Raw genomic sequence first — 54931 nt, 5'->3', positions numbered from 1 at the left:
ATGGCCTGTCCGCCTGCAGGGCGATCAGGTCGAGATCGGGCTGGCAGGCTAACGCCGCCGCATCGGATTTTTCTATCTGGAGAGTTGAATCATGTCTTATTTGGTCCCCGCTGAATTCGTTACCAAAATGGTCGACGCCGGTGAGTCGAAAGTCTTCATGTCGACTCGCGATACCCTGATTCGTGCCTATATGGCTGGCGCGATTCTGGCGCTGGCGGCGGTGTTTGCCGTCACCATCGCTACCCAGACCGGCTCGTTGCTGGTCGGCGCGATGCTGTTCCCCGTGGGCTTCATCATGCTGTACCTGATGGGGTTTGACCTGCTCACCGGGGTGTTTGTACTCGCACCGCTGGCGCTGCTGGACAAGCGTCCGGGGGTGACGGTAAACGGCGTGCTGCGCAACTGGGGTTTGGTGTTTGTCGGCAACTTTGCCGGAGCGCTGACAGTCGCGGTGATGATGGCGTTTGTATTCACTATGGGCTTCTCTACTGAACCGGGCGCGGTGGGCGAGAAGCTGTCGCACATCGGTGAGGCGCGCACCTTGGGCTACGCCGAGTATGGCGTTGCCGGCTGGGTGACCATCTTCCTGCGCGGCATGCTGTGCAACTGGATGGTGTCGATGGGTGTGGTGGGCGCGATGATCTCCACCTCGGTCAGCGGCAAGGCCATCGCCATGTGGATGCCGATCATGCTGTTCTTCTTCATGGGCTTCGAGCACTCGGTGGTGAACATGTTCCTGTTCCCGACGGCGATGATGATGGGCGGCGACTTTTCGGTCATGGACTACATGATCTGGAACGAGATTCCCACCGCGTTGGGCAACCTGGTTGGCGGCCTGGCGTTCACCGGCCTGACCCTGTACACCACCCATGTCCGCACTGCTCCCAAGCGTGCCATCTGAGGTCGCGCGGTTGACGCCCGCTGCGCCCATGCCACTTGGCAGCGGGAACAGCACGGCAACCATCCTGCAGCTGACGCTGGGGCAATGCTCCAGCGCCGGCTGCAAACCGCTCAATCAGGACTACCATGGCGCGCTGGTTCCGAGCGAGCCGCAACTGAGCGCTAAAGGGGCTGTGCTGGCGCTGGCCGATGGCATCAGCTCCAGCCTGGTCAGTCAGGAAGCCGCGCAGGCAGCGGTCAATGGCTTCCTGCAGGACTACTACTGCACTGCGGACCCGTGGTCGGTCAAACAGGCGGGCGAGCGCGTGATCAGTACGCTCAACTCCTGGCTTTATGCCCAGAGCCGGCGCAGTCAGTATCGCTACGACCGTGATCGTGGTTACGTCTGTACCTTCAGCGCGCTGGTGATCAAATCCACCACCGCGCATCTGTTTCATGTCGGCGACGCGCGGGTGTATCGCGTTCACCGGCGCAGTCTTGAACAACTCACTGTCGATCACCGCGCCTGGCTTGGTGAGCAGAGCCAGCTGACCCGGGCGCTGGGCGTTAATGAGCGACTGGATATCGACTACCAGACACTGGCGCTGGAGCCGGGTGACGTTTTCCTCTTGGCGACCGACGGGGTCTACGAGTTCATAGACCCGGCGCGTGTGAGTGAGCTGATCGACGTCAGTGGCGGTGACCTGCAGCAGGCCGCCGAAGCACTGGTAGCGGAGGCGCTGACCAACGGCAGCGACGACAATCTCACCGCACAACTGCTGCGTATCGACAGCTTGCCGAGCGGGCAGGCAGCGGAACTGCACCGCCAGTTTGCCGATCTGCCGCTGCCACCGGTGCTGGAGCCGGGCAAGGTCATCGATGGCCTGCGGGTGATCCGTCAGTTGCACGCCAGTGCGCGCAGTCACGTCTATCTGGTGCAGGAGCAGGTTAGCGGTGCTCAGCTGGTACTCAAGGCGCCGTCGGTCGAGCAGCAGCACGACCGGGTGCAATTGGAGCGCTTGTTGACGGAGGAATGGATCGCCCGGCGCATCGACAGTCCACACGTGATGAAGGCCGCGTTGGCGGGGCGGCCGCGCAGCTATCTGTATTGCCTGTGCGAATACATTGAAGGCCAGACGCTGGCCCAATGGATGCGTGACAACCCGCAACCCTCTCTGGAACGCGTGCGCGACATCGTTGAGCAGATCGCCCGCGGGCTACGTGCCTTCCACCGGCTGGAGATGCTGCACCAGGACCTGCGCCCGGCCAACGTCATGATCGACGCTGATGGCTGCGTCAGGCTCATCGACTTTGGCGCTGCGCAGGTCGCCGGGCTGGTTGAGGCGGGTATCCAGCAGCCGACCGAACGCCTCGGCACGGCCCAGTACAGCGCGCCGGAGTACTTTCTGGGCGAGCAGGGCACGGTGCGCTCCGACCAGTTCGCCCTGGCTGTCATCACCTACCAGATGCTCTGCGGTGAGCTGCCCTATGGCGCTGAGCTGGCCCGTGCGCAAAGTCGTGCGGCTCAGCATCGCCTGCGGTACCGCTCGGTGCTCGACCCGCAGCGCAGCCTGCCGGCCTGGCTGGACCCGGTGCTACGCCGGGCGCTGAGTCTGGACCCGTATAAGCGCTTCGAGGATTTGTCTGAATTTGTCTTCGAACTGCGCCAGCCCAGCGCGGTGACTCTGGCGGTCGGCCGTGGCCCGTTGCTGGAACGCAATCCGGTATTGTTCTGGCAGCTAACCTCGCTGGGGCTGGGCGTGGCACTGCTGCTAAGCCTGTTGCGCTGAACGCGCAATTTCCTTCAATACAGCTCGGCCGGTTTCCCGCAGCATGCCGCTATTGCGGTTATGGGAGCGGGATATGCTGTCGCTGTGGTTATCGATGTTGGCGTTCACTCTGGTGGGCTCGATTGCGCCGGGGCCGGTATGCGTGGTGACGGTCAGCAGCGCGGCGCGGGCCGGGCTGACACGGGCCATGCCCTACGTGCTGGGCGCCTCCTTGGGTTACGCGCTGCTGGTCTGGCTGCTGGGCATTGGCGTGCTCGGCAGCCTGCAGCAAAGCCCATTGCTGCTGAGGGTGCTGGCCTGGGGTGGGGCGGGGTATCTGCTGTATCTGGCCTGGCGGATCGCCGTTGCTGCACCCGGCTTGCCGCGCGCCGAGGGCACCAGTGTGCCTGGCTTCTGGGCCGGTGCGCTGGCGCAGTGGCTTAATCCCAAGGCCTGGCTATTTTCGCTGTCGGGCATCAGCATGTTCGTTACCACTGAGGCGCAGCCGCTGACGATCTTCTGTATCCTGTCGCTGGTTGTCTGCCTGTTTGGGGTCAGTTGCTGGGCGTTGCTCGGGCATCTGCTCGGTGGGCGCTTGCCCGGTGCGAGGGCAATGCGGCTGTTCAACCTGTTCATGGCGCTGCTGCTGGTTCTCAGCGTGGTGCTGATTCTGTTGCCCTGAGGCGTTGAGGTATGTCCCACGATCAATTTCTGCAGCGCAGTCCCGCAGTGCCGCAGGTTGAACTGCGTATCGCTGATCGCTCCAGCGCCTGCTATCAGGCGCATACCCACGATGAGTTCTCCTTCGGCGTAATCGATCGGGGGCGCACTGCCTACCGTAATCGTCAGCACACCGAGCAAATCGGCGTTGGCAGTATGGTGACGGTCAACCCGGGTGAGGTTCATGCGTGCAACCCGGCTGCTGGCGAGTGGTCGTATCGGATGCTGTTTGTGGACGCCCATTGGCTGGGCGGCCTGCAGCGTGAGGCCTTCGGTGGCAGCGCCGATTATCTGTGCTTCCCCGAGGTGCGCTGCGCCAGTGGCGGCGGTTCGCAGTTCGACGCGCTATTTGCCAGTCTGCAACGCACAGACGGCGCGCTGGAGGCCGAGAGCCGGCTGCTGGAGTTGCTGCAGCCCCTGTTTGTACAAGCAGAAGCGGGCACCCGGACGCTCCATCAACGTGGCCTGCTGCGGGCGCGGGAGTTGATCATGGACCAGCTCGGCAGCAATCTGCAGCTGGATGAGCTGGCTGCGGCGGCCGAGCTCAACCGCTATCAACTGATTCGCGGCTTTAAGCGCCTGTTCGGCCAGGCACCGCATGCCTTTCAACTCGACGCACGGATCAAGCAGGCCAGAGCGCGGTTGCAGGGTGAGGCGGTCAGTCTGAATTATTTGGCGCTGGATCTGGGGTTTGCCGATCAGGCGCATTTTCAGCGCCACTTCAAACTGCGCACAGCGCTGACGCCCGGCCAGTACCGGGCTTTTCATCAGGCTGCCTGAGGGCTCAGGCGTCGCTGCCCTGAGTCAGTTCGATGTGCTCCGGGTGGATCTGGATAAAGCCCTTCTTGAGCAGACCGCCAAGGGCCTTCTTGAAGTTACTTTTGCTGACGTTGAACGCTTCGCTGATCGCCTCGGGGCTGCTGCGGTCACTGAGTGGCAGGGCGCCGCCATTGGCGCGCAGACGCTCGAGAATCAGGTTCTGCAGCATATCGGCGGCCTGGCTGCCGACTGGCTGAAGGCTGAGGTTGATCTTGCCGTCCGGGCGAATCTCGCGGATGTAGCCCTGCTCCTTGCGGCCCAGTTTGACCGGTTTGAACGCTTCATTGCGGTGCAGCAGGCCCCAGTGCTCGGCGTTGATGATCGCCTTGTAGCCCAGGTCGGTACGCTCGACCAGCAGCAGGTTGACCGCATCGCCGACCTTGTAGCGCGCCGGGGTCTTGTCCAGAAAACGATCCAGACGGGTAGTCGCCAGTACCCGGCTGGTGTGCTTGTCGAGATACAGATAGGCAACGCAATACTGGCCTTCTTCGAGCGGCTTCTTCAGCTCGGCAAACGGCAGCAGCACGTCCTTGGGCAGGCCCCAATCGAGGAACAGACCGACCTGATTGCGCGCGACCACTTTGAGATTGGCGAACTCACCGACCTGGGCGCGCGGGCGCGTGGTAGTGGCGATGATGCGGTCTTCGCTGTCGAAGTAGACGAATACCCGCAACCAGTCACCGATCTCGGTGGGCTGGTCCTTGGGGACGTAGCGATTGGGCAGCAGAATCTCGCCGTCTTCGCCGCCGTCGAGGTACAGACCGAAGCCGGTCTGCTTGGTGATCTGCAGTTTGTTGAATCGCCCGATTTCGGCCATGTGGATGCTCCTGAGTTAGCCGCGCATTCTAGGGGCTATCGTGCTTTGATAATAGACCGGCGTGCCGCACGGTCATGGGGTGTCGGTTGCGCGCGAGACGGCATCCTGCACGCTGTTGACCTCAATGCGGTCGGAATCGAACAGGGTTTCCAGTTCGGCACGCGATTGGCGTGCCGTCTGCATCACCGCCGCCGCGTCGTCGTAGACCTTGTGCTGGGCGGCCAGTACGGACTCGTCGTGACGGCGGAAGCGGGCAATGCGGGAGTCGGCCTGCTCCGGGCTCAGGCCCATGCCGGTCAGAATTTGGCGACTCATCTCCAGACTAGAGTGGAAGGTCTCGCGCACAGCCAATACGTTCAGGTCGATCAGTTTGTGTACGTGCTGCCGGTTGCGGGCGCGGGCGATGATGGTGATGTCTGGATATAGCCGGCGCACGGTTTCTGCGGTACGCAGGGTGATATCGGGATCGCTGCTGGTGATGATGAAAAACTGCGCCTTGTCGACCTGAGCTGCGCGCAGGATTTCCGGCCGCAGCGGGTCGCCGTAGAAGATCGGCATCTCGGCACTGAGGCTGCGCGACATGTCGATACTGTCGACCGAGGTATCGAGCGCCACGTAGGGCACCCGTTGGGCGCGCATCATGCGGGCGATCACCTGGCCCATGCGGCCCATGCCGGAGATCACCACCCGCGGGCTGTCGGATTCGATCTGCTCATACTCGGGTGGGACCGGTTCTTCACGTTCAGCTGACGGCTTGATCAGCAGCGTCAGGCCAAGGATCAGCAAGGGTGTTGCCGCCATCGACAGGGTGATCGCCAGCACCAGCATGCTGTGCAGGGTGGGGCTCAACAGTTGGTGCTGGGCCGCGAGCTGGAACACCACGAAGGCGAATTCGCCACCCGCCGCCAGTATCAGTCCAAGGTGCAGCGCGCTGCCGTTTTCCAGTTTGGCGAAGCCGCGTCCGACGAGGTAGATCAGCGGCAGCTTCAAACCAATGATCATGCCCGTCAGCAGGGCAACCTGCGTGCCACTGCTGGCCAGCAGCGAGATGTCAGCCTGCATGCCGACGGTGATGAAGAACAAACCCAGCAGCAGGCCCTTGAACGGTTCAATTTGTGATTCCAGCTCGTGGCGGTATTCCGAGTCGGCCAGCAACAGGCCGGCCAGGAAGGCGCCCAGCGCCATCGACACGCCGACCAGTTCCATCAGCCAGGCCGTACCGATGACCACCAGCAGCGCGGTGGCGGTAGAGACTTCCTGTAACCCGGTGTGAGCGACGATCCGGAACAGCGGTCGCAGCAGGTAGCGGCCGCCGATCACGATTATCGCGATGCTGCCCAGTACCTTGGCGGTCTGCAGCAGGACATTGCCGTCGCCCGCGCCGCTGCTTTGTTCACCAAGCAAGGGAATCAGGGCGATCAGCGGAATAGCGGCGATATCCTGAAACAGCAGCACTGCAAAGGCTTGGCGGCCGTGCGGGGTATTCAGCTCACGCCGTTCGGCCAGCAGTTGCAGGCCAAAGGCGGTGGACGACAGCGCCAACCCCAGACCCAGAACCAGCGCGGTCTTGAAGGCCTGCTCAAACACCAGCCAGGCAAGCAATCCCATCACCCCGGCACAGATCAGCACTTGCGCCAGGCCGGTACCGAATACCGCACGGCGCATGACCCACAGGCGCTTGGGTGAGAGTTCCAGGCCGATGATGAACAGCAGCAGCACCACGCCCAGCTCGGATACGTGGCTCATGCCTTCCGGGTGGGAGATCAGTGCCAGCGCGCCGGGGCCGATGATCACACCGGCGGCCAGATAGCCGATGACCGCGCCCAGCTGCATGCGTTTGGCCAGTGGCACCGCAATGACTGTAGCCAGAAGGAGCACGACAACGACTTGCAGGATACTGCTCGGCTCATGCATCGCGGGGTTACCTGATCGGTTTGGCTGGAGGGGCGCGCTGGGTAGGTGCGCTACTGTTGATTCTAGGCGCTGTGCGACTGCGTACTCAACGCGTCGGGCGTGCGGCCGGGAAAAATACCGGATCGGGCGCCAAAACTGGTACTGTGCGCGCCGACTATAGTGTCACCAGCTGCGGTGATCGGTGCATAGAGGGGCAGAGTAAACAGGATGGGGATGGCGGACAGTATCAGGCGCGTGTGCCAATGGCTCGGTAATCTGCTGCCCGGTGAGCGCGAGCGCGAGCTGGAAGCGCTGCGTGATGACTTCGGTCTGATTCGTGTTACCGAGCTGGGCGAGCTGCGCTACCTGTTCTTCGGCGAGCAGACCGAACAGAGCTGCGGGTTGATCGGCGATCCGACTTGGCTGGAATACGACTACACCCGCGCCATGCTGCTGGCCGGTTACTGGCTGGAAGATATCGATCGGGTGCTGGCGCTGGGCCTGGGCGGCGGCTCGCTGGTCAGCGCGGTGCTGACCCACCTTCAGCCCAGACAGGTCACCGCTGTTGAGCTGCGCTCGGGTGTGGTCGAGGTGGCACGGCGCTGGTTTGGGTTGCCGGACGATCCGCGGCTTGAGGTGCTGATTGATAGCGCCGAGAACGTCGTCCCTCGGGAACAGGCGAGTGCTGATCTGGTGCTTCTGGATCTGTACATGGAGGGCGGCATTACCGCGCTGCAGCTGCGCATGGACTTTCTCGAACAATGTCACCGTGCGCTGCGTCCGGGCGGGCTGATGGTGGTCAACCAGTGGCAGCTCGGGCACACCGGGCAACCCTACGCGGCTGAGCGGTTGCAGAAGCTGTTTGGCGATCGCTACCTGCAGGTCGAAGTCGAAGAGGGCAATATCATCCTGTTTATCCCCCAAGCCGGCGAGTTGGCGCTGGATCAGGATGCGATGCGCCGCTGGGCAGACAGCCTGGAACCGCAGCTCGGTTACAGCCTGCGCCCCTATGTGGAAGTGCTGCGTAGAGCCGAAGACGCTATCCCTGCTGACGACTGCCCGTGAAGTGCAACTGGCTGCCGCAGCGGCGACACAGGTAGCGCGAACCGCGGGCAACCCGCGCGTGACGCTGGGCAGTAAACGGCATTGGGTCCGGGCAGGCGCAGCGGTACAGATAGCGAGTGACGCGGCGGGTAGGAACCGAGTAGTTGTGGCAGCGGTTGGCCGGCAGTCCAAACAGACCGGTCATCAGCCCCTGCCATTCGCGGCCGTGCGGGCGAATACGATGCCCATACAGTTGATGGGCAATCAGGTGCGCGACTTCGTGGGCCACGGTGTGCTGCAGGAAGTGCTCCTGGTTTTCGCGGTACATGCGGCCGTTAAAGCGCAGCAGGTTGCGATCCAGATAGGCGACGCCCGCGCGCTGGCCCCGCAGATCCAGCTCAATGTCCGGGCGTGGAAAACGGCGGCGAAAATGCTGCTCAGCCAATCGGTAGCATTCGTCGGTACGGGCAATCAGACGGTCCATCGACTCAGAACACCCCGTTGTCGAGGCCGGCCGCCAGATACAGGCCCAGTTCTTCTACCTGTTGCTCAAACGCGTCCTGCCAGTCGCCGCGCAGGGTCAGCGGTTCCTGCACCCAGTTCCAGCGCAGGCCGGTGACAATCGACTCGATGGCACGGCGAGTGCCGGTTCCGTCCATCCCGGCGCGAATGTACAGCGCGCATGGCAGGCCCTGTTTTTCTTCCAACACCGGGTAGTAGCAACGGTCGAAGAAGTCCTTCAGCGCGCCGCTCATGTAGCCGAGATTTTCCGTCGTGCCGAGCAGAATCGCATCGGCCGCCAGCACGTCAGCGGGTTGCGCCTCGAGTGGCGGCACCCAGCGCACGTCGACCTGCTCGATATCCGCGTGACTGGCGCCGCGCACCGCAGCGTCGGCCAGGCGCCGGGTATTCGGCGAGGGGGCGTGGGCGACGATCAACAACTGCTTGCGGCTCATGTTGCTCAACCTTGCCGGCTGTTCCACAGGCGCGAGACAGCACGGTTGGTACCCAACCAGGCGATCAGCAGTCCGAGCAGACCGATTAAGCCGAATACGGCGACCGGCAGCATGAAGAACGGATCGCTGCCGGAGGGCAGCAGCACCGCCAGGCCGATGGCGATCGTCAGGAACAGCGTGCACATGATGACCAGAATCAGGCGGCTCTTGGGCGCGTAGTGAAAGGGCGCGTCACCCGTTTCCAGCGGTGCGAGCAGTGGGGAGCACAGTTTGCGAGCGTGATCTTTGAGTGTAGCCATGTAGGAATCTGAGTCTCAGCGGGGAAGCATTTTGCGAGTGTACCCCGATGGCCCGAGCGCGCAAACCGGCGCGTGTTGGCTGGAGCGCGATGCTGGCCATCCCGGGCTGATTGGAGTAGGGTGTTTACAGCTGAATATAAATATCCGCGAGTCGAAAAGACTCCTATTTGCACCCACATACCCTGCCTGGAACCGATCCACCGTTTGGGAGACGCGGCTCCATGATCAGGCTTTTGTTGCCCATCGCGGCACTGCTCTGCGGCATTGCGTTGCTGCTGCTGGGCACCGGACTGCTCAATACCCTGCTGGCTTTGCGGGGCAGCGCCGAGCAGTTCAGTGATCAGACCCTGGGCCTGCTTGGCTCGGCCTACTTTGCGGGTTTTATTCTCGGCACCTGGCTGTGTCCGCGGCTGATTCGGCGCATGGGGCATGTGCGCGCCTTCACCTTTCTCGCCGCCGCTGAAGCGGCCTGCGTGCTGATTCACCTGCTCTGGATTCAACCGGGTTTGTGGCTGCTGCTGCGGGTGATTACCGGCGTGGCGCTGGTGGGTATCTACACGGTCATCGAAAGTTGGCTCAACACTCAGGCACCACCGGAACGGCGGGGCCAGGTGTTCGCCTGCTACATGGCGGTGAACCTCGGCGCGCTGGCGCTGGCGCAGCAGATGCTCAACTGGGATAGCCCGTTGACCTTCACCCTGTTTGCGGTGGCCGCGACCTTTATCGTGCTGGCGGTCATGCCTGTATCGGCAACCCGCCTCTCGCAACCGGTGATTCAGGACACGCCACCGCTGTCGATGCAGCGCCTTTGGCAGGCGGCCCCCGTGGCCTGCGCTGGCGCGGTGCTGTCGGGGCTCGGCATGGGTGGCTTCTGGGGGCTGGGCGCGGTTTACGCTGCACGGATGGAGATGGATACCGCGCAGATTGCCGGATTCGTCTCGTTGGTCATTCTTGCCGGGGCGCTGGCCCAGTGGCCGATGGGGCGGCTGTCCGACAGCATCGACCGGCGCCGGGCGCTGGCGATCATCGCCGGTGTGGCGGCGATGGGCGGGGTGCTGATGGCGCTACTCGGGCCGTTCGGCTTGTGGCTGCTGGTCGGTGCGGCGATCTTTGGCGCCGGGTCGTTTTCGGTGTACCCGGCGGTGGTCGCTCATCTGATCGATCATTTACACCAGGAAGATATTCTTTCAGGCAATGCGGCGCTGCTGATGCTGCACGGCCTTGGCGCGGCTGTTGGTCCGGCGCTGGCGGGTGCCCTGATGGGCATCACGGCTGCCCAGGCGCTGCCCCTGTTTTTTGCCCTGATGTTCTCGCTGATTGCCGCCTATGCCCTGCGCCAGCTGCGCCTGGGTGGTGACCGCATTGTCGATGGCGCAGCGCATCAGGTGCCTATGGTGCGGACCTCCACGGCCGTGCTGGAAATGATGCTGGAAGAGGCCAGCGGGCAAGACGTACCAAACAGCAACACCGATGACGCGGACGGTCAGGAGGTCGTTCGCGCTGAACCCGAGCAGCAAAACGGAGATGACGCCCATGATGTTGGCAACCGACCTTGATGGAACCTTTCTGGCAGGCGACCCGGACAACCGGCAGCGCCTGTATCAACTGATCAACGCGCACCCTGGCATCACGCTGGTGTTCGTGACCGGACGGGGGTTGGAGGTAGTGGTGCCATTGCTGTCTGATCCGGCCATTCCGCGGCCGGACTACATCATCTGTGATGTTGGCGCGACTGTGGTGGATGGCGAAACCCTGCAGCCGGTATATCCGGTGCAGAGCGAGATAGAGCAACGCTGGCCGGGCGAGCAGGTGGTCGCGCAGCGCATGGCGGGGTTTGCGGGGCTGGAGCGTCAGGAAGTCCCTCAGCAGCGGCGCTGTTCCTGGTTCTGTGAGCCGGGTGCGGTGACCGAGCGGGTGCACAAGGCGGCGGATGAGCTGGGCTGCGACCTGCTGTTTTCCGCAGGCATGTACCTCGACTGCCTGCCGCGCGGGGTCAACAAGGGCAGTACCCTGCGGCGGTTGGTCGAGCACCTGGGCGAATCGATGGAGCGGGTGCTGGTGGCTGGCGACACCTTGAATGATCTGTCGATGTACGAGCAAGGGTTCATGGGTGTGTGCGTCGGCGAGTCGGAGCAGGGGCTGCTGGAGGCGACTGCAGATCGCGCCAAGGTGCTGCATGCGCGCCTCAGTGGCTGCGGCGGGATATTGGAAGCGGTCTCGCACTTTGGCTTCCTCGGCCCGCTGGGGGTGGATTCGGAGCTGCGCGACCTGGAAATCAAGGGCAAGGCGGATCTGGTAATGGTCTACCACCGCCTGCCCTACGAGGAAGTGATTGAAGACGGTAAGCTGGTCCGCCGGCCGCCGACGTCGCCCAACGGCATTCTGCCGACGCTGCTGAGCTTTTTCGGTGGCGACCAGCAGGGCTCGTGGGTGGCCTGGTCGATCCACGATCCGCGCCAGCGCGAAGCTTTTGAAGTGCATACCAAGGTGGATGCCGAGCGCTACCCGAATCTGGTGGCTGCGCGGGTTGCGCTCAGCAAGAACGATGTGGATGTGTTCTACAAGCGCTTCTCCAAGGAAGCCTTCTGGCCAACCCTGCATACCTTTTGGGAGCGGGCGGTATTCCGCGAAGAAGACTGGGCGGTGTTCCTCAAGGTCAATCGGTTGTTTGCTGAACGCACAGCCGCTGAAGCAGCGGAGGGCGCGGTGGTCTGGTTGCACGATTACAACCTGTGGATGGTGCCAGCGTTTCTGCGGCCGTTGCGGCCGGACCTGAACATTGCCTTTTTCCACCACACCTATTTCCCCTCGGCAGACGTGTTCAACGTGCTGCCGTGGCGGCGCGAGATCATCGGCAGTTTGCTGCAGTGCGACTACATCGGTTTTCACATCCCGCGTCAGGCGGAAAACTTTGTCGACGTGGCGCGCGGCGTCGCGCCGTTGGAAGTGCTGGAAGAGAAGGGCTGCGCCCCGCGTTATTTGACCTACGGCTGTGCGGTGGGACTGGATCGCATGACCAGTTGCATCAGCGTCCATGGTCGGGAGATCGGCTTGGGGGCGCATCCGGTCGGGCTGGACCTGGATCGGGTCAAGCGGGTGATAGACACCGACAGCTGTCAGCAGCAGATTGCCGAGCTGCGTGAACAGCTGCGCGGGGTGCGGGTCGTGCTCTCGGTCGAGCGGCTGGACTACACCAAGGGCACCTACGCCAAGCTGTTGGCCTTCGAGGCGCTGCTGGACGCGCATCCAGAGCTGATTGGCAAGGTCACGCTGATCACCATCTGCGTGCCCGCGGCGCGCGAGATGACGGTGTACGACGAGCTGATCAGCCAGATCGAACAGGCGGTCGGGCGCATCAATGGCCGTTTCTCCAAGGTTGGCTGGACGCCGGTGCAGTTCTTCTACCGCGCGGTGCCGTTCGAGGATCTGGTGGCCTATTACCTGATGGCTGATGTGATGTGGATTACGCCGCTGCGCGATGGTCTGAATCTGGTAGCCAAGGAATACGTCGCTACCCAGGGGCTGTGTCAGGGCAGCGGGGTGCTGGTGCTGTCGGAGTTTGCCGGCGCGGCTGCCGAGCTGCACGGGGCATTGCTGACTAACCCGCATGACCCGCACGATCTGCGTGACACCCTCTATATCGGCCTGACGCTGGGTAAAGCGGAGCGGCTGGCGCGGCTGCGCGAGCTGTTTGGCGTGGTGCAGTACAACGATATTCGCCGTTGGGGCGATGAGTTTCTGCAGGCGGTGCGCCAGCGGCGCGAGGACATGCAGGCGCTGGAGATTGAAGAAGTAGAAGAGGTTGCCTGAGGTGGGGCTTGCCGACCGGTAACCCGGTCGGCAAGTGTCAGCAGGCGCTGATCAGTTCAGGGTCTGATTGATCTGATAGACCGCGGTGGTGCCGCTGACCTCGTTACCGATGACCAGCAGGGCTTCGCCGTTCGGTGAGTCTTCAGCGGAGATGAACACCAGACCTTCCGGACCCAGATCGCCGACCGTTGTCAGTACGGTGGACGGATCTTCGGTGGTCCAGTCTTCGCGGGTGTTCAGGTAGTCAACCAGAAACGGTGCGCTTGGGTCGGTGATATCCCAGGCCATCACGCCGCCAATACGCTCCAGACCAATGAACGCAAAGGTCTTGTTGCCCAGTTTGCCCACGGTGACACCTTCCGGCTCTGGGCCTTTGTTGTCGCTGCGGTTGTCGAAGGTGTTGCCTTCGTCGTGGGTCGCGTTGAAGTAGTCGGTGCAGGGAATAGTGCGCTCGGCACCGAGCATGCACGCATCGCTGGCGAAGTACTGCTCGATCTTGTCGGCGGAGTCCCAGACCAGATGGCCATCGGCATCGCGGATCGAGAACGAACGCGCGCCGTAGGCGTAGAGGTTGTCGTACATCAGGCGGTCGCCGGCGACGTTCTCGTTGCCCGCCGCATCAAACAGCACCGGATCGCCGTTCACATCTTTGCGGTAGCCGTCGGTCCAGGCCACGGTCAGGCGGCCGAGGTTGTCATCAGCACGGCAGTCGCCCGGATCAGCGGCGGTTGCACCGCAATAGGCGAAGGTGGTCGGGTTGAGCAGGGCACCGGCAGCCAGTTCGCGCAGTTGCGGCGCCAGGTCGTCACCAGCGCGACGGTCAAAGCCGCTGGTGTGAACCAGGTGCTTGACGCGGAACTCTTCGACGAAGCCCTTGCTGGCATCGCCGTTCCAGTAGTCGGCGTTGTCTTCACCCCAGGCGCGTGCGTCACCCTCGTTGGCGGTGACCAGCAGCGTCTCACCATCGACTTCATAGGCGGCGATGCTGTCGGGTTGGTACATGCCGAGGACACCAGCCCAGGTCAGGATATTGATGGCGTCGTCGGAGTCGCTCGCGTCCAGACCGTTGCCGGCAGCGCCGTGGTTCTTGTAGCCGAGCGGCAGGATATCGGTCACGGTGGCGCTGGCGATATCGACTTTGGCCAGGGCATTGTTTTCCTGCAGTGATACCCAGGCCGTGCTGCTGTCGCTGGAGATGGCGATGTACTCGGGCTCCAGATCCTGGGCGACGCTGGCACCAGGCCCGAAGATGCGCACGCCGGCGCTGCGCAGGGCATCGGCTTCGGTGTTGAAGGCGCTGAAGTCAGCGGTGCGAACCTGAACAAGCTCGTCGTCAGTGATGCTCAGAATGCTGATTGAACCTTCGGGGTCGACACTGTAATCGTCATTCGGCTCGCCCTCGTTGGCGGTCAGAATGTACTGGCCGTCCGGGGTGAAGGTAACCATGTCAGGCTGGGCGCCGACCGGTTCATAGCCGAGCATATCCAGGGTGGTGGCGTCGAACAGCGCGACCCAGCCGGTGTCGGTCTTGGTTGGTGCTTCTACGGCGACCGCCAGATAGCCGCCCTTGTAAGCGATGCTGTTGACCACCGCGCCTTCGGTGATGGCTTCGACCGTCAGTTCCTGCAGCAGGGTCGGCTGGACCGGGTCGGCGGCGTCGAGCACGTCGACCGCGCCTTTCTGCGCATTAACGATGAAGATGCGCTGATTGACCGGATCGAAGGCCGGGATCTCAGCGGCGCTGGCGCCGAAGATGTTGGCGCTGTAGCGGCCGAGGTAGCTCAGGGTGATGGTTTCCGGGGTAACCACCGCGGGAGCGTCGTTGTTGTCATCACTGCTGCTGCTCTTGCAGCCGGCCAGCGTAGCCAGCAGGGCGGCGCTGGTTGCGGCCATCATCCATTTGTTCATCGTCAACTGCCTGTTATTGGTTTCAAGGAAGGTGACATTGATACGTCCCTGCGATGACAGGCAGTTGTCGCTCTGGTGGCAAAGTGATGACAGTGCGTGACGGCGCGTAAACGTTGCTCTGTTACACTCGGCCGATGATTGAATTGCAACCCGACATGCTGCTGCCGGCTGGCTTTGACGAGGCCCTGCAGAAACTGCTGCAGGTGAATCCGCAAGGTCTTGGTGAATACGCGCTGTTGCGGGCCTTGGCTGAGCGCTTTCCTGAGTCGTTGTTTGCCGAGCCGCAGGCAATGCGTGACCCGTTAACGCTGTTTCGCCTGCACTTTCTGCTGTTTCACCAGCTCTACCGACTGGCCGACCAGGTTGGGCGGCAGGGGCTGACGCTGAACATTCATGCGTTGAAAATCCAGCTTGTGCCACGCATCCCGGGAACGGAGGCGTTGCAGGTGGATGACCCGCTACGGCGCTATTACCTCGACTGGGATCACTGGCGCGACACCAATCGGGACGACGTTGAGCGACTGATCGACAGCTTCTGGCGGGGCCGCGCCAGCGTTTCCGAACCTGAGGTCAGCGCCGCGCTGGCCGTGCTGGAGCTGGAAGAGGGCGCCGACGCGGCGGCGTGTCGACGCCAGTACCGTCGCCTGCTGAGCCAGCATCATCCGGACCGCGGCGGCAGTACCGCCCGCGCGCAGGAGATCAATCAGGCGATGCTAATTCTGCAACGCTATTACGGCAAAAGCTGAAGTCGCCAATCTCTCTAAGCAAACCTGCTTACTTCAAATCCTTTTTGGCTATAGTGAATTCAGGGCTCGGGGGAACCCCCGCGTCCGCCCTCTCCGGCGGCGGATGTCGCGCGGAGGCGAATAATAATTAGGAGGTCAGACCATGATCCATCACGTACTGGGGCTGTTCACTCATCCCGACGAGGAGTGGAAGGAAATCAAGGGCGAGGACGAAAGCATCGGCCACATGTATCTCACCCATGTGCTCGTGCTCGCCGCCATTCCGGTCGTCTCTGCCTATATCGGCACCACCCAGGTGGGCTGGACGATAGGCACGCAGGACGCCGTCAAGCTGACGCAGGCCAGTGCTCTGCAGATGACGGTATTGTCCTACCTTGCGATGCTGGCTGGCGTTGCCGTGATGGGCGCCTTCATTCACTGGATGGCGCGAACCTACGACGCCAATCCGACTTTCAATGACTGTGTCATCTTCGCTGCGTATACCGCTACCCCGCTGTTTGTTGCCGGCCTCGCTGCGCTCTATCCAAGTTTGTGGCTGGGCATGCTGGTAGGGACCGCGGCGATTTCCTACACGGTGTATTTGCTCTATCAGGGCATCCCGATCTTCATGGATATCCCCAGCGATGAAGGTTTTCTGTTCTCAAGCTCCGTACTCGCCGTTGGCCTCGTGGTGCTGGTCGCCATGATCGCTACCTCGGTGATCTTCTGGGGCTTCGGCGTAGGACCTGTCTACCTGCGTTAACTTCTCCGGCCTGCCTGAGCCAGCAACAACCCCCGTCAGTCCTGCTGTCGGGGGTTGTTGTTTTTATGTACAGCAGATTTCAGTAGAATGCGCGTTTTTGCCGAGCCGGTACCCCGTCCATGAGCCACCTGAGCGTCAACCAGAACAAACTGCAGAAACGTCTGCGTCGCCTGACTGCCGAAGCAGTAACCGATTACAACATGATCGAAGAGGGCGACAAGGTGATGGTCTGCCTGTCCGGTGGCAAGGACAGCTACACCATGCTCGACATGCTGCTGTACCTGCAGAAGGTCGCACCGATCAAGTTCGAACTGGTCGCGGTCAACATGGACCAGAAGCAACCGGGCTTCCCGGAAGAGGTACTGCCGGCCTATCTGGACAGCATCGGTGTGCCGTATCACATCCTTGAGCGCGACACCTATTCGATCGTCAAGGAGAAGATTCCGGAGGGCAAGACCACCTGCTCTCTGTGCTCGCGTCTGCGTCGGGGCAACCTGTACACCTTTGCCGATGAGATCGGTGCGACCAAGATGGCGCTTGGGCACCACCGCGACGACATCGTCGAGACCTTCTTCCTGAACATGTTCTTCGGCGGCAATCTCAAGGCCATGCCGCCCAAGCTGCGCTCTGATGACGGCCGTAACGTGGTGATTCGTCCGCTGTCGTATTGCAACGAAGCGGATATCGAGTCCTACGCCACCCTGCAGAACTTTCCGATCATCCCGTGCAACCTGTGTGGCTCGCAGGAAAACCTGCAGCGCAAGGTGGTCAAGGACATGCTGCAAGGTTGGGAAAAGGCCAACCCGGGGCGGGTCGAGAATATCTTCCGTGCGTTGAAAAACGTGCAGCCCTCGCAACTGGCCGACACAGCGCTGTTCGATTTTGCCAGCCTGCGTATCGATGAGCAGGCCGCCTCCCGCGTGCTGAACGTAATGAACCTCTGATCTCGGGATTAGCCGATGCAGGATTACCGCTGGTTGCACGAGTATTGCCTCAACCGCTTTGGTTCTGCCGAGGCGTTGGAAGCCCGCCTGCCACAGCCGAAGGCTGCCGAGCAGCTGCGCGTGATCAGCGATGACCGCTATCTGTCGCTGATCGCCCTGCGGGTGTTTCGTGCCGGTCTCAAGCACAGTCTGGTAGACGCCAAGTGGCCGGCCTTTGAAGAGGTGTTCTTCGGCTTTGATCCGGAGAAAGTGGTACTGATGAGCGCCGAGCACCTGGAACGACTGATGAGCGACACCCGCATCATCCGTCACCTGGGCAAGCTGCGCAGCGTGCCACGCAATGCCCAACTGGTCCTCGATCTGCGCGCCGAGTATGGCTCGGTAGGCAATCTGATCGCCGACTGGCCAAGCGAAGACATCGTGGGCCTCTGGCGGCTGCTGGCCAAACGCGGTGCGCAGTTGGGCGGTCAGTCTGCACCGCGGCTGTTGCGCATGGTGGGCAAGGATACCTGGGTTGCGACTGACGATGTTGTTGCCGCGCTCAAGGCCCAGGGCATCATCGACAAGGCTCCGACCAGTCAGCGTGATCAGGCCGCGGCGCAGGCGGCGTTCAACCAGTGGCAGTCTGAAAGCGGCCGACCGCTGTGCCAGCTATCGACCATGCTGGCGCTCACGGTAAATCACTGAATCCTCATAAAAGCTGCTCGCTTGGCGCACGAAGTTAAAGTAAATTCTTGACCTCGCGCCAGTCACGGTGCATTTTTTGATCAGAACCCCTGCGCTGGAGGTGGCCGGATGCGGCTCACTGGACTGCTGACATTGCTGATTGTTGCCTTGCTGGCAGGGTGCTCCAGCGCACCCAAGGCACCCGTAGGTGTCAACCTTCCCCGTCCCGCAGAGTCGCTGCCCGACAGCGATGAAGTGACCCGCAATGATGTGGTCTTTCAGGCGTTCAGTCTGGTCGGTACCCCTTATCGCTGGGGCGGCACATCACCTTCGACCGGTTTTGACTGCAGTGGTCTGATCCAGTACGTCTACCGCGAGGCCGCGGGTGTAAGTCTGCCGCGCACCACCTCTGACCTCTACAACATGAAGGTATCCAGGCCGCCAGAGAGCGCGCTGGCACCGGGTGATCTGGTGCTGTTTGCGATGAACGGCGGACGCGTCAACCACGCAGGCATCTACATTGGGGAAGGGCGTTTTCTGCATGCGCCCAGTACCGGTGGTGTGGTGCGTGTTGATGAGCTGGAATCGTCCTTCTGGCAACGCAGCTTCAAGGGCGCGCGGCGGGTGATTGGCAGTCGCTGAGCCGGCTGTTCCTGCTTCACCTCCAGACTGTTCCGCCCGCCCGAAAGTCCGCGACCACGGCCCCCCTAATCTAAGGAACAGGAGTCAGGGATGATCAAACGTTTTTGCTGGATAGTGGTTCTGCTGTCGCTGAGCGCCGCTTCCCACGCCCAGATGTTTGCTGGTTGGGATGCATTTTGTGGCATTCGGGTCATTGGGGTCCCAAATCCGCAGATCGCGTCTGCAGCGATGGATTCCTCTGGACCGGTGATCTATGCCGATCCGGGCGTTATGGCTAACTGGACGATGTCCAGAGTTTTCACGCTGGCGCACGAGTGTGGCCACCACCGCAAGGGCCACGTTACACCGCAGGGAATGTGGTTTCGCAATCAGCAGTTCTGGGCGACCCGGGCGCAGGAACTGGAGGCCGACTGCTGGGCGGCTGAAGCGCTGTCGCAGACGCGCGACTACGCAGACCTCAAACGCACCATTCACCAGTTCGCCAGTCAGGGGCCGCTCATGCAGGGCAACTATCCGTCCGGGCTGGAGCGCGCGCAGACCATTGCCCGCTGTGCAGGTGTGCCCTTCGATTTCAGTCCGTATCTGCCAGCCAGCGCCTGCGCGACGCCGACGGGGAGTTGCCATCTGACTGCGCCGCTGCCACGCAATGCAGCGTGTTTCTGCCCGAGCCCGCGCGGGCCGGTCAATGGCGTAACACGCTGATGGACGGCGACACGACCCTGAATGCAAGCGCTTGCCCGTTCTGCGGAGGCAGCAACGCCTGCGCGGCCGATAGCGGCGCTTGCTGGTGTTTTTCTCTCGAGGTGCCTGAGGCGCTGCTAGCACTCGTGCCTCCAGCGCAGCGCAATCGGGCATGCATTTGTCAGGCTTGCATTCGCGCCTTCCAGGCGGACCCTAAGGCCTTTACTGCGCGCCGCAGTCTGCGCTGAGCAGCGGTTTGCGCAGCAGCGCGACGTCAGCACCGATCAATTCCAGTTCTGCCTGCCACTGCGCGGCCAGCCAGCGGAAACTTTGCTCGCTAAAAAAGCTGATATGGGTCGGGTCGCTCTTGTAATGCCAGGTTCTGAAGGCCTCGGGGCTGGTTACCCGCTTGGTCATCAGGCCGAGCCAGCCGCCGGGCTTCAGGCACTGCCACAGGTGCTCAAGCACCTCGCGCGGAGCGACCAGATGCTCGACGACCTCGGTCGCGGTGATGAAGTCCCACTGCTGCGCCAACGCCTCGGGGTTGGGGTGGTAGTAGAGGTCGTGCAGGGCAACCTGATGGCCGTGCTCGCGCAGCATCATGGCCAACGCCGGGCCGGGGCCGCAGCCGAAATCAAGGCCGCTGCTGGCGGCTGGAAGACGCTCAAGCAGTGGCGCTGCCAGGCGTGAGAGAAAGCGTCGATAGCCCGGATCATCCGGGTGGTTTTCGTGACGGTCGTACTCGGCCTTTTCCTGCTCGGCGGTCAGTTGCCAGTGCGCAGGCACATGCACCATCAGGCACTGCTCGCACTGCCAGTAACTGCGCTTGCGGTCATCCTGCAGCCAGTGCGCCGGCGCAGCGCACAGCGGGCAGGGCAGTGCCTCGTGTGGTTCGCTCACAGCGGTTTGATGCGGTCGATCAGGCGACCGGAGTCGGCCAGCTCCAGAAACTCGTCGCCCATGCGCTGGCTCTCGCTCATCGCCTTGCGCCAGTATTTCTCGCGGCCGTCGTTGTCGTAGACGTAGCGGTTGAAGTCCTTGCGGTCCGGCAGCTTGCGGTGTGGCAGGCGCTCCAGATATTCGGGCGACGGCGCGAGCAGCAGCACGTCGCGCAGCTGTTCGGCATTGTGCTTGCGCCAGGGAATGGTCTTGTCGAACCAGCCGGGCACCACGCGATCAATGAAGTGCGGGTAGAGAATCACGCCGGGGGCGGTGTAGGGCAGATCGAGGTGGTAGTCGAGCAGGCCGCCGTCACGGTAGACGCCGGGCGCGGCACCTGGAATGTCGCGTACCGCTTCCATGACCATCGGGATCGAGCCGGACGCCAGCAGCGCCGAGCGCAAATTCTGCGGCGTCAGCTCGACGTGGGCACTGGTGAAGTCGCGTAGCTCTTCCAGGTCTGGTAATTGCCGGGGGTCGTGCAGGATCACGCGCTCGAAGAAGCGGCCGAGGTGGCGTCGGCCCAGCAGGTTGGCGCCAATCACGCCGCCGAGCCCGAGCGCAAGGCGGGCGCGAGAATCATGCCGCAGTAACCCGAGGCTCTTCACCACAACGATGTTGAGGCGATAGTAGGGATTGTTGAGGATGGCCTCGAACTGGCCCTGCAGCAGCGCGTCGATCATCTCGCCGCAGGCGGCGCTGATGGTCTGAATGGTCACGCCCTTGGGAAAACGCATCGAGGTATACAGTTCGCCGAGCTGACGCAGGGTATGTACCGGATCAGGCATGCAGGCACTGGCGAAGCGCCAGCTGCCGATGGAGGCGCCGATCAGGCTGCGTGGCTGCGGCGCTCTGGGCAGCCATTCGCCGAATAGCGCCAGGTCCAGGCCCTGAATGCCCAGTGCCTTGGGGCCGCCAGCAGCGCCCGGAATCATGTGCACGTCGGCCGGTTGCAGGCCGTTGGCACGGATATGCTCGATGGCGCGGTGGCCTGCTCGCAGCGTCAATGCCGGAGCGCGAACCTGGATAGCTGTCATGTGATACGGAGTCCCTGAGAATGCGCGACCGATTTTAAGGTTGGTTTCAGCTCAATGCCATAGCCTGAAACTGTCTCAACGCAACGGAGGAAACCAACATGTACAAACACCTGATCGCACTGTCCTGTTCTGCAATCCTGGCTTTGGGCAGCTCTGCGCTGCTGGCCGACGACGATGTGCGTATGGATGAAGTCGACACACTGGTGGAACAGGGTACCATTCAAAACCTGCAAAGCCTGAACGAAAAGGCGTTGTCGGTACAGCCGGGTACCATCACTGACACCGATCTGGACAAGCACTATGGCCGTTATGTCTACGAAGTCGAAATCCGCGATGCCGAGGGGCAGGAGTGGGATGTTGATCTGGATGCGTCCACGGCTGACGTCCTTGAGCATCGACGCGACGACTGATCGTCTACGGGCTCGCCTGTTGCTGGGAGTGCTCTTGCTGTTGCCGGCGCTTGCCGTTGCACGGGACCTCAACCATGACGAGGCGCTGACATTGACTGAACAGGGGCGCATTGCGCCCCTGCAGCAGTTCATCGATGACGCGTTGAGTCGTTACCCGGGACGCTTTCTGGAAGCTGAGCTGGAACTCGATGACGGGCGCTATATCTATGAACTGGAGGTGGTGACCGGGGATCATCGGGTTATGGAGCTGGAGTACGATGCGGTCAGCGGCGAACTGCTGGACGTGGAAGAGGACGACTGATGCGGCTGCTGCTGGTAGAAGACAATGTCGCCTTGGCCGACAGCCTCTGCGCGGTGCTGAAACGCGCTGGCTACGCGGTGGACTGGCGTACCGACGGTCGCGATGCTGCGCTGTTGGGTGAGCAGGAACCCTACGACCTGGCGATTCTCGATCTGGGCCTGCCGGGCATGGATGGATTGGCCGTTCTGCAGCAATGGCGTGCTGGCGGCAGCACTCTGCCGGTGCTGATCCTGACCGCACGCAGCCGCTGGACCGAGCGCGTCGAAGGACTGCAGGCCGGCGCCGACGATTATCTGACCAAACCCTTTCACAACGAAGAGCTGTTGCTGCGCGTGCAGGCCCTGCTGCGTCGTGCCCACGGCCAGGTGCCGCAGGCATTGCTCAGCGCAGCCGGGATGCAGCTCGACGAAGCCCATCAACAGGTGCGCTGGGGCGACGCCGAGCCAGTTAGCCTTTCGGCCAGCGAGTTCAAGCTGCTGCGCTGTTTTATGCTCAATCCGGGCAAGGTGCTGTCCAAGACCCGGCTTGCCGAGCACCTGTACGACTACGAGGATGAGCGTGACTCGAACGTCATCGAAGTGTTGATCAATCACCTGCGCCGCAAGCTCGGGCGTGAGGTTATTGAAACCCGGCGCGGGCAGGGCTACGTGCTGGTGGGGCGGGCGGCGTGAGGTCGATCAGTCGGCGTCTGGCAGCCACGCTGGTGCCGCTGCTGCTGTGCAGTGTGCTGTTAATTGTGCAGGGTAGCGTCTGGCTGTACGACCGTGCCCAGCGCAACTACCTGACCCTGTTGCTGCAGCGCGAGACTGACAGTCTGTTGGCCGCGCTGACGGTCGGGCCGGACGGTCTCTATCTGGACTTGGATAAGGTCGACCCGGACTACGCCAGGCCCTATTCCGGGCGCTATTTCGTCGTGCAGGGGCGCGAGAAGTGGCGCTCCCGTTCACTCTGGGATCATCGGCTGCCGCTCCCCGGCGATGGCTTGCAAAGCGGACTGCTGGCTGGGCCACAGGGGCAGGAGTTGCTGGTTTGGTCCGGCGACTATCGCAAGGCTGGCGAGTTGGTAACCATCAGTGTTGCCCTGGACTACCGGCCGTTGCTCAGCGAGTTCCGGCTGGCCAGTTGGTGGATCAGCGCTCTGGCGGTTCTGGTGGTGCTGCTGGCGGTGCTGGTGCAGCAGTGGTTGTTACGCCGTTCGTTGCTGCCGCTGCGCCGGTTGCAGCAGGAGCTGGCGGAGTGGCGCAGCGGCGAGCGTTTGCAATTGAGTGAGCAGGTGCCTGACGAACTGCAACCGCTGGCGGTGGAGATCAACCGCCTGGGAAGGCAAATTGAAGAGCTGCTGCAGCGGGCGCGCAATAGTGCAGGGGATCTCGGCCATGCACTGAAAACCCCGTTGGCAGTGGTTGAGAGCCGCCTGGACAGTTTGGCAGGGCAGCTCTCAGCAGCGGATTACCGGGAGCTGCAGGGCCAGCTGCAGAGTATGCGCAATCAGCTGGAGCGTAGCCTGCAGCGTGCTCGACTGGCACCGGATCAGGCGCGTGGAGCGCGCTTTGATCCGGGAGCAGACCTGCCTGCGCTGGTGCAGACCCTTGCCAGCCTCTATCCGAAGGCGCCAAAGATCACCCTTAACGGCCGCTCGGATTCCGCGTGGCCGTTTGATCGTGAGGACATGCTTGAGCTGCTCGGAAACTTGCTGGATAACGCCTGCAAGTGGGCGGCATCGCAGATACGACTCAGCTGGCTGCTGGATGCCGATCAGCTGCAGCTTGAGGTGGCGGACGATGGTCCCGGTATTGCGCCAACTGAGCGAGCTAGGGTGCTGGGACGCGGCACGCGTTTGGATCAGCAGGCGCCGGGACACGGCCTGGGTCTGGCAATCGTCGGTGATCTGGTTGCTGCCTATGGCGGCAAGCTGGCATTGCAGCAGGCTCCCGAGGGTGGCCTGCTGGTGCTTGTTAGTCTGCCGCGGGAGCGGCGCTGAGTCAGAGGAAGGAGGCGTCGATATCGACCAGCAGCAGGTGGCGGCTGTCGTCGATGAACAGGCCTGAGGTCATGCAGTACTGGTTGGTTGTCGCGTCGCGATAGCGGTTGGAGAGGATCACCCGGCTGTCTTCCCCGGCCTCGGCCAGGATCTGATAGAAATACGGCCGCCAGGACCAGTTGTGGTCCAGATAGCGGGCGTCGGTATGCCAGGCATCGCCATGCCAGTCGAAGTTGGGTGAGATCTGAGTGCCTTCTGCATCGCACAGGAAGCAGCGCAGCAGCCAGGGATAGTCGCGCGGGTTGGGCAGGTGGGCTGGTTGGGCGCCACGGCTGAGCCAGACACGCAGTTCAGCGAACAGCTCGGCGAGCGAGCGGCGCAGGTGGGCCAGCTTCTCTCGTTCGGCCAGTTTGGCGTGCACATAATGGTCACGCATGGTTGAAAATTGCTTCTGCACGGCGTCGCTCGGCAGGAAGTTCTCCTCCGGTCGGCCGAACAGGTAACCCTGAACATAGCGGGCGCCGCACTCCAGAGCGAAGTGCAGTTCCTGTTCGGTTTCCACCCCTTCAGCAATGATCCAGCAACCACTCTTTTCTGCCATCAGGGCAAGGGCGCGTACGAAGTCGCCGCTGTTACTGTTGCCGGCGGCAGCCTGACGGAACAGCTGGATGTCCAGCTTGAGGATATCCGGCTCCAACGCCAGCACCCGATCAAGCATGGAGTATCCCGCACCAAAATCGTCGATGGCGATGCGGATGCCGGCGGCGCGGTAACGCTGCACCACATCACGCAGCTGCTCAATGCTGCCTTGCAGCTCGGTGATCTCAAACACGATCTGGTCAGTTGGCAGTCCCAGCTCTTCCAACAGTTGCAGGCTGGGTAGCGGCTTGCCTGGTTGCAGCTGGCTGACCCAGGCAGGCGAAATATTCAGACTGATAAAGCCTTCGGGCGTGTCGCGAAAGCGCTCAAGCGCCTGACGCCGAATGCTGCGGTCAAGCTCCAGCAGGTCGGCCTGGGAAACGTTGGGATCAGTAAACAGCGGGCCAGCACTGCTGATATTGCCCTCATCGTCGCGCAGGCGGGCGAGCGCTTCGTAACCGGCAATGCGACCGGTGGCGGTGTCGATCAGGGGTTGGAAGTAGGGCAGTGGCTGTCCTGTAAACACGTCTTTCTCCGGGTTCGGAACATCGGGCGCTGATGGTATGCAAGATTATAGCCAAGCAGCTTGAAAGCGACGGCTGGCGGCTGGTTTTCCGGCAAATCGCTGTCACTGGACTGTCATCGTACGCTTTCGGTGCATGATTCTGCGCTTTTGGTATGACGATTGCACTATCGCGGTGAGCTACGCCGTTTCTGTTGCATCAATATGGTGCCGACTTTTGCGGTTGATAGTCGAGATTGGCGTACAACTATTTGAAAAACAAAAATTAATTCAGATTTCTTGGCGTGGTTGCTCAATCGCAAGTGTTTTGCCGGATCGCTCTGGATGCACTGGAATGGTTCGTCACTGATTGGTGCGCACACAACGAGTGCATTTTTCTGATTTGATAGAGGCTGCTTGAATGGAAAACCTTAACAGCGCTGTGGAAACGCTGGTTCACAGTGCAAACACCCTGTTTATCCTTGCCGGTGCGGTCATGGTTTTGGCCATGCACGCCGGCTTTGCATTCCTTGAAGTTGGTACGGTTCGCCAGAAGAACCAGGTTAACGCGCTGTCGAAGATCATCAGTGATTTCGCGGTTTCGTGTCTGGCCTATTTCTTCGTAGGCTATTGGATTGCTTACGGCGTTACCTTCTTCACCGATGCGGCAACCCTGTCGCAAAACAACGGTTATGCATTGGTCAAATTCTTCTTCCTGATGACCTTTGCTGCGGCCATTCCTGCGATCATCTCCGGTGGTATTGCCGAACGCGCCAAGTTTGCACCGCAATTGTGCGCATCGGTATTGATCGTAGGACTGGTTTACCCGTTCTTCGAAGGCGTCATCTGGAACGGCAATTACGGTTTTCAGGCGTGGCTTGAGGCCCAGTTTGGCGCTGCCTTCCACGACTTTGCCGGGTCGGTTGTCGTGCACGCCGTTGGCGGCTGGATTGCGCTGGGTGCGGTGCTGCTGCTGGGTGCGCGCAACGGGCGCTATCGTGGCGGTAATGTCGTCGCCATGCCGCCGTCGAACATTCCGTTCCTTGCGCTGGGCGCGTGGATCCTGACTATCGGCTGGTTTGGCTTCAACGTGATGTCGGCACAGACGCTGGACGGCATCAGCGGTCTGGTGGCAGTCAACTCGCTGATGGCAATGGTCGGCGGTACGCTGGTGGCGCTGCTGGTTGGTCGTGCTGACCCCGGCTTTATTCACAACGGCCCGCTGGCTGGCCTGGTGGCTGTGTGTGCCGGTTCCGATCTGATGCACCCGCTGGGAGCGCTGGCAACCGGTGCGGTCGCTGGTGGTCTGTTTGTCTGGACCTTCATCCTGACTCAGAATCGCTTCAAGATTGATGACGTGCTGGGTGTCTGGCCGCTGCACGGTTTGTGCGGTGTTTGGGGCGGTTTGGCCGCGGGTATCTTCGGTGCTGAAGCGCTGGGTGGCCTGGGCGGCGTCAGCTTTATGTCCCAGTTGATCGGCACCCTGAGCGGCGTGGTCGTGGCGTTGGTTGGTGGTCTGCTGGTCTACGGCGTCATCAAGGCTGTTGCCGGCCTGCGCTTGAGTGAAGAAGAGGAGTACCAGGGCGCTGACCTGGCTATCCACAAAATTGGCGCGACCTCGGACGACTGAGTGCGACGGCAATAAAAAAACCGGGCCAAGGCCCGGTTTTTTTGTGCCCGTGATTCGGGCTGAGGCAGCCGCCGCTTACTCTTCCAGGCCACCCATGGCGGTGATGTTGAAACCACCGTCAACGTAGGTGATTTCACCGGACATGCCGGAGGCCAGGTCGGAGCAGAGGAAGGCGCCGACGTTGCCGACTTCTTCGATGGTGACGTTGCGACGCAGCGGGGTTTGCGCAGCGTTGTGAGCCAGCATCTTGCGGAAGCTCTTGATACCGGAAGCGGCCAGGGTGCGGATCGGGCCGGCAGAAATGGCGTTAACGCGGGTGCCTTCCGGGCCCAGGCTGGTGGCCAGATAGCGAACACCGGCTTCCAGGCTGGCCTTGGCCATGCCCATGACGTTGTAGTTCGGCATGGTGCGCTCTGCGCCCAGATAAGACAGGGTCAGCAGGCTACCGTTGCGGCCTTTCATCATTTCACGACCGGCCTTGGCCAGGGCCACGAAGCTGTAGGCGCTGATGTCGTGGGCAATGCGGAAACCTTCGCGGGTGGTGACTTCAGCGAAGTTGCCATCCAGCTGGTCGCCGGGGGCGAAACCAACGGAGTGGACGATGCAGTCCAGGCCGTCCCACTTCTTGGCCAGCTCGACGAATACCTGCTCGATTTCGGCATCATTTGCCACGTCGCAGGGGAAGCACAGCTCTGGGCCGGAGCCCCAGCCGGCAGCGAATTCTTCAACCCGGCCTTTCAGCTTTTCGTTCTGATAGGTGAAGGCCAGTTCGGCGCCCTCGCGGTGCATGGCCGCGGCGATGCCGGAGGCAATGGACAGTTTGCTGGCGACGCCAACGATGAGTACGCGCTTTCCGCTGAGAAATCCCATAGTACTTTCCTGTTTAGTGCATGGCCGTATCGGCCCTGTTATCGGTTTGCGGCAGGGCAAAGGCCGCTTCCAGCAGCTGACGAGTATAGTCATGCTGCGGGGAAGCAAAGATTTCGCCTGCCGGTCCCTGTTCGACTACTTCGCCCTGGCGGATCACCATCAACTGATGGCTGAGAACCTTGACCACTGCCAGGTCGTGACTGATAAACAAATACGTCAAATTGTACTTTTGCTGCAGACTGCGCAGCAGTTCCACCACCTGGCCCTGCACGGTGCGATCCAGTGCCGACGTCGGTTCGTCCAGCAGGATCAGCTTGGGCTTGAGCACCAGTGCCCGGGCAATCGAGATCCGCTGTCGCTGGCCGCCGGAGAATTCGTGCGGGTAGCGATGGCGGGTCTCCGGATCCAGGCCGACTTCCTCCAGCGCCTGAATCACCATCTGTTCGCGCTCTGCCTCAGTGCCGATGCGGTGGATCTCCAGCCCCTCGCTGATGATCTGGCCCACCGACATGCGGGGGCTCAGGCTGCCATACGGGTCCTGAAAGACCACCTGAAACTCTCTGCGCAGCGGTCGAACCTGCTGCTGGCTGAGACCATCCAGCCGAGTGCCATCGCACTCGATCAGGCCCTGGCTGTCGATCAGCCTGAGCATCGCCATGCCTAGCGTGGTCTTGCCCGAGCCGCTTTCACCGACGATCCCCAAGGTCTGCCCGCGGGGCAGGCTGAAGCTGATGTCGGTGACTGCCTTGACGTGATCCACAGTGCGGCGCAGCACGCCCTTTTTGATCGGGAACCACACCCGCAATTGCTCGGCGCGGAGAATCTCCGGTGCCTTTGGGTCGATCTCGACCGGCTCGCCGCTGGGGTCAGCCGCGAGCAGCTGACGGGTATATTCATGCTGCGGCGAGCTGAACAAAGTAGCGCAATCGTTTTCTTCGACGACGTTACCGCGGTACATGACACATACCCGGTGGGCAATTTTACGCACCAGATTCAGGTCGTGGCTGATCAGCAGCAGCGCCATGCCCAGTTTCTGCTGCAATTCGCGCAGTAGTTCAAGGATCTTCAGCTGGACGGTGACGTCCAGTGCGGTGGTTGGTTCGTCGGCGATCAGCAGTTCCGGCTCATTGGCCAGGGCCATGGCGATCATCACCCGCTGGCGTTGGCCCCCAGACAGCTCGTGCGGATAGGCGCCGAGACGCTTGCGCGGCTCCGGGATGCCTACCAGGTCGAGCAGCTCCAGCGTGCGCTCGCGCGCCTGCGCCTTGTTCAGACCCTTGTGCAGGGCCAGTACCTCGCCGATCTGCCGCTCGACCGTGTGCAGCGGGTTGAGCGAACTCATCGGTTCCTGAAAGATCATCGAGATACGGTTGCCGCGCACCTTGCGCAGCGTGTTCTCGTTGGCCTGGAGCAGATCCTGGCCGCCGAACTCGATGCTCCCGCTTGGATGGGATGCGGTCGGGTAGGGCAGCAGGCGCAGGATGGAGTGAGCGGTCACTGACTTGCCCGAGCCGCTCTCGCCGACCAGTGCCAGGGTTTGCCCTGGGCGGATGTCGAAGCTGACGTCCTTGACCGCCAGCATCTGATCAGAGCCCTGACGGAAGGCGACACTGAGATTGCGGATACTGATTAACGGTTGTTCGCTCATCTCATTTCCTTGGGTCGAAGGCATCACGCAGCGCCTCGCCGATAAACACCAGCAGGCTGAGCATCAGCGACAGCACGACGAAGGCGGTGATCCCCAGCCACGGTGCCTGCAGGTTGGACTTGCCTTGAGCAATCAGTTCACCCAGCGATGGCGCACCCGGTGGCAGGCCAAAGCCGAGGAAATCCAGCGACGTCAGGGTGATGACGCCACCGGTCAGAATGAACGGGAAGAAGGTCAGGGTGGCGACCATCGCGTTCGGCAGAATGTGGCGGAACATGATGGTCTGGTTGCTGGCACCCAGCGCGCGTGCGGCGCGCACGTATTCCAGGTTGCGGCCACGCAGGAACTCGGCGCGTACCACATCGACCAGCGCCATCCACGAGAACAGCAGCATGATGCCCAGCAGCCACCAGAAGTTCGGCTGCACGAAGCTGGCGAGGATGATCAGCAGGTAGAGCACCGGCAGGCCGGACCAGACCTCAATGAAGCGCTGGCCGAGCAGGTCGATTCGGCCGCCGTAGAAGCCCTGCACCGCCCCGGCGATAACACCGATGATCGAGCTGAGAATGGTCAGCGTCAGCGCAAACAGCACCGAGATGCGGAAGCCGTAGATCACCCGCGACATGACATCGCGGGCCTGATCGTCTGTGCCCAACCAGTTATCTGCCGAGGGTGGCGCAGGGGCTGGGACGCGCAGGTCGTAATTGATGGTGTCGTAGTGGTACGGAATCGGCGGCCACAGCATCCAGCCGTCGCCGTCTTCGGTGATCAGCTGTTTGACGTAGGGGCTGCGGTAGTCGGCCTCGATCGGGAACTCGCCACCGAATGCCGTTTCCGGATAGCGCTTGAACACCGGGAAGTACAGGTCGCCCTGATAGCCGACAGCGAGGGGCTTATCGTTGGCAATCAGTTCGGCGCCAAGACTCAGGACAAACAACACCAGAAAGAGGTGCAGTGACCACCAGCCGCGGCGGTTGGCGCGAAAGCGCGCAAAGCGGCGCTGGTTGAGCGGGGAGAGGGTGAATAGCTGCATCTCAACCCTCCCGGCTGTCGAAGTCGATGCGCGGATCGACCAGGGTATAGGTGATATCGCCGATCAGTTTTACCACCAGACCGACCAGCGTGAAGATGTACAGCGTGCCGAACATCACTGGGTAGTCGCGGTTGATCGCGGCTTCAAAACCGAGCAGACCGAGGCCGTCGAGGGAGAAGATCACCTCGATCAGCAGTGCACCGGTGAAGAAAATGCTGATCAGTGCGGACGGGAAGCCGGCGATGATCAGCAGCATGGCGTTGCGGAATACGTGGCCGTACAGCACACGGCGTTCGGACAGGCCCTTGGCGCGGGCGGTAACCACGTACTGCTTGCCGATTTCATCGAGGAAGCAGTTCTTGGTCAGCATGGTCAGGGTGGCAAAGCTGCCGACCACCATAGCAAAGATCGGCAGGACCAGGTGCCAGAAGTAGTCGAGAATTTGCTCGCCGGTGGTCATCTGCTCGAAGTTGTTGGAGGTCAGTCCGCGCAGCGGGAACCAGTCCAGATAGCTGCCGCCAGCGAACAGCACGATCAGCAGAATGGCCAGCAGGAAACCGGGAATCGCGTAGCCGACGATGATCAGCGAGCTGGTCCAGACGTCGAAGGCCGAGCCGTGTTTGATCGCCTTGCGGATGCCCAGCGGGATAGAGATCAGGTAGGTCAGCAGGGTGGTCCAGAGCCCGAGCGAGATCGACACCGGCATCTTCTCGATGATCAGGTCAGTGACCTTGGCGTCACGGAAGAAGCTGTCGCCGAAGTCGAATTGCAGGTAACCCTTGATCATCAGCCAGAAGCGTTCGGGCGCCGGCTTGTCGAAACCGTACATGCGCTCGATTTCGGCGATGATATCCGGGTCCAGACCTTGGGCGCCGCGGTAGCTGCCGCCACTGGCCACTTCGCTGCCGCCGCCGGAGACCCGGCTGGTGGCGCCGCCTTCAAAGCCCTCAAGGTTGGCAATCATCTGTTCGACCGGGCCGCCCGGCGCGGCCTGAATGATCAGAAAGTTGATCAGCAGGATGCCGAACAGGGTGGGGATGATCAGCAGCAGGCGACGAACGATATAGGCCAGCATGCTTATTCAGCTCCTGCCGGTTGGTCGTTTTGCTGTTGCTCGGTGCTGGCGTCTTGCTGAGTGCCAAGCTCGCCGCGCAGGCGCGCGTCCTTGTCCGGGTCTACCCACCAGGTGAATAGTCCCAGGTCGTACTTTGGCGGGGTGGCCGGATGACCGAACTTGTCCCAGTAGGCGACCCGGTAGACGCTGGTGTACCAGTTGGGCACCAGCAGGTGCAGCGAGCGCAGCGCGCGGTCTAGCGCGTGAGTATGGGTAATCAGCGAGGCGCGTGAGTCGGCCTGCACCAGGCCTTCGACCAGCGCGTCGACCGCGGGGTCTTTCAGCCCCATCAGGTTGCGGCTACCGGGGTTGTCGGCGCTGGACGAATGCCAGTACTCGCGCTGCTCGTTGCCGGGAGAGTTGGACTGACCGAAACCGGTGACCACCATGTCGAAGTCGCGAGAGCGCAGCCGGTTGATGTACTGGGAGACATCAACCCGGCGCAGTTCCAGGTTGATGCCAAGTGACGCCAGGTTGCGCTTGAATGGCAGCAATACCCGCTCGAACTCGGCCTGCACCAGCAGGAATTCGAATTGCAGCGGTTCGCCGTCGGCGTTAACCAGTTGGTCGTCGACGATCTGCCAGCCGGCTTCCTGCAGCAGGGCATAGGCGGCGCGGCGCTGATCGCGGATGGCGCCGCTGCCATCGGTTTTTGGTGGCACCCAGGCCGGACCAAATGCGGCGGCCGGCAACTGCTCACGCAACGGCTCCAGCAAGGCCAGTTCGTCGGCATCCGGCTCGCCGCGCGCGGCCAGTTCGGAGTTATCGAAGTAGCTGGAAGTGCGGGTGTAAGCGTTGTGGAACAGCTTGGCGTTGGACCACTCGAAATCGAACAGCAGGGTGATGGCCTGACGCACCCGGGCATCGGCGAAGTAGGGCTTGCGCAAGTTGAACACGAAGCCCTGCATACCTTGGGTGTTGTTATTGGCAATCTCTTCCTTGACGATCTGGCCAGCGTCGAGTGCGGGGCTGCTGTAACCGGTTGCCCAGTTCTTGGCCGACATCTCCTGATTGAAGTCGAACTGCCCGGCCTTGAACGCTTCCAGGGTGACGTTGTTATCGCGGTAGTAATCGACTACCACGGTATCGAAGTTGTAGAACCCGCGCATGACCGGCAGATCTTTTGCCCAGTAGTCCTCGACGCGCTCGAAGCTGATGCTGCGCCCGGGGCGAACCTGGCCGATGCGGTAGGGGCCGCTGCCCAGCGGCGGCTCCAGAGAACCTTTGCTGAAGTCTCGGCCTTCCCAGTAGTGCTTGGGCAGCACTGGCAGCTGACCCAGCACCAGCGGCAGTTCGCGGTTACCCGTGTGTTTGAAGTGGAAGGTCACGCTGTGCGGATCATCCGCTACGACGCGATCGACATCGCCGTAATAGGCGCGGTAGAAGGGCGCGCCATGCTCGATCAGGGTGTTGAAGGTGAACACTACATCGTCGGCGGTAATGCCGACGCCGTCGTTGAAACGTGCCTCGGGCCGCAGCTTGAAGCGCACCCAGCTGTCATCGTCGGCCTTCTCCATGTTTTCGGCAACCAGCCCGTACTCGGTGAAGGGCTCGTCGAGAGCGTGGAACGTCAAGGTGTCGTAGATCAGGCCGAGTTGGTCGGCAGCGGTGCCGCGGCTGATATAGGGGTTGAGCGAGTCGAAACCGCCGAAGCCAGAGAGCCGCAGGGTGCCACCCTTGGGAGCGTCGGGATTGACGTAGTCAAAGTGGCTGAAGTCGGCGGGGTATCTGGGTGCTTCATCGTAGAGCGTGAGGGCATGCTGTGGTGCGGCATTGAGCGCACCCGCCCAGCAGGTCAGCAGGGCCAGACAGCAGGATTTCAGCGAGCGTTGCATTCAGATCCCTTGTTTTTCTAGTTGCTTGCCGGGTCTTTCCACCAGCTGCGGATGGCCAGCGTGTATGGCGGTATGTCCGGTGTGCGCAGCCAGTTCCGGTAGGCGATGCGGTGGTAGTTTATATACCAGTTCGGAATTGTATAGTGGTTCCACAGCAGTACCCTGTCGAGTGCGCGCGCTGCTGCAATCTGCTCACTGCGACTGCTGGCGGCGCTCAGGCGTTCGACCAGTTCGTCGACCACCGGGTTGTTGATGCCTGCGTAGTTGCGGCTGCCTTTTACGCTGCGCTGGCTGGAGTGGAAGTAGCTGATCTGTTCCAGGCCGGGTGAGAGTCCCTGTGGCAGGGTGGTCAGAATCATGTCGTAGTCAAACTGATCCAAGCGTGCCTTGTATTGTGCCCGGTCGACGGTACGGATCTGCATCTCGATTCCCAGTCGTGCGAGGTTTGCCCGATATGGCTGCAGGATCCGTTCCAGACTGGAGTTGACCAGCAGCACTTCAAAGCGCAGCGGTTCTCCTTCGGTATTCTCAAGGCGCCCTCTGCGCAGTTTCCAGCCGGCTTCGGCAAACAGCTCTACCGCCTCGCGCAGTGTCTCGCGCGGGATCCCCCGGCCATCGGTCACAGGTAGACTGAACGGCTCCAGAAAGAGTTCCGGTGGCAGTTGCTCGCGATGCGGTGACAGGTACAGGAACTCCTGTCCGGCAGGCACACCGGTCGCGCTGAAGGGGCTGTTGGGGTAGTAGCTCTGGGAGCGCTGATAGGCATCGTAAAACAGCACCCGGTTGGACCACTCGAAGTCAAACAGCATGCCGAGCGCCTTGCGCAGGGCGAGGGTGTCGAACGGTGTGCGCCGGGTGTTGAAGAACATCGCCTGGGTCGGGCTGGGAATCTGGTGAGTGATCTCGCGCTTGAGAATGTCGCCGTTGGCAACCGCCGGGAACTGGTAGGCATTGGCCCAGTTGCTGGCTTTGTGGTCGATGTAGAGATCGAACTCGCCGGCCTTGAAGGCCTCGAAGGCGACGTTGTTGTCGCGGTAGAACTCCACTTCCATGCGGTCGAAGTTGTACTTGCCACGGTTAATCGGCAGATCGCGTCCCCAGTAGTTTTTCACCCGTTCGAATACCACACTGCGGCCCGGGTCAACGCTCGTTACTCGGTAGGGGCCGCTGTTTAGGCCGGCTTGAAACGTCGTGCTGGCAAAGTCGCGGCCCTGCCAGTAGTGCGCGGGCAGCACCGGCAACTCGCCCAGGCGCAGAATCAGCAGCGAATTGCCGGGGCGGTTGAATACAAAGCGGATACGGCGCTCGCCGAGGATGTCGATACGGCTGACATCCTGCAGGACCGAACGGTAGTTGGGATGGCCCTGCTCCTTGAGCAGGCGGTAGGAAAACGCCACGTCCTCAGCGGTGATGGGCGCGCCATCGTGAAAACGGGCCTCGGGGCGCAGGTTGAATACGACCCAGCTGCGGTTGTCGGCGAATTCCAGGCTTTCGGCGATCAGACCATAGGCAGAGTAGGGCTCGTCACCGGACGGATCGTAGAGGCCGCTGCCGGCCATCAGCGGCTCGTTCAGCTCATTGATACCAAGCTGCGCAAAGTCGCCGGTGTTGATCGGGCTGGTGCCCTTCAGGGTATAGGGGTTGAGGGTGTCGAAGGTGCCGCTGCCCATCACGCGCAGCGTGCCACCCTTGGGGGCATCCGGGTTGACGTAGTCCAGATGTTCGAAATTTTCCGGGTATTGGGGCTGGCCGTAGAGTGAGTAGCCGTGCTGGCGATACAGCGTGGCCCAGCTGGGCAGAGCGGTGGCAAGCAGCAGTGTCAGCAGAAGCGTTCGGGACAGCAGCGACATGGAGTTCCGCGCGATGGAATGGCCGTTGGTTGACGGCCACTCACCAGTTCTTGCCGGCAGCCGTCAGCGATGTGCCAACGCTAACATGGCGACGCAGCCGGGCGGAAGCCCGGTCGCTCAGGGGACGAACAGGGTCAGCTGCTGGCCCGGCTGCAGGTAGCGGCCAAGCTCGTTCCAGTCACGAATTTTGTCGACATGCACATTGAAGCGCTGGGCGATGGTGTACAGCGAATCACCGGATTTGACCGTATAGGCAATGCGTCGACCGTCGTTGCTGCGGGCTTGGCTGGCGTTGTCAGCGGCGAGCATCAATGTGTGGCCGACCGTCAGTGCATTGCTCTGCAGGTTATTGTCGCGTTTGATGCGGTTGACCGTGGTGCCGTGGGTGCGGGCGATATTCCAGAGGCTGTCGCCCGGTTGTACCCGGTAGCGGAGCTGCGCTGCACTGGCTACCTGACGGTTGGCCGTTGTGGTGCTGGCTGGCGGGTCGCTGAACTGCGGCAGCATCAGCGTCTGGCCGACGCGCAACAGACTGCCATTGATATCGTTGACGTCGCGGATCGCGCTGACGCTCAGCTGATGGCGGCGGGCAATCTGTGACAGGGTGTCGCCACGGCGCACACGGTAGTGTTGATAGTTGATGCGCTGATCGGCAGGCAGCTCCGCAAGCGCCTCGGTGAACTGGTCGACACGGTCGACCGGAATCAGCAACTGGTACTCGGCGTTGGGCGCGGTGACGCGCTGATTGAACGCCGGGTTGAGGCTCAGCAGCTCGTCGGTGGAAACGTCGGCCAGTTCCGCGACCTTGCGCAGGTCGATCTGCTGGTCGAGGGTTACTTCGGCGAAGTAGGGTTCATTGGCCAAGCTTGGCAGCACGGCGCCGTAAGCGGTCGGGCTATCAACGATCTGCGCCAGTGCCAGCAGTTTGGGCACGTAGTTCATGGTTTCGCGCGGCAGCTGGAGGTTCCAGTAGTCGGTCGGTAGCCCCAGCGCTTCGTTGCGTTTGATCGCGCGGCCGACACAGCCTTCGCCGCAATTGTAGGCAGCCAGCGCAAGTAGCCAGTCGCCATCAAAGTATTCGTTGAGCAGGCTCAGGTAATCGAGGGCTGCCTGGGTGGAGGCGGTTACGTCACGGCGACCGTCGTACCACCAGTCCTGGCGCAGGGAAAAGTTGCGGCCGGTGGACGGAATGAACTGCCAGAGGCCAGCAGCCTGGGCACTGGAGATGGCCTGTGGGTTGTAGGCGCTCTCGATAAATGGCAGCAGGGCGAGTTCCTGCGGCATGTCGCGGCTTTCGAGCTGTTCGACAACGTAGTACAGATAACGCTGCGCGCGCGCGGAGGTCAGCTCGAAGTAGCGAGACTGGTTGGCGAAGGCGATGCGTTGCTGATCGATGCGCGGGTTGTCGATGGCGGCGGGATCAAGGCTGAAACCGGAGCGAATGCGCCCCCACAGCGTGTGCGGCTTGATCTCGGCGGGCAGGGTGGCGATGGGTTCGACGCTGGGCGTGCGGAACGGCGAGGGGGAGCGTTCCGCTGTGGGAGCACTATATTCCGGACCGCTTTGGCGGTGGCCGCTGGTGTCGGTGGTCTGACAGCCGGCAATCAGCAGCAGACCACCGAGGGACGCTGCTGACAGCACTCTGGGCAAGATGGCAGATACCACACGACGCATGTACGACCCCCAAAATGAGGTCGATTCTATGGAGCACCCCGGGGAGGGTCAAGGCACCATTGCTCAGAAGCGGTCCTTCCATGCACGTATTGCGGCGAACGTCTCAACCCCGGGAGTCACGGCTGCACCGGCCTGTTGGCTGGCCGCTTGCGTCACAGCGTCGCAGTCAAAGCGCAGGAAGGGATTGGTGCGCTTTTCCAGCGCCAGATCCGTCGGCAGCGTCATCCGGCCGGCTGCGCGCAGGTCCTCGACCACTTCCAGGCGTACCTTGATGTCAGTGTTATCCGGCTCCACTGCGCGGGCGAAGCGCAGGTTGGCCTGGGTGTATTCGTGGGCGCAGTAAATGCGAGTGTTGTCAGGCAGGGCAGCAAGACGCGATAGCGAATGGTGCATCTGCTCCGCGGTACCTTCGAACAGCCGCCCGCAGCCACCGGCGAACAGGGTGTCGCCACTCAGCAGCCACGGGTCACCGTCGTTGTGACAAAAAAAGGCGATGTGGCCAAGGGTGTGGCCCGGCACAGCAATGACCTCAAGCGTCAGGCCGAACAGGCTGATCGTGTCACCATCATTGAGCGCGCGATCACGGCCGGGAATGGTTTCTGCCTCGGGGCCCCAGACCTTGCATTCGGTACCCGCCTTGAGCGCGTTGATGCCGCCGACATGATCCGGGTGGTGGTGCGTAATCAGAATGTGAGAAAGGCTGTATTCCGGATTGCGCCCCAGCCAGGTGATAACCGGCTTGGCGTCACCCGTATCAACCGCAGCGACTTGTTGACGCTGCTCGTCGACCAGCAACCAGATGTAGTTGTCATTAAAAGCAGGTAGCGCGATAAAGGTGGACATGAGGCAGCTTTTCCTTAACGTGTAGGGCTATCTTAGCGAATTGTGCCTGAGGGCCAAGCCCTGTGGAGTGGTAATGGAGATCAGCGAAGCGAAACGCTCGATCAGTCAGACCGACCTGCTGCGCCTGCTGCAGGAGGCGCGCCAGTGGTTGGCAGAGCCGGCGGGTCAGATGCTGCTGCAGGCTGAATGCAGCGCGCAGCGAGAGCTGCTGCCCAATTGCTTTGGTCAACATCTGGTGCAGTACGGCCTGGCGCCCGGTCTGCTGGCGCCGGAGGCCAAGGTGCTGCGCCACTGCTGGCACCTGGACATGCTCGGGCAGGGTGAGAGTATCGCTGTTGATGAGGCCTACTGGCCGTTCGCGCCGCAGGCGCTGGACGTGGTGGTGCTGCATCACGGTCTGGATTTCAGTCTGTCGCCGCGGGCCTTGCTGCGGGAGGCCAGCCAGACCGTCAGGGCAGGTGGTCATTTGCTCATTTTCGGCTTCAATCCCTGGAGTACCTGGGGCTGGCAGCATTACTTCGGCAGGAGCTGGTTTGGGGAAGCCGGCTTTGTCAGTCCGGCGCGTTTGATCGACTGGCTCGAGCTGCTTGGCTTTACGGTGGAGAAACGCATCGATGGGTGCTATCGTCCGCCGCTCGCATCCGGCACCTGGTTACAGCGACTCGATTTCATGGAGTCGCTGGGGCAGCGTCGTTGTCTGCCTGGTGGCGGGTTCTATTGTCTGCTGGCGCGGCGCCAGATGCTCGGTGTAACGCCGCAGCGCGAACGCGGAAGGGTATTCCCGGCATTGGTGATGCCACCTTTGGCTGCGGGAAGCCGGCGGGCACACAAACGGGAAGGTAGATGAGTCAAGCAATCGAAATCTATACCGACGGGGCATGCAAGGGTAACCCTGGCCCCGGCGGCTGGGGCGTGCTGTTGCGGCTGGGGCCGCACGAGAAGCGCCTGTACGGCGGTGAGCCGGAAACCACCAATAATCGGATGGAGCTGACGGCAGCTATTCGCGGGCTGGAAGCGTTGAAACGGCCTGCGACGGTGGTTCTGACGACCGACTCGCAGTACGTCATGAAAGGTGTCCGTGAATGGATGCCGAACTGGAAGAAGCGCAATTGGCAGACCGCCAGCAAGCAGCCGGTCAAGAATGTCGACCTTTGGCAGCAGCTTGATGCACTGGTCAGTCAGCATGAGATTGAGTGGCGCTGGGTGCGCGGCCATACCGGCCATCCGGAAAACGAGCTGGCCGACCAGTTGGCCAACCTTGGTGTCGAACACGTATTGAAAGAACGGAAGGGCTAAGCATGCGTGAAGTGGTACTGGATACCGAAACGACGGGTATCGAGCACAAGGAAGGCCACCGGATCATCGAGATCGGCTGTGTCGAGGTCATCGATCGCCGTCTGACCGGCCGTCACTACCATGTCTACATCAATCCCGAACGCGATATTGATGAGGGCGCACAAGCGGTCCACGGGATTTCGCTGGAGTTTCTTGCTGACAAGCCGGTTTTCGCCGACATCGCTGATGACTTCATGAATTTCATCTCCGGCTCGCGTCTGGTCATCCACAACGCCGCGTTTGACGTTGGCTTTATCGATAGCGAGCTGACGCGCCTCAATCGCGGGCACGGATTGGTTGCCGATCATTGCAGCGTGCTTGATACCCTGGCCATGGCGCGGGAGAAGCATCCGGGGCAGCGCAACAGTCTGGATGCCCTCTGTAAGCGTTACGGTGTCGACAACTCGCAGCGTGAACTGCACGGCGCTTTGCTTGATGCGGAGATTCTGGCCGACGTCTATCTGATCATGACCGGTGGCCAGACGGCGCTCTCGCTCGCAGCCCACGGTCAGGGCGAGGGTGGTGAAGGTCACGATGTCAGTGTAATTCGGCGGATTGACCCTGCGCTGCGTGAGCAGTTGCGTGTGCTGCGCGCCAGCGCCGAGGAGCTGGAAGCGCATGATCAGCGTCTGGCAGCGGTAGAAAAGTCAGCTGGATTTGCACTCTGGCGTGGAGCGCCGGAGCAGTAGGCAAAAAGGCTACTGAACCACCAAATGCCCCGCTGGAGACAGCGGGGCATTTTTGTTTCTAGAGCCAGTAGGTCACAGCGATCAGACCGACGCCACCGAGCACCAGCGTATAGGGCAGGGCCATGAATACCATGCGTCCATAGGACAGGCGCACCAGCGGTGCGATTGCTGAGGTCAGCAGGAACAGGAAGGCAGCCTGACCGTTCGGGGTGGCCACGCTAGGCAGGTTGGTGCCGGTATTGATGGCAATGGCCAGTTGCTCGAACTGAGCGCGGGTTATCTCGCCGGCATCCAGGCTCTGCTTGACTTCGCTGATGTAGACGGTAGCGACGAATACGTTGTCGCTGATCATCGACAGCACGCCGTTAGCAATAAAGAACATGCTTGGCTGCTGTTCAGGTGGCAACGCCAGCACTGCGTGGATGATCGGGCTGAACAGGTGCTGTTCATGGATCACCGCAACGATGGCAAAGAACACTACCAGCAGTGAGGTGAACGGCAGGGCCTCCTGGAAGGACTTGCCGATCTGGTGCTCGTCGATGATGCCGTTGAACGAGGCAATCAGGATGATCACCATCAGACCGATAAAGCCGACTTCGGCCAGATGCAGCGCCAGGCCGATGACCAGCAGGACGGCGGCGATGGCTTGCACCAGCAGCGCCGCTTTATGAGGTGCCTTGCGCTTGGCCTGCTCGGCAGCGGCGAAGTCTTCCAGTACCTTGCGAACAGGGCGAGGCAGGCGGGCGCCGTAGCCAAACCAGCTGGTTTTCTCCAGCAACAGGCAGGTCAGCAGCCCGGCAGCCAGCACCGGCATGCTCACCGGTGCCATCAGCTTGAAGAACTCGATGAAGTCCCAGCCAGCCACGCCTGCGATCAACAGATTCTGGGGCTCGCCGACCAGCGTACAGACGCCGCCCAGCGCGGTACCGACCGCGCCGTGCATCAACAGGCTGCGCAAAAAGGCGCGGAACTCTTCAAGGTGCTCGCGGTGCAGCGGGTTTTCGTCGGGATCAACGCTGGCGCCCTCGCTGGGGCCAGCTGACGCGACCTTGTGATATACGCCATAAAACCCGACTGCCACGGTGATGATGACCGCGGTGACCGTCAGCGCATCCAGAAAGGCCGACAACACTGCGGCTGCCAGGCTGAACAGCAATGCAAGGGCTGACTTTGAGCGTACGCCGAGAATCAGCTTGGTGAAGGTCAGCAGCAGCAGGTCCTTCATGAAGTAGATGCCTGCGACCATGAACATCAGCAGCAGGATCACCGGGAAGTTGCCCAGTACCTCTTTATAGAGCGCCTCGGGTGACGTCATGCCGATAGCCAACGCCTCCAGCGCCAGTAGACCGCCGGGTAGCAGTGGGTAGCATTTAAGCGCCATTGCCAGGGTGAAAATAAACTCGATGATCAGCAGCCAGCCCGTCAGATAGGGGCCAAGCAGCCACATAGCCAAAGGGTTGAGCAGCAGGAAGGCGATGATGGTGCGCTTGTACCAGCCGGGCGCCTGGCCCAGGAAGTTATGCGCCAACGCCGGTAGCATGGCTTCAGACATGTTGAAAGTCCTGTTTCAATTGTGGAAAGTGCGTCGAACAGCCCCCTTGGCTCTGTCGTCCTGACGGAAAGGGATTGTTCGACGTGCTCTCATCGGCTCGACGCAAGCATAAACCACCGGCGCCGGATTGGCTGCCCCGTCGATGGTCGTTAGTGGGCCTACTTTCGGTGCAGCTCAGGAGTCCAAGCGCGTCGCATTTTCAGTATGTTAGGCGAGCTTGCTGAGTATTTGTTTATGGAGTTTGAGCGTCAGCTTGATATAGTCATGCTAATGCAACTATTCAAAGGTGGTCGCTGACCTGAGTCAGACTCGGGTCAGGCGTCAGGTGTTTTCTACAAGAAAAAAGGTCGTATATGCCGGATTACAAGACGTTGCTGGTTGAACAGGTGGGCAAAGTGGCTCATATCCAGATCAACCGCCCGGAAAAGATCAACGCCATGAATCGCGATTTCTGGCTGGAAATGGTCGATGTATTCAACTGGGTCGACGAAACGCCGGAAGTGCGTTGTGCGGTCATTTCCGGCGCCGGCAAACACTTCTCTGCGGGAATCGACCTGCAGATGCTGGCGGAAGCCGCCAGCGACATGGAAAAGGACATTGGCCGCAAGGCTGAGGCGATCCGTCGCAACGTCCTGCAGCTGCAGGAATCTTTCAATGTTATCGACCGTTGCCGCAAACCGGTTATCGCAGCGGTACATGGCTACTGCATTGGCGGTGCGATTGACCTGATCAGCGCCTGCGACATGCGTTTCAGCACCGAGGACGCCAGCTTCTCGATCAAGGAAATCGACATGGGCATGGCGGCCGACGTTGGCACCTTGCAGCGTTTGCCGCGCATCATCGGCGATGGCATGATGCGGGAGCTGGCCTATACAGGCCGAGCCGTGGACGGTGTCGAGGCCGCTCGCATCGGGCTGGTTAACCGCACTTGGGCTGATTACGCGCAACTGCTGGCTGGTGTCATGGACATTGCGCAAAGCATCGCAGCCAAGTCGCCGCTGGCCATCCGCGGTACCAAGGAAATGATCCGCTTCAGTCGTGACCACAGTGTTGAGGACGGTCTGAACTACATCGCCACCTGGAACGCAGCGATGTTACAGTCGGATGACCTCAAGGCTGCCGTCATGGCCCACATGAGCAAGCAAGCTCCCGAGTTTGCAGACTGATCGACAATCGCGCTACGCAGGGATGGTGGGAGACTGAATGCCATGTTGACCGGTACCACTTCACTGGATCTTGTCAGGGACGAACTCTTCGCCAGCATGGCCGAAGTGGAAAGTCTGCTGCAGCAGTTCCTCGAAGATCGCCAGGACGGTAGCCTGCTACAGCAGTCGATCGAAGGGCTGCAGCAGTTACGCGGCACGCTGGCGCTGATCGAGCTAAAGGGAGCGGCGCTGCTGCTCGACGAAATGGTTGGCCTGGCGATGGACATTCCTGTCCACGATGGCGAAGAGCGCAATGAGCCGCTGTCGGCGCTGTGCGATGCGCTGTTCCTGCTGCAACGTTATCTGGATCAGGCGCGCCAGCAGGGGCGTGAGCGTCCCGAACTGTTACTGCCGATGATCAACCAGATGCGTCAGCATCGCTCGGGCGTCCCGCCGTTGCCGGACGGCCATTTCTATCCGTTGCCGGTTGCCGGCTTGCCCGCAGGGTTTCGCCCGGGCTCCAACGAGCCGGGTGACGCCAAGGTATTCGGGCGTCTGCGTCAAATGTATCAGTTGGGACTGCTCGGCTTGCTCCGTGATGACGGGCTGGCTGCTTCGGTACCCCTGATGCAGCGCTCTCTGGCACGGTTTGAAAGTAGCCTCGGTTCGCGAATGGCGACGCTGTGCTGGGTAGCCGGCGCAGCACTTGAGGCGCTTGAGCAGACGCCGTTGAGTCTGACGCCCACGCGCAAGAAACTGTTCGCGCTGCTTGATCGCGAGATCCGTAATGCGCTGGCGTCCGGTGCCAGCCACCGCATGAACGAAGCGCTGTTACGTGAACTGCTGTACATGGTTGCACTGGCTGACTCCAGCTGTGAGCGCTGCGTTGAAGTCAGTACGGCCTATAAGCTGCCCGATCCGGGATTTACCGAGTACGAACTGAACGAGGCCTTTGCGCGTCTGCATGGGCCGAGTATCGACGTCATGCGCTCGGTCGCCGAAGCGTTGCGTGAAGAGGTCAACGCGATCAAGGATCTGCTTGACCTACTGGCGCGCAATGCTGGCGATGCTGATCAGTCGCTGGAAAGCCTTTCTTCCGGCCTTGATCGACTGTGGAAGACGCTGTCGATGTTGGATCTCAAGGCCGAGTCCGAGGCGATCAAGGCGATCGGTGGGCAGCTGACTGACTGGCAGCCAGATCGTTTGGATATTCTCGAGCAGGTTGCCGATGCGGTTCTGCGAGCCGAGACGGCCGTCAATCGCCTGGACTCCACCGCAATGGGCGCTGACGCTGGAAGTGCCGCCGAGGGTGAGTTCGGGGAGCCGCTGGAGCTTAAGGAAGCTCGAATCGTTTTGATTGAAGAGTCACAAGCTGGATTGGCTTTGGCCAAGCGTGCAATTACTGCGTACATGGAGTCGGGCAACGACGCCATGCACCTTTTGAACGTCCCGCCGTCGCTTGAGACGGTGCGTGGCGGTCTGGTTTTCCTCGGGATGGGCCGGGCGGCCAGCATCATCAACATGGCCGCCAACTTCATCCGCGAGACCATGCTGGAGCGCAAGCAAGTACCGGCTGATGCGCAGCTTGAGGTGCTGGCCGATGCGTTGACCAGCATTGAGTTTTATCTGGAGTCGGCCGAGCGTGCGACCGTGGCGACGGCCGATGTGCTGTCGCTGGCGGAGGAAAGCATGGCAGAGCTGGGATACGCCGTATCGGGGAATACGTCCGAATGAGATCCTTCCGTTTGTTTCAACCCGCCGCGCGGCTGGATGCCGCCGCACAGCGCGACGGGATTGTGGTTGTTTTTCATCAGAACCAGTTTGCAATGTACGACGGCAGTCTGTTGCATGATCCGGATCAGGCGATGTACTTCGGTGACATCGGGCACCGTCTGCCGCTGGGCTTGGTTGACGGGCGTCCTTGTCAGTTGATCTACCTGAGTGAAAGCCTGGATATGCCCGGGCTCAGCTGGCATGGTCTGCGAACGCTCGTCGGCCAGGTGGATGACCAGGTGTTCCGGCTACTGGGTGTCGCTCAGCAACTGAATGCCTGGTATCAAAGTCATCGATTCTGCGGTTGCTGTGGCGAGCCGATGCAGGCCCGTGAAGATGAGCGGGCAATGGAGTGTCTGCGTTGCGAGCGGCGCGAATACCCCAAACTGGCGCCTTGCATCATTGTCTTGATCACGCGTGGTCGCGAGGTGCTGCTGGCGCGCTCACCGCATTTTCCTCCCGGTTTCTTTAGCACCCTGGCAGGTTTCATTGAGCCAGGCGAGTCCGTTGATGAGTGCCTGCACCGTGAGGTGAAGGAAGAGGTCAACCTCGAGGTCAGCAATCTCGAGTACCTCGGTAGCCAGAGCTGGCCGTTCCCGAATTCGCTCATGCTCGGTTTCCACGCCGAGTACGCCGGTGGCGAGATCATTCCTCAGGAGGGCGAAATCGAAGAAGCCTACTGGTGTTCGATCGACGACCTGCCGAAAATTCCGCCGCGCGGCACTATCTCGCGTTGGCTGATCGATTGTTATCTTGCACGTCAGGCGGGTGTTGAACAGCCGCCGGTGCCGGGCTGATTTCGGCGAGGAGCCACTATGCAATTCTTAGGACTGGCCCTGATTGCTGCTGTTGTTGCTGGGTTTTTGGTGTTGCTGGCGCTGAGTCAGGGGTGGCGCTTGAACTGGCTGGGCGGCTGGTTACGCGGCAATCTGCTGCTGGCCTTGCTGGCGCTGGCGGCAGTTGTTGGTCTGGCTGCCTGGGATGTCCAGCACTTCCGGGTAATTGAGAGCAAGAGCACTGCGGGTACGCTGACCTTCACGCAGACGGCGCCGCAGCAGTATGAAGCGGTGATCGCCGGGCCTGAAGGCGAGCAGAGGGTGTCGCTGGCTGGTGACTTGTGGGAGCTTGAGGTACAGGTGCTGCGCTGGCAGGGTTTGACCTCGGTGATTGGGCTTGAGGACGGCTATCGTCTGCATCGTCTGGTGGGCCGCTATCTCGCTCTGGAGCAGCAGCGTGATGCCAGCAGTGTGTTGGCTGCCAATCTCAACCCGACGCCAGCATGGCGCGACCTTTGGGTCTGGACGGATCGTCTGGGCGGTCATTCCCTGATCCAGGCTGATGCCTTTGAAGTGCGCTTCGTGCCTTTGGTTGACGGGGCTCGTTTCTCGCTCGATATTGGCCCGACTGGATTGACGCCGGAGCCGCTGAACGCTCAGGCGAAGGCGGCGATGAAGCGCTTTAAGTGAGCTTGTTGCGATAACAAAAAAAGGCTGCCCTTGGGCAGCCTTTTTTATTGGTACTGAATGATCAGGCGAGCATGCCTCCATCAACGTTCAGGGCTGCGCCGGTGGTGTAGCTGGAAGCATCACTGACCAGATACAGCACGGTGCCGGCCATCTCGGACGGGTCCGCTGCACGTGCCAGCGGAATGCGCTCCAGGGCAGGCTTGAGGATGGCGTCGTTGGTGGTCAGCGCCGAGGCGAACTTGGTGTCGGTCAGACCTGGCAGCAGAGCGTTGCAGCGGATGCCGAACTGGGCGGTTTCCTTGGCGAAAACCTTGGTCATGTTGATGACCGCGGCCTTGGTGATCGAGTAGATGCCTTGCAGCTGGCCGGGGACCACGCCGTTGACCGAGGCAACGTTGAGGATGTTGCCGCCGCCGTTTTCGCGCATCAGTTTGCCGGCTTCAACCGACATGAAGAAGTAGCCGCGGATGTTGACGTCTACCGTCTTCTGGAACGCGCCCAGGTCGGTGTCCAGCACGTTGCCGAAGTAGGGGTTGGCTGCAGCGTTGTTGACCAGGATGTCCAGCTTGCCGAATTGCTCGCGGATGGCCGCAACGGTTGCAACGATCTGATCCATGTCACCAATGTGGCAAGCCAGTGCAGAGGCTTTGCCGCCAGCCGCGACGATGGCGTCGGCAACGGCCTGGCAGTCGTCGATCTTGCGGCTGGAGATGATCACGTGTGCGCCTTGCTGAGCCAGCAGCTTGGCGATGGCCTCGCCGATACCGCGGCTAGCGCCGGTTACCAGGGCAACTTTGCCGTCCAGGTCGAACAGTTGGGTCTTTTGCATGATGGATCCTTGTTGTCTTGCTGCCCCGGGTCATGAGGCTGTCAGTGGGTGCCGGTCAGCTGCTGTGGGCAGAGCTCTCTGCGACACGGCGTGACCGCCTAATCTAATGCAGTGGCAGGGTGCGAACAAGGAAAGGAGGGATGAATCAGGGGCGGTGTTGGCCGCCCATTGTCTTGATCAATGGGGTGGCGGCAGCAAGGCGGACAAAGTGCGTTTACGGCGCGCGCAGCGCTTGTTGGCGGGCTTGCTGCAACATATGCAGCGTCACCTTGCGGACTTCAGACTTGCTGGCTTCGATGTGCTCAAGCAGCAGGCGTTGGGCTTCATCCAGCTTGCCCTCGCTGATCTGTTGCAAGATGAGGGCGTGCTCTTCGTAGGTTTTCTCGAGTCGCTCTGCTCGTTCAAAGTCCAGCTTGCGTATCAAGCGTATGCGTTCGCAGATATCAGCATGCAGACGGGCCATCTCGCGGTTGCCGGCCGCTTCGACCAGCTGGCAGTGGAAGCGCTCGTCCAGCATGAATACCTCGCTGCCGTCGCTGACGCGCTGTTCGTACGGAACAGCCCAGATGCTCTGCAGTTCCGCTAGCGTGCTGCTGGCGGCTGCACTGATAGTGGTGGAGCAGAGGCGGCGTACGGCCTCCATCTCCAGCACGATACGCAGTTCGTAGAGTTCTTCGAACTGCGTGAAGTCGAAGCCTCGAACTTGCCAGCCGCTGCGAAAGCGAACCTCCAGGTAGCCTTCACGTTCCAGCTGGTAGAGTGCTTGGCGCACGGGCGTGCGGCTTGCCTGCATGCGCTCGGCGATCTCGCCCTCCGAGAAACGATCACCCGGCAGCAAGCGGAAGGACAGGATGTCCTCCTTGAGTTGTGCGTGAATGCGCTCGGCGAGGTTCTCCCGCCGAGCCTGTGCTTTCGTTGGTGTGCCGAGCTGCACGTTGTCGCTCCGATCAGGCTGCGCTGAGGCTGGCGATGAACGCGCGCCAACCACCGAAGCTGGTGATGTCTCTGGCACTCGCCAGCGCGGCCGGTTCGCAGATAAATCCTTTCACCCAGCGGCCGTCGGCCAGCTCCAGATTACCAATGCCGAGCGGTGCCGGGATTTCGGCGACGAATTCGCCAAAGCGAGCCAGTGGGATGTCCCAGAGCTCAACAATGATCTGTGCTCCGTCCTGCTCAACGCGCGCGAGACCGGGTTTGGGTGGAACGGTGCCGGGTAGGGCGTAGAGGCGATAGTCAGAACAGGTCAGGGTCTGCTCGACCAGCACGGCATCCCGTGTAGTCAGCTGGAAGTTCAAAGGCATGCCGGTCAGGTGTGCACCAACAACCGCAACGCGCACGCTACCTGGTGCCTGTGCGTTCTGGGTTTGCGCTGGACAGGGTTTCTTTGTTGCGCCCAGCGGTAGCGCCTGGGCCTGCTGCCAGCGTTTGCCCAACTCGGCAAGTGCGTGATCATGCCACGCGGGGGCGATCAGCGTAACGCCGGCAGGCAGGCCGTCTTCGCGGAACCCTGCGGGTACGGCCAGAGCGCTGAGGTCTGCCAGATTGGTGAAATTGGTGTAGGTACCAAACTGGCTGTTATAGAGCACCGGCTCCTCAGCCATTTCTTCGAGGCGGCGAATGGTCGGGGAGGTCGGTACCAGCAGAGCGTCGAATTGAGCGAGGATCAGGTTGATCCGGCGGGACAGTTCGGCGCGCGTGTACTCGGCGGTGTAGGCATCGCAGGCGCTGTACTTGTGGCCACCTTCGACAATCCCTCGTACGACCGGGTCCATCTTGTCCGGGTCCATGTCGCCAACAGCCACGGTGCGTTCCGCTACCCAGGATCCCTGATACAGCTGCGCTGCTAATTCAGCAAAGGGGGCGAAGTCGATCTCAACCAGATCTGCACCAAACGCGCGCCACTTCTCGAGTGCTGCCTCATAGGCCGCCTGCATCTGCGTGTCGCCGAAAAACTCAGGGTTTGCAGGGACTGCAAGTTTGGGCTTGGCTGGCAAGCCGACCGGTGCGGTACAAGGATTGGCCCGGCTGTAGGCGTCGCTGGGGTCGAAGCCGCCGGCCACATTCGCCACTGTTTCGGCGTCAGCGACGGTCAGGGCAAATACAGAAATGCAATCCAGTGTTCTGCAAGCCGGCACCAGGCCGGTGTTGGAGAGCCAGCCACGGGTGGGTTTCAGGCCGACGATATTGTTGAAGCCAGCCGGCACGCGGCCAGAGCCTGCGGTGTCGGTGCCTAGCGCAAAGGGCACCAGGCCGCGCGCGACCACGCTGGCCGACCCTGAGCTGGAACCTCCACTAACGTATTCGGCGTTAAAACTGTTGCTGACAGCGCCGTAAGGGGAGCGCGTTCCGACCAAGCCGGTCGCAAACTGATCCAGGTTGGTCTTGCCGAACAGAATCGCGCCCGCGGCGCGAAGGCGTGATACGACCGTGGCGTCGGCTTCAGCTTCGTGAGCAAAGGCTGGGCAGGCCGCCGTGGTGTTCCAGCCCTGAGCGTCGATGTTGTCCTTGATCGCGAACGGGATGCCATACAGCGGCAGTGACTCAAGCTTACCCTCGGCCTTGGCAAGCAGGTCATCGAGGTCAGCCAGTTGGGAGGCTAGCTGGGTTTCGCTGGCGAGGCTGATCCAGGCGTTATCGTCGCTTGCCAATTCGCTGCGCAGGCTGCTCAGCAGCATTGTGGGAGACAACTTTTCTTCGCGGTAGGCCTGTTGCCAGTCGGAGAGGGTGAAGCCGAGAGTGTGTTGCGTCATGTCTGAATACCATCTTGGATACAAGTTGGTATTATTTGAGCAAGCGCCGTGCCTGTTTTAAAAATGTTAATTAAAACAGATGCTTATGTTTTATTCTTGGGCTTTTTGTGTGAGGGGGATGGCAAAGGATGCGGAGCGCTGGTGCAGGACTTTGGCGTAGGGAGCGATTGTGGTGCAGAGAGAGGCAGGTGCCAGAAAGCGGCGACCTGCCTGCCTCCAGACGCATCAGGCCGGGAACAGTTCGCCCAGCTTGAGAGCCAGCATCATGTCGCCTTCGGCGCGCAGCTTGCCGCCCATGAAGGCCTGCATGCCGTCGGTTTCACCGGTCATGACGCCAACCAGGGTTTCCTTGTCCATGATCAGGGTAACGTTCGGATCGGCTGCTTCGCCCTGAGCCAGCGCGCAGGTGCCATCCTTGACGGTGACGTTGAAGTTTTCGTCGTCAGTGATGTTGAACTGGAATACCAGATCCAGACCGGCTGCAGCGGCTGAGTTGAACTTGGATTCCATTTGGCTGGTGATTTCTGCAACGGTAGTCATCGGTGGTTCCTTTGGTGGTTAAGAGCAAGGCGCGGTATGCGCGTTGCGAATCATCTGAAGCTGATCCATTCGGGTTGCTGATGGATCTCAAGATGGGCCCGGCTGTTGAAGGACGCCAGGCTCAGCTTGTCTGCGCGATACTGCAGTCGGCTTACAGAGGTATTCACGATCTGCCAGTTCAGTTCGAACGCGCTGGTGGCTGGCATGTTCGTGATCAGTTGCAGGGCGGCGGTGATGGTGCCGCCCGAGGCGAATATGGCGACATTCTGGCCGCTGCCGCTATTGGCGCTGATAACGCGGCGTAGGCCACCTGCGACCTGGTCAACGTAGCTTTGCCAAGAGGGGCAGTCGCTGCGCTCATGGGTGTCGGTGATCCACAGCGTAACGGCGTGGCTGAATACGCGTTGAAACTCTTTGCGGTACTGGCCTGCGTTCTTGAGGTAATGCTCTGCCTCGGGAATGGCTTCCAGCACCTGCGGTAGATAGCTCTCAACAACCTGATCGGAATGGTACTCGTTGAACGCCGGATCATTCTGGATCGACAGGTTGGCTTGGTTCATTGCATCCAGCGCGTGGCGACCGGTGTCGACTTGGCGCTGCAGGGTGCCAGCGTAGGCGCTGTCAAACTGCATTCCCAATTGCTTGAAGTGCTCGCCACAGAGTTGGGATTGACGGATGCCAAGCGGAGAGAGGACGTCATAGTTTGCTGCGCCAAGCGAAGCCTGTCCGTGCCTGATCAGGTAGATACTGCCCACAATCTGCCGCCTTGTAATGATTTGTATACGGAGGTTAGGGGCAAGCTCGCGAAGCTGTCAACCAAAAATCATACGAGCGTTTGAATTTTGCCTGAGACGCCTGCACCGGTGCCTTTGTGATCCTGTATGCTTGCTCTTCAGAGCGTATAGCACAGAGACTGGAGAGCACTGTGGAATGGTTTGATCAGTATGTCTATTTTCTCGCCAAGGCCCTGACCGTTTTGGTGGTGGTGGTCTTGATCCTGGCGATGATCGCTGCCGGCAAGGCTCGTGGAAAGCGTGCTGAGGGCACTCTGAGCGTTACCCGGCTGAATGATCGGCTGCAGCGTATGCAGGAGCAGCTCAGTCAGATGGTGCTGAGCAAGAGCGCGCGCAAGGCACAGCAGAAGGCGCTGAAGCAGCAGGCGAAGGCACGTGGCAAAGAAGCGGATCTGGATGAGCAAGGTCGAGTCTATGTGCTCAACTTTCATGGTGACATCAAGGCCAGTGCGCTTGAAAACCTGCGCCATGAGGTGACTGCTGTTCTTGAGCTGGCCCGTCCTCAGGATGAGGTTGTGGTTCGTCTGGAAAGCGGCGGAGGCATGGTGCACGCCTACGGACTGGCCTCTTCGCAGCTGGTTCGGGTGCGTGAGGCGGGAATCCCTCTGACCATTTCGGTCGACAAGGTCGCGGCCAGTGGTGGGTACATGATGGCTTGTATCGCCGACCGGGTACTTGCCGCGCCATTTGCCATGCTTGGTTCTATCGGCGTAGTTGCTCAGTTGCCCAACTTCAATCGTTTGCTGAAAAAACACGATATCGATTTTGAAATGCTGACGGCGGGCGAGTACAAGCGCACACTGACTGTATTTGGCGAGAACAGTGACAAGGCGCGAGAGAAGTTTCAGGATGACCTAGAGAACATTCACGGCCTGTTTAAGCAGTTTGTCTCACGTTATCGCCCGAGCCTTGATATCGAAGCGGTTGCCACAGGCGAGGTCTGGTTCGGCAGCGAGGCGCTGGAGCGTGGCCTCGCCGACGAGATCAAGACCAGCGACCAGTATCTGTGTGAACGAGTCAAACAGGCTGATGTATTTGAGGTGCAGTTTGAGCAGCGCAAGCGCCTGCAGGACCGCTTGTCCGGCGGGCTGGCTCAGGCAGCAGATCGACTGTTGCTGACCTGGGTGTCGCGCTTCAACAATCAACGTTTCTGGTAGGAGTGGATATGTCTGAATTCAAGGCGCTGGTGGTGTCGGAGCAGGACGGTCGTTACGTCACCGAGATCAAGCAACGGCACGTGGACGAGTTGCCTGCCGGGGAAGTGCTCATTCGTGTGCGCTACTCCTCGCTGAACTACAAGGATGCGCTTTCCGCCAGCGGCAATAAGGGTGTGACGCGTAACTTCCCGCACACGCCCGGTATCGACGCTGCGGGTGTCGTTGAAGCCAGTTCGGTACCTGAGTTGGCGGTCGGTGATGAAGTCATCGTCACCGGGTATGACTTGGGCATGAATACGGCGGGCGGCTTTGGTCAGTACATTCGGGTACCTGCCGGCTGGGTCATCAAGCGCCCGGAAGGGCTGTCCCTGCGCGACAGCATGGTGTTGGGTACTGCCGGTCTGACGGCGGCGCTGTGCATCGACAAACTGGAACAGGCGGGCCTGACGCCGGACCAGGGGCCGGTGCTGGTCACGGGTGCGACGGGCGGCGTGGGCAGCATTGCAGTGGCGATCTTGGCAAGCCTGGGCTATGAAGTGGCTGCGTCGACCGGCAAGGCGGATCAGGCTGAAATGCTCAAAGGCTTGGGTGCCAGTCAGATTGTTGATCGCGCAGCGCTGGCGGCGGGTGTCGAGAAGATGCTGCTGAAGGAGCAGTGGGCCGGTGCGGTTGATACCGTCGGCGGCGATATTCTGTTCAATGTGGTCAAGTCTCTGCGTTACGGCGCCAGTGTGGCGACCTGTGGCATGACCGCTGGCGGCGGTTTTGCTGCCAGTGTTTTCCCGTTCATCCTGCGTAACGTGAACCTGCTGGGAGTTGACTCCGTTGAGCTGCCGCTGGTGGTGAAGGCGTCGATGTGGGATCGGTTGTCACTGCAGTGGAAAACCGATCTGCATAACCTCGAGCGCGAGGTCACGCTGGATCAGTTGCCGGCTGAGATTGAGCGCATTCTGGCTGGCAAGATGGTTGGTCGAGTCGTCGTCAATCTCGATTGATCAGCGTGGTTTGCTGTAGACATAAAAAAACCGGGGCATTGCCCCGGTTTTTTTATTTGCGTCTCAAGCGCGGCGGCGGAACAGCGGTAGTGGCTGGTCGGTCGCTGCCTGATAGCAGTTGGAGAAGTCTTTCAGACTTTCCAGTGCGTCCTCGGCATTGCGGTCGGCACGCAGGGCGTAGGCGTCAAAACCGCAGCGCTGCATGAAGAACAGCTGGTCACGCAGCACGTCGCCGATTGCACGAACCTCGCCTTTGTACTGGTAGCGATCACGCAGCAGGCGGGCGTTGGAATAGTTGCGGCCGTCGCTGAAGACCGGGAAGTTCAGCGCGATGACCTGAAACTGGTCCAGATCGCCGGCGATGCTTTCCACCTCTTCATCGCTGTCCAGCCATACGCCCAGACCACCGTCACGCGCCTTCAGCGCGTGGCTGTGTTCCAGCCACAGGGCCAGCGGGACGATGATGCTGTCGCTGTTAGGCAGGCCGTCGAGCGTGGCGTCCTTGTCGAGCAGGTGCCAACTGTCGTTGATCACTTCACCGTTTTTAATTAGCCGCTGCATACACGCGCTCCTTGAAAGGTGCCATGCCGATACGCTTGAAGGTATCGAGGAACTGTTCTTCGGGGGTGCGGTTCTCGATGTACACATCGATCACCTTGGTCATCACACTGGGCATGTCTTCAGCGGAGAAAGACGGGCCGAGGATCTGGCCGATGCTGGCATCACGGCCGCTGTTGCCGCCGAGGGAGACCTGATAGAACTCCTGACCTTTCTTGTCGACACCCAGCACGCCGATGTGGCCAACGTGGTGGTGACCGCAGGCGTTCATGCAGCCGGAGATGTTCAGGTCCAGGTCGCCGATGTCGTGCAAGTAGTCGAGATCATCAAAGGTGCGCTGGATGGCTTCGGCGATCGGAATCGACTTGGCGTTGGCCAGGGCACAGAAATCGCCGCCGGGGCAGCAGATGATGTCGGTCAGCAGGCCGATGTTCGGCGTCGCGAAGCCGTGCTTGCGGCAGGCTTGCCACAGATCGTACAGGTCGCTCTGGCGTACGTCAGCCAGCACCAGGTTCTGCTGGTGGGTAACGCGCAGCTCGCCGAAGCTGAACTGGTCGGCCAAGTCGGCAATGGCTTCGAGTTGCTTATCGTCGGCATCGCCAGGAGCAACCGCGGTCGGCTTCAGCGACAGGGTGACGGCAGCGTAGCCCGGCACCTTGTGCGCCTGAACATTACGCATGGCCCAGTTGTTGAAGCCTTTTTCGGCTTCACGCTTGGCCAGGTAGTCGGCGTCGTCACCGCTGAATTGCTCGTAGGCAGGCGCGGAGAAGTGACCGGCAACACGATCCAGCTCCTGCTGGGTCAGGGTAGCCGGGCCATCTTTGGTGTGCGCCCATTCGGCGTTAACCTTCTCGGCAAACACTTCAGGTGTCAGCGCCTTGACCAGAATCTTGATACGCGCCTTGTACTTGTTGTCACGACGGCCATAGCGGTTGTACACACGCAGGATGGCGTCGAGGTAGGTCAGCAGGTGCTGCCACGGCAGGAATTCGCAGATCTGCGAGCCCACCATCGGCGTGCGGCCAAGGCCGCCACCGACCAGAACGCGGAAGCCGATTTCGCCTTCGGCATTACGGACGACGTTCAGACCGATGTCATGTACGCCGATTGCGGCACGGTCCGCTTCGGCGCCGTTAACGGCGATCTTGAACTTGCGCGGCAGGAAGGCAAATTCGGGGTGGAAAGTGGACCACTGACGAATGATCTCGCACCACGGGCGCGGATCAACCAGCTCATCTGCGGCAACGCCGGCAAACTGGTCGGTCGTGGTGTTGCGGATACAGTTGCCGCTGGTCTGGATGGCGTGCATCTGGACTTCGGCCAGATGGGCCAGAATGTCCGGCACATCTTCCAGCGCCGGCCAGTTGAACTGCACATTCTGGCGGGTGCTGAAGTGGACGTAACCCTTGTCGTACTCGCGGGCGATAAAGGCCAACTTGCGTACCTGTCTGGCCGAGATCAGGCCGTAGGGAATGGCGACCCGCAGCATCGGGGCATAACGCTGAACGTAGAGACCATTCTGCAAACGCAGGGGGAGGAACTCTGTTTCGCTCAATTCACCGGCAAGAAAACGGCGGGTCTGATCGCGGAACTGCCTTACGCGGTCCTCGACGATCTGCTGATCATATTCGTCGTAGATATACATACAGAAACCTGTTCATCGGGCACTGACGGCCCTTCGCTAGTCATGACCCTTCAGGCTTGGGC

54 protein-coding genes (1 of these 54 cut by a window edge) are annotated in these 54931 nt (G+C 61.2%); 29 read left to right on the top strand and 25 right to left on the bottom strand.

Annotated features, from left to right (window positions below; all coding sequences use genetic code 11):
- The 5 genes from nirD to AAFM31_RS01040 form a co-directional block, all read left to right on the top strand.
- A protein-coding gene (gene nirD, locus AAFM31_RS01060; RefSeq protein ID WP_341706039.1) for a nitrite reductase small subunit NirD crosses the window boundary here: on the top strand, window positions 1-52 show its end. Its footprint begins 311 nt before the window's first position; 52 of the gene's 363 nt are visible here — the last part of the coding sequence; its start codon lies beyond the left edge, outside the window; the stop codon is at window positions 50-52.
- A gap of 39 nt (window positions 53-91) precedes the next feature.
- Window positions 92-901 carry a formate/nitrite transporter family protein gene (locus AAFM31_RS01055; protein WP_341706038.1) on the top strand — a complete coding sequence of 270 codons (810 nt, stop codon included), beginning with the start codon at window positions 92-94 and terminating at the stop codon, window positions 899-901.
- Between the two features lie 28 nt (window positions 902-929).
- Complete coding sequence (locus AAFM31_RS01050; RefSeq protein WP_341706141.1) at window positions 930-2669, top strand: bifunctional protein-serine/threonine kinase/phosphatase; 1740 nt, start codon at window positions 930-932, stop codon at window positions 2667-2669.
- A gap of 73 nt (window positions 2670-2742) precedes the next feature.
- Window positions 2743-3330, top strand: coding sequence for a LysE family translocator (locus AAFM31_RS01045; RefSeq protein WP_341706037.1), 588 nt, complete (start codon window positions 2743-2745; stop codon window positions 3328-3330).
- Window positions 3331-3341: 11 nt separating this feature from the next.
- Window positions 3342-4148: an AraC family transcriptional regulator gene (locus AAFM31_RS01040; RefSeq protein WP_341706036.1), complete on the top strand. Its 807-nt coding sequence runs from the start codon at window positions 3342-3344 to the stop codon at window positions 4146-4148.
- A 4-nt stretch (window positions 4149-4152) separates the two neighbouring features.
- Here AAFM31_RS01040 and AAFM31_RS01035 read toward each other — a convergent pair whose 3' ends face one another.
- Window positions 4153-5004, bottom strand: coding sequence for a S1-like domain-containing RNA-binding protein (locus AAFM31_RS01035; RefSeq protein ID WP_341706035.1), 852 nt, complete (start codon window positions 5002-5004; stop codon window positions 4153-4155).
- 72 nt (window positions 5005-5076) lie between these two features.
- Entirely contained in the window at window positions 5077-6918 is a 1842-nt protein-coding gene (locus AAFM31_RS01030; protein WP_341706034.1) for a monovalent cation:proton antiporter-2 (CPA2) family protein, read from the bottom strand.
- A 213-nt stretch (window positions 6919-7131) separates the two neighbouring features.
- Here AAFM31_RS01030 and AAFM31_RS01025 point away from each other — a divergent pair, with 213 nt between their 5' ends.
- Window positions 7132-7962 carry a methyltransferase domain-containing protein gene (locus AAFM31_RS01025; RefSeq protein WP_341706033.1) on the top strand — a complete coding sequence of 277 codons (831 nt, stop codon included), beginning with the start codon at window positions 7132-7134 and terminating at the stop codon, window positions 7960-7962.
- Here the strand turns inward: AAFM31_RS01025 and AAFM31_RS01020 are convergent.
- Genes AAFM31_RS01020 through AAFM31_RS01010 form a run of 3 tightly spaced genes read right to left on the bottom strand, consistent with a single transcriptional unit; the run spans window position 7937 to window position 9196 of the window.
- Window positions 7937-8425, bottom strand: a complete 489-nt coding sequence (locus tag AAFM31_RS01020; protein ID WP_341706032.1) for a SprT family zinc-dependent metalloprotease — start codon at window positions 8423-8425, stop codon at window positions 7937-7939. The genes AAFM31_RS01025 and AAFM31_RS01020 overlap by 26 nt on opposite strands.
- Window positions 8426-8429: 4 nt before the next feature.
- Window positions 8430-8897 carry an NAD(P)H-dependent oxidoreductase gene (locus AAFM31_RS01015; protein WP_341706031.1) on the bottom strand — a complete coding sequence of 156 codons (468 nt, stop codon included), beginning with the start codon at window positions 8895-8897 and terminating at the stop codon, window positions 8430-8432.
- A 5-nt stretch (window positions 8898-8902) separates the two neighbouring features.
- Complete coding sequence (locus tag AAFM31_RS01010) at window positions 8903-9196, bottom strand: hypothetical protein (protein WP_341706030.1); 294 nt, start codon at window positions 9194-9196, stop codon at window positions 8903-8905.
- 221 nt (window positions 9197-9417) lie between these two features.
- Here AAFM31_RS01010 and AAFM31_RS01005 point away from each other — a divergent pair, with 221 nt between their 5' ends.
- Both AAFM31_RS01005 and ggpS read left to right on the top strand, forming a co-directional pair.
- Window positions 9418-10752: an MFS transporter gene (locus tag AAFM31_RS01005; RefSeq protein WP_341706029.1), complete on the top strand. Its 1335-nt coding sequence runs from the start codon at window positions 9418-9420 to the stop codon at window positions 10750-10752.
- Entirely contained in the window at window positions 10730-13006 is a 2277-nt protein-coding gene (gene ggpS / locus AAFM31_RS01000) for a glucosylglycerol-phosphate synthase (RefSeq protein WP_341706028.1), read from the top strand. Before AAFM31_RS01005 ends, ggpS begins: the two co-directional genes overlap by 23 nt.
- 51 nt (window positions 13007-13057) lie before the next feature.
- Here ggpS and AAFM31_RS00995 read toward each other — a convergent pair whose 3' ends face one another.
- Window positions 13058-14914, bottom strand: a complete 1857-nt coding sequence (locus AAFM31_RS00995) for a choice-of-anchor I family protein (protein WP_341706027.1) — start codon at window positions 14912-14914, stop codon at window positions 13058-13060.
- 134 nt (window positions 14915-15048) lie between these two features.
- Between AAFM31_RS00995 and AAFM31_RS00990 the strand changes: the two genes are divergently transcribed.
- The 7 genes from AAFM31_RS00990 (at window position 15049) to AAFM31_RS00960 (ending at window position 19583) form a co-directional block, all read left to right on the top strand.
- Window positions 15049-15660 (top strand): DNA-J related domain-containing protein, encoded by a 612-nt coding sequence (locus tag AAFM31_RS00990; protein WP_341706026.1) that lies wholly within the window; start codon window positions 15049-15051, stop codon window positions 15658-15660.
- 142 nt (window positions 15661-15802) lie between these two features.
- Complete coding sequence (locus AAFM31_RS00985; RefSeq protein WP_341706025.1) at window positions 15803-16402, top strand: Yip1 family protein; 600 nt, start codon at window positions 15803-15805, stop codon at window positions 16400-16402.
- 119 nt (window positions 16403-16521) lie between these two features.
- Window positions 16522-17346: a tRNA 2-thiocytidine(32) synthetase TtcA gene (ttcA, locus tag AAFM31_RS00980; protein WP_341706024.1), complete on the top strand. Its 825-nt coding sequence runs from the start codon at window positions 16522-16524 to the stop codon at window positions 17344-17346.
- A 15-nt stretch (window positions 17347-17361) separates the two neighbouring features.
- Window positions 17362-18033 carry a DNA-3-methyladenine glycosylase I gene (locus tag AAFM31_RS00975; protein WP_341706023.1) on the top strand — a complete coding sequence of 224 codons (672 nt, stop codon included), beginning with the start codon at window positions 17362-17364 and terminating at the stop codon, window positions 18031-18033.
- Window positions 18034-18141: 108 nt separating this feature from the next.
- The gene (locus AAFM31_RS00970; protein ID WP_341706022.1) at window positions 18142-18654 is read left to right on the top strand and encodes a C40 family peptidase; all 513 of its coding nucleotides are present in this window, start codon (window positions 18142-18144) and stop codon (window positions 18652-18654) included.
- A 90-nt stretch (window positions 18655-18744) separates the two neighbouring features.
- On the top strand, window positions 18745-19356 hold the full coding sequence (locus AAFM31_RS00965; RefSeq protein WP_341706021.1) for a hypothetical protein: 612 nt from the start codon (window positions 18745-18747) through the stop codon (window positions 19354-19356).
- Window positions 19356-19583, top strand: coding sequence for a cysteine-rich CWC family protein (locus AAFM31_RS00960; RefSeq protein ID WP_341706020.1), 228 nt, complete (start codon window positions 19356-19358; stop codon window positions 19581-19583). The genes AAFM31_RS00965 and AAFM31_RS00960 overlap by 1 nt, the downstream gene beginning before the upstream one ends.
- On the opposite strand, the gene AAFM31_RS00955 is transcribed toward AAFM31_RS00960, so the two are convergent.
- Complete coding sequence (locus tag AAFM31_RS00955) at window positions 19558-20235, bottom strand: class I SAM-dependent methyltransferase (protein ID WP_341706019.1); 678 nt, start codon at window positions 20233-20235, stop codon at window positions 19558-19560. The genes AAFM31_RS00960 and AAFM31_RS00955 overlap by 26 nt on opposite strands.
- Window positions 20232-21311 (bottom strand): patatin-like phospholipase family protein, encoded by a 1080-nt coding sequence (locus tag AAFM31_RS00950; RefSeq protein WP_341706018.1) that lies wholly within the window; start codon window positions 21309-21311, stop codon window positions 20232-20234. The genes AAFM31_RS00955 and AAFM31_RS00950 overlap by 4 nt, the downstream gene beginning before the upstream one ends.
- 98 nt (window positions 21312-21409) lie before the next feature.
- On the opposite strand from AAFM31_RS00950, the gene AAFM31_RS00945 reads away from it, so the two are divergent.
- The 4 genes from AAFM31_RS00945 to AAFM31_RS00930 are packed head-to-tail and all read left to right on the top strand — an operon-like array spanning window position 21410 to window position 24003.
- Entirely contained in the window at window positions 21410-21721 is a 312-nt protein-coding gene (locus tag AAFM31_RS00945) for a PepSY domain-containing protein (RefSeq protein ID WP_341706017.1), read from the top strand.
- Complete coding sequence (locus AAFM31_RS00940; protein ID WP_371832999.1) at window positions 21678-22022, top strand: PepSY domain-containing protein; 345 nt, start codon at window positions 21678-21680, stop codon at window positions 22020-22022. The genes AAFM31_RS00945 and AAFM31_RS00940 overlap by 44 nt, the downstream gene beginning before the upstream one ends.
- Window positions 22022-22693: a response regulator transcription factor gene (locus AAFM31_RS00935; protein ID WP_341706015.1), complete on the top strand. Its 672-nt coding sequence runs from the start codon at window positions 22022-22024 to the stop codon at window positions 22691-22693. Before AAFM31_RS00940 ends, AAFM31_RS00935 begins: the two co-directional genes overlap by 1 nt.
- Window positions 22690-24003 (top strand): sensor histidine kinase, encoded by a 1314-nt coding sequence (locus AAFM31_RS00930; RefSeq protein ID WP_341706014.1) that lies wholly within the window; start codon window positions 22690-22692, stop codon window positions 24001-24003. Before AAFM31_RS00935 ends, AAFM31_RS00930 begins: the two co-directional genes overlap by 4 nt.
- Window position 24004: 1 nt before the next feature.
- Here AAFM31_RS00930 and AAFM31_RS00925 read toward each other — a convergent pair whose 3' ends face one another.
- Window positions 24005-25168 carry an EAL domain-containing protein gene (locus AAFM31_RS00925; RefSeq protein WP_341706013.1) on the bottom strand — a complete coding sequence of 388 codons (1164 nt, stop codon included), beginning with the start codon at window positions 25166-25168 and terminating at the stop codon, window positions 24005-24007.
- Window positions 25169-25565: 397 nt separating this feature from the next.
- Here AAFM31_RS00925 and AAFM31_RS00920 point away from each other — a divergent pair, with 397 nt between their 5' ends.
- Window positions 25566-26774 (top strand): ammonium transporter, encoded by a 1209-nt coding sequence (locus AAFM31_RS00920; RefSeq protein WP_341706012.1) that lies wholly within the window; start codon window positions 25566-25568, stop codon window positions 26772-26774.
- Window positions 26775-26849: 75 nt separating this feature from the next.
- Here AAFM31_RS00920 and fabI read toward each other — a convergent pair whose 3' ends face one another.
- The 8 genes from fabI to gloB form a co-directional block, all read right to left on the bottom strand.
- Entirely contained in the window at window positions 26850-27644 is a 795-nt protein-coding gene (fabI, locus tag AAFM31_RS00915) for an enoyl-ACP reductase FabI (protein WP_341706011.1), read from the bottom strand.
- Window positions 27645-27657: 13 nt separating this feature from the next.
- Window positions 27658-29292: an ABC transporter ATP-binding protein gene (locus AAFM31_RS00910; protein ID WP_341706010.1), complete on the bottom strand. Its 1635-nt coding sequence runs from the start codon at window positions 29290-29292 to the stop codon at window positions 27658-27660.
- Window position 29293: 1 nt separating this feature from the next.
- Window positions 29294-30325 (bottom strand): ABC transporter permease, encoded by a 1032-nt coding sequence (locus tag AAFM31_RS00905; protein WP_341706009.1) that lies wholly within the window; start codon window positions 30323-30325, stop codon window positions 29294-29296.
- A gap of 1 nt (window position 30326) precedes the next feature.
- A complete protein-coding gene (locus AAFM31_RS00900) occupies window positions 30327-31400 on the bottom strand; it encodes a microcin C ABC transporter permease YejB (RefSeq protein ID WP_341706008.1) in 1074 nt (357 codons plus the stop codon).
- Window positions 31401-31402: 2 nt separating this feature from the next.
- Window positions 31403-33274 (bottom strand): extracellular solute-binding protein, encoded by a 1872-nt coding sequence (locus AAFM31_RS00895; protein WP_341706007.1) that lies wholly within the window; start codon window positions 33272-33274, stop codon window positions 31403-31405.
- A gap of 17 nt (window positions 33275-33291) precedes the next feature.
- Window positions 33292-35115 carry an extracellular solute-binding protein gene (locus AAFM31_RS00890; RefSeq protein WP_371832998.1) on the bottom strand — a complete coding sequence of 608 codons (1824 nt, stop codon included), beginning with the start codon at window positions 35113-35115 and terminating at the stop codon, window positions 33292-33294.
- A gap of 126 nt (window positions 35116-35241) precedes the next feature.
- Window positions 35242-36798 carry a LysM peptidoglycan-binding domain-containing protein gene (locus AAFM31_RS00885; RefSeq protein ID WP_341706005.1) on the bottom strand — a complete coding sequence of 519 codons (1557 nt, stop codon included), beginning with the start codon at window positions 36796-36798 and terminating at the stop codon, window positions 35242-35244.
- 63 nt (window positions 36799-36861) lie between these two features.
- Window positions 36862-37641, bottom strand: coding sequence for a hydroxyacylglutathione hydrolase (gloB, locus tag AAFM31_RS00880; protein WP_341706004.1), 780 nt, complete (start codon window positions 37639-37641; stop codon window positions 36862-36864).
- A gap of 73 nt (window positions 37642-37714) precedes the next feature.
- Here gloB and AAFM31_RS00875 point away from each other — a divergent pair, with 73 nt between their 5' ends.
- The 3 genes from AAFM31_RS00875 to dnaQ are packed head-to-tail and all read left to right on the top strand — an operon-like array spanning window position 37715 to window position 39665.
- Window positions 37715-38488, top strand: coding sequence for an SAM-dependent methyltransferase (locus AAFM31_RS00875; RefSeq protein WP_341706003.1), 774 nt, complete (start codon window positions 37715-37717; stop codon window positions 38486-38488).
- Window positions 38485-38937 (top strand): ribonuclease HI, encoded by a 453-nt coding sequence (gene rnhA / locus AAFM31_RS00870; RefSeq protein WP_338213504.1) that lies wholly within the window; start codon window positions 38485-38487, stop codon window positions 38935-38937. The genes AAFM31_RS00875 and rnhA overlap by 4 nt, the downstream gene beginning before the upstream one ends.
- A 2-nt stretch (window positions 38938-38939) precedes the next feature.
- Complete coding sequence (gene dnaQ / locus AAFM31_RS00865; protein WP_341706002.1) at window positions 38940-39665, top strand: DNA polymerase III subunit epsilon; 726 nt, start codon at window positions 38940-38942, stop codon at window positions 39663-39665.
- A gap of 58 nt (window positions 39666-39723) precedes the next feature.
- Here dnaQ and nhaB read toward each other — a convergent pair whose 3' ends face one another.
- The gene (gene nhaB, locus AAFM31_RS00860) at window positions 39724-41217 is read right to left on the bottom strand and encodes a sodium/proton antiporter NhaB (RefSeq protein WP_341706001.1); all 1494 of its coding nucleotides are present in this window, start codon (window positions 41215-41217) and stop codon (window positions 39724-39726) included.
- Between the two features lie 353 nt (window positions 41218-41570).
- Between nhaB and AAFM31_RS00855 the strand changes: the two genes are divergently transcribed.
- The 4 genes from AAFM31_RS00855 to AAFM31_RS00840 are packed head-to-tail and all read left to right on the top strand — an operon-like array spanning window position 41571 to window position 45601.
- Window positions 41571-42383 carry a crotonase/enoyl-CoA hydratase family protein gene (locus AAFM31_RS00855; RefSeq protein WP_341706000.1) on the top strand — a complete coding sequence of 271 codons (813 nt, stop codon included), beginning with the start codon at window positions 41571-41573 and terminating at the stop codon, window positions 42381-42383.
- A gap of 42 nt (window positions 42384-42425) precedes the next feature.
- Entirely contained in the window at window positions 42426-44096 is a 1671-nt protein-coding gene (locus AAFM31_RS00850) for a ferrous iron transporter B (protein ID WP_341705999.1), read from the top strand.
- Window positions 44093-44932: an NAD(+) diphosphatase gene (gene nudC / locus AAFM31_RS00845; protein ID WP_341705998.1), complete on the top strand. Its 840-nt coding sequence runs from the start codon at window positions 44093-44095 to the stop codon at window positions 44930-44932. Before AAFM31_RS00850 ends, nudC begins: the two co-directional genes overlap by 4 nt.
- 18 nt (window positions 44933-44950) lie before the next feature.
- Window positions 44951-45601, top strand: coding sequence for a hypothetical protein (locus tag AAFM31_RS00840; protein WP_341705997.1), 651 nt, complete (start codon window positions 44951-44953; stop codon window positions 45599-45601).
- Window positions 45602-45662: 61 nt separating this feature from the next.
- On the opposite strand, the gene AAFM31_RS00835 is transcribed toward AAFM31_RS00840, so the two are convergent.
- The 5 genes from AAFM31_RS00835 to AAFM31_RS00815 form a co-directional block, all read right to left on the bottom strand.
- The gene (locus AAFM31_RS00835) at window positions 45663-46430 is read right to left on the bottom strand and encodes an SDR family oxidoreductase (RefSeq protein ID WP_341705996.1); all 768 of its coding nucleotides are present in this window, start codon (window positions 46428-46430) and stop codon (window positions 45663-45665) included.
- A gap of 214 nt (window positions 46431-46644) precedes the next feature.
- Window positions 46645-47364, bottom strand: a complete 720-nt coding sequence (locus AAFM31_RS00830) for a GntR family transcriptional regulator (RefSeq protein WP_341705995.1) — start codon at window positions 47362-47364, stop codon at window positions 46645-46647.
- 13 nt (window positions 47365-47377) lie between these two features.
- Window positions 47378-49180: an allophanate hydrolase gene (atzF, locus tag AAFM31_RS00825; protein WP_341705994.1), complete on the bottom strand. Its 1803-nt coding sequence runs from the start codon at window positions 49178-49180 to the stop codon at window positions 47378-47380.
- A gap of 225 nt (window positions 49181-49405) precedes the next feature.
- Entirely contained in the window at window positions 49406-49720 is a 315-nt protein-coding gene (locus AAFM31_RS00820) for an SCP2 sterol-binding domain-containing protein (RefSeq protein WP_321347719.1), read from the bottom strand.
- A 50-nt stretch (window positions 49721-49770) separates the two neighbouring features.
- Complete coding sequence (locus AAFM31_RS00815; RefSeq protein ID WP_341705993.1) at window positions 49771-50475, bottom strand: histidine phosphatase family protein; 705 nt, start codon at window positions 50473-50475, stop codon at window positions 49771-49773.
- A gap of 170 nt (window positions 50476-50645) precedes the next feature.
- Here AAFM31_RS00815 and sohB point away from each other — a divergent pair, with 170 nt between their 5' ends.
- Both sohB and AAFM31_RS00805 read left to right on the top strand, forming a co-directional pair.
- Entirely contained in the window at window positions 50646-51671 is a 1026-nt protein-coding gene (gene sohB / locus AAFM31_RS00810; RefSeq protein WP_341705992.1) for a protease SohB, read from the top strand.
- A gap of 8 nt (window positions 51672-51679) precedes the next feature.
- Complete coding sequence (locus AAFM31_RS00805) at window positions 51680-52666, top strand: YhdH/YhfP family quinone oxidoreductase (protein WP_341705991.1); 987 nt, start codon at window positions 51680-51682, stop codon at window positions 52664-52666.
- A gap of 63 nt (window positions 52667-52729) precedes the next feature.
- Here the strand turns inward: AAFM31_RS00805 and AAFM31_RS00800 are convergent, their stop codons facing one another.
- Complete coding sequence (locus AAFM31_RS00800; protein ID WP_341705990.1) at window positions 52730-53227, bottom strand: DUF934 domain-containing protein; 498 nt, start codon at window positions 53225-53227, stop codon at window positions 52730-52732.
- Window positions 53211-54869, bottom strand: a complete 1659-nt coding sequence (locus AAFM31_RS00795; protein WP_341705989.1) for a nitrite/sulfite reductase — start codon at window positions 54867-54869, stop codon at window positions 53211-53213. Before AAFM31_RS00795 ends, AAFM31_RS00800 begins: the two co-directional genes overlap by 17 nt.
- Window positions 54870-54931 lie beyond the last annotated feature (62 nt).

Origin of the sequence: Halopseudomonas sp. (genome assembly GCF_038130085.1) — a bacterium.
Taxonomy (GTDB): Bacteria; Pseudomonadota; Gammaproteobacteria; order Pseudomonadales; family Pseudomonadaceae; genus Halopseudomonas.
The sequence above is the reverse complement of the archived record's forward strand: the minus strand, read 5'-3'. Positions and strand labels throughout refer to the sequence as shown.

Excerpts from the sequence above, each read along its gene's own strand:
- AAFM31_RS00820 (WP_321347719.1), bottom strand. The coding sequence starts at position 49,720 with ATGACTACCGTTGCAGAAATCACCAGCCAAATGGAATCCAAGTTCAAC.
- AAFM31_RS00920 (WP_341706012.1), top strand. The coding sequence starts at position 25,566 with ATGGAAAACCTTAACAGCGCTGTGGAAACGCTGGTTCACAGTGCAAAC.
- AAFM31_RS00970 (WP_341706022.1), top strand. The coding sequence starts at position 18,142 with ATGCGGCTCACTGGACTGCTGACATTGCTGATTGTTGCCTTGCTGGCA.
- AAFM31_RS00990 (WP_341706026.1), top strand. The coding sequence starts at position 15,049 with ATGATTGAATTGCAACCCGACATGCTGCTGCCGGCTGGCTTTGACGAG.
- dnaQ (WP_341706002.1), top strand. The coding sequence starts at position 38,940 with ATGCGTGAAGTGGTACTGGATACCGAAACGACGGGTATCGAGCACAAG.
- AAFM31_RS01030 (WP_341706034.1), bottom strand. The coding sequence starts at position 6,918 with ATGCATGAGCCGAGCAGTATCCTGCAAGTCGTTGTCGTGCTCCTTCTG.
- AAFM31_RS00800 (WP_341705990.1), bottom strand. The coding sequence starts at position 53,227 with ATGCAGCGGCTAATTAAAAACGGTGAAGTGATCAACGACAGTTGGCAC.
- gloB (WP_341706004.1), bottom strand. The coding sequence starts at position 37,641 with ATGTCCACCTTTATCGCGCTACCTGCTTTTAATGACAACTACATCTGG.
- AAFM31_RS01040 (WP_341706036.1), top strand. The coding sequence starts at position 3,342 with ATGTCCCACGATCAATTTCTGCAGCGCAGTCCCGCAGTGCCGCAGGTT.
- AAFM31_RS01055 (WP_341706038.1), top strand. The coding sequence starts at position 92 with ATGTCTTATTTGGTCCCCGCTGAATTCGTTACCAAAATGGTCGACGCC.
- AAFM31_RS00900 (WP_341706008.1), bottom strand. The coding sequence starts at position 31,400 with ATGCTGGCCTATATCGTTCGTCGCCTGCTGCTGATCATCCCCACCCTG.
- AAFM31_RS00945 (WP_341706017.1), top strand. The coding sequence starts at position 21,410 with ATGTACAAACACCTGATCGCACTGTCCTGTTCTGCAATCCTGGCTTTG.
- AAFM31_RS01015 (WP_341706031.1), bottom strand. The coding sequence starts at position 8,897 with ATGAGCCGCAAGCAGTTGTTGATCGTCGCCCACGCCCCCTCGCCGAAT.
- ggpS (WP_341706028.1), top strand. The coding sequence starts at position 10,730 with ATGATGTTGGCAACCGACCTTGATGGAACCTTTCTGGCAGGCGACCCG.
- atzF (WP_341705994.1), bottom strand. The coding sequence starts at position 49,180 with ATGACGCAACACACTCTCGGCTTCACCCTCTCCGACTGGCAACAGGCC.
- AAFM31_RS00895 (WP_341706007.1), bottom strand. The coding sequence starts at position 33,274 with ATGCAACGCTCGCTGAAATCCTGCTGTCTGGCCCTGCTGACCTGCTGG.
- rnhA (WP_338213504.1), top strand. The coding sequence starts at position 38,485 with ATGAGTCAAGCAATCGAAATCTATACCGACGGGGCATGCAAGGGTAAC.
- AAFM31_RS01045 (WP_341706037.1), top strand. The coding sequence starts at position 2,743 with ATGCTGTCGCTGTGGTTATCGATGTTGGCGTTCACTCTGGTGGGCTCG.
- AAFM31_RS01020 (WP_341706032.1), bottom strand. The coding sequence starts at position 8,425 with ATGGACCGTCTGATTGCCCGTACCGACGAATGCTACCGATTGGCTGAG.
- AAFM31_RS01035 (WP_341706035.1), bottom strand. The coding sequence starts at position 5,004 with ATGGCCGAAATCGGGCGATTCAACAAACTGCAGATCACCAAGCAGACC.
- AAFM31_RS01010 (WP_341706030.1), bottom strand. The coding sequence starts at position 9,196 with ATGGCTACACTCAAAGATCACGCTCGCAAACTGTGCTCCCCACTGCTC.
- AAFM31_RS00960 (WP_341706020.1), top strand. The coding sequence starts at position 19,356 with ATGGACGGCGACACGACCCTGAATGCAAGCGCTTGCCCGTTCTGCGGA.
- ttcA (WP_341706024.1), top strand. The coding sequence starts at position 16,522 with ATGAGCCACCTGAGCGTCAACCAGAACAAACTGCAGAAACGTCTGCGT.
- AAFM31_RS00965 (WP_341706021.1), top strand. The coding sequence starts at position 18,745 with ATGATCAAACGTTTTTGCTGGATAGTGGTTCTGCTGTCGCTGAGCGCC.
- AAFM31_RS00995 (WP_341706027.1), bottom strand. The coding sequence starts at position 14,914 with ATGAACAAATGGATGATGGCCGCAACCAGCGCCGCCCTGCTGGCTACG.
- nudC (WP_341705998.1), top strand. The coding sequence starts at position 44,093 with ATGAGATCCTTCCGTTTGTTTCAACCCGCCGCGCGGCTGGATGCCGCC.
- AAFM31_RS00835 (WP_341705996.1), bottom strand. The coding sequence starts at position 46,430 with ATGCAAAAGACCCAACTGTTCGACCTGGACGGCAAAGTTGCCCTGGTA.
- AAFM31_RS00985 (WP_341706025.1), top strand. The coding sequence starts at position 15,803 with ATGATCCATCACGTACTGGGGCTGTTCACTCATCCCGACGAGGAGTGG.
- AAFM31_RS00950 (WP_341706018.1), bottom strand. The coding sequence starts at position 21,311 with ATGACAGCTATCCAGGTTCGCGCTCCGGCATTGACGCTGCGAGCAGGC.
- AAFM31_RS00875 (WP_341706003.1), top strand. The coding sequence starts at position 37,715 with ATGGAGATCAGCGAAGCGAAACGCTCGATCAGTCAGACCGACCTGCTG.
- AAFM31_RS00940 (WP_371832999.1), top strand. The coding sequence starts at position 21,678 with ATGCGTCCACGGCTGACGTCCTTGAGCATCGACGCGACGACTGATCGT.
- AAFM31_RS00905 (WP_341706009.1), bottom strand. The coding sequence starts at position 30,325 with ATGCAGCTATTCACCCTCTCCCCGCTCAACCAGCGCCGCTTTGCGCGC.
- AAFM31_RS00850 (WP_341705999.1), top strand. The coding sequence starts at position 42,426 with ATGTTGACCGGTACCACTTCACTGGATCTTGTCAGGGACGAACTCTTC.
- AAFM31_RS00840 (WP_341705997.1), top strand. The coding sequence starts at position 44,951 with ATGCAATTCTTAGGACTGGCCCTGATTGCTGCTGTTGTTGCTGGGTTT.
- AAFM31_RS00885 (WP_341706005.1), bottom strand. The coding sequence starts at position 36,798 with ATGCGTCGTGTGGTATCTGCCATCTTGCCCAGAGTGCTGTCAGCAGCG.
- AAFM31_RS01005 (WP_341706029.1), top strand. The coding sequence starts at position 9,418 with ATGATCAGGCTTTTGTTGCCCATCGCGGCACTGCTCTGCGGCATTGCG.
- AAFM31_RS00805 (WP_341705991.1), top strand. The coding sequence starts at position 51,680 with ATGTCTGAATTCAAGGCGCTGGTGGTGTCGGAGCAGGACGGTCGTTAC.
- fabI (WP_341706011.1), bottom strand. The coding sequence starts at position 27,644 with ATGGGATTTCTCAGCGGAAAGCGCGTACTCATCGTTGGCGTCGCCAGC.
- AAFM31_RS01025 (WP_341706033.1), top strand. The coding sequence starts at position 7,132 with ATGGCGGACAGTATCAGGCGCGTGTGCCAATGGCTCGGTAATCTGCTG.
- AAFM31_RS00855 (WP_341706000.1), top strand. The coding sequence starts at position 41,571 with ATGCCGGATTACAAGACGTTGCTGGTTGAACAGGTGGGCAAAGTGGCT.
- AAFM31_RS01050 (WP_341706141.1), top strand. The coding sequence starts at position 930 with ATGCCACTTGGCAGCGGGAACAGCACGGCAACCATCCTGCAGCTGACG.
- AAFM31_RS00795 (WP_341705989.1), bottom strand. The coding sequence starts at position 54,869 with ATGTATATCTACGACGAATATGATCAGCAGATCGTCGAGGACCGCGTA.
- nhaB (WP_341706001.1), bottom strand. The coding sequence starts at position 41,217 with ATGTCTGAAGCCATGCTACCGGCGTTGGCGCATAACTTCCTGGGCCAG.
- AAFM31_RS00910 (WP_341706010.1), bottom strand. The coding sequence starts at position 29,292 with ATGAGCGAACAACCGTTAATCAGTATCCGCAATCTCAGTGTCGCCTTC.
- AAFM31_RS00935 (WP_341706015.1), top strand. The coding sequence starts at position 22,022 with ATGCGGCTGCTGCTGGTAGAAGACAATGTCGCCTTGGCCGACAGCCTC.
- AAFM31_RS00975 (WP_341706023.1), top strand. The coding sequence starts at position 17,362 with ATGCAGGATTACCGCTGGTTGCACGAGTATTGCCTCAACCGCTTTGGT.